The 57,671-nt window shown below is 71.1% G+C and carries 49 protein-coding genes and 1 pseudogene (2 of these 50 only partly in view); 27 read left to right on the forward strand and 23 right to left on the reverse strand.

The genetic code is table 11. The features are described 5' to 3' along the window. Positions 1-1,292, forward strand: the 3' portion of a protein-coding gene (locus tag ACFRCG_RS02290) for a glutamate-cysteine ligase family protein (RefSeq protein ID WP_380027817.1). 79 nt of this gene lie to the left of the window's left edge; 1,292 of the gene's 1,371 nt are visible here — the last part of the coding sequence; its start codon lies beyond the left edge, outside the window; it ends in the stop codon at positions 1,290-1,292. A gap of 25 nt (positions 1,293-1,317) precedes the next feature. Here ACFRCG_RS02290 and ACFRCG_RS02295 read toward each other — a convergent pair whose 3' ends face one another. Further along, a complete protein-coding gene (locus ACFRCG_RS02295) occupies positions 1,318-2,124 on the reverse strand; it encodes a sulfite exporter TauE/SafE family protein (RefSeq protein ID WP_380027820.1) in 807 nt (268 codons plus the stop codon). Between the two features lie 92 nt (positions 2,125-2,216). Between ACFRCG_RS02295 and ACFRCG_RS02300 the strand changes: the two genes are divergently transcribed. Then, positions 2,217-2,981, forward strand: coding sequence for an AraC family transcriptional regulator (locus tag ACFRCG_RS02300; RefSeq protein ID WP_380027822.1), 765 nt, complete (start codon positions 2,217-2,219; stop codon positions 2,979-2,981). A 63-nt stretch (positions 2,982-3,044) separates the two neighbouring features. On the opposite strand, the gene ACFRCG_RS02305 is transcribed toward ACFRCG_RS02300, so the two are convergent. After that, the gene (locus tag ACFRCG_RS02305) at positions 3,045-3,644 is read right to left on the reverse strand and encodes a TetR/AcrR family transcriptional regulator (RefSeq protein WP_380027825.1); all 600 of its coding nucleotides are present in this window, start codon (positions 3,642-3,644) and stop codon (positions 3,045-3,047) included. A 117-nt stretch (positions 3,645-3,761) separates the two neighbouring features. Between ACFRCG_RS02305 and ACFRCG_RS02310 the strand changes: the two genes are divergently transcribed. After that, entirely contained in the window at positions 3,762-4,811 is a 1,050-nt protein-coding gene (locus ACFRCG_RS02310) for an NADP-dependent oxidoreductase (protein WP_380027827.1), read from the forward strand. 131 nt (positions 4,812-4,942) lie between these two features. Here the strand turns inward: ACFRCG_RS02310 and ACFRCG_RS02315 are convergent, their stop codons facing one another. The 3 genes from ACFRCG_RS02315 to ACFRCG_RS02325 all read right to left on the reverse strand — a co-directional run bounded on the left by ACFRCG_RS02315 (position 4,943) and on the right by ACFRCG_RS02325 (position 7,407). After that, positions 4,943-5,416, reverse strand: a complete 474-nt coding sequence (locus tag ACFRCG_RS02315) for a carboxymuconolactone decarboxylase family protein (protein WP_380027828.1) — start codon at positions 5,414-5,416, stop codon at positions 4,943-4,945. A 114-nt stretch (positions 5,417-5,530) separates the two neighbouring features. After that, complete coding sequence (locus ACFRCG_RS02320) at positions 5,531-6,373, reverse strand: alpha/beta fold hydrolase (RefSeq protein ID WP_380027830.1); 843 nt, start codon at positions 6,371-6,373, stop codon at positions 5,531-5,533. A gap of 290 nt (positions 6,374-6,663) precedes the next feature. Then, positions 6,664-7,407, reverse strand: a complete 744-nt coding sequence (locus tag ACFRCG_RS02325; protein WP_380027832.1) for a S1 family peptidase — start codon at positions 7,405-7,407, stop codon at positions 6,664-6,666. Between the two features lie 345 nt (positions 7,408-7,752). On the opposite strand from ACFRCG_RS02325, the gene ACFRCG_RS02330 reads away from it, so the two are divergent. Further along, positions 7,753-8,478, forward strand: coding sequence for a DUF3152 domain-containing protein (locus ACFRCG_RS02330; protein WP_380027834.1), 726 nt, complete (start codon positions 7,753-7,755; stop codon positions 8,476-8,478). 277 nt (positions 8,479-8,755) lie between these two features. Beyond that, positions 8,756-9,730 (forward strand): hypothetical protein, encoded by a 975-nt coding sequence (locus tag ACFRCG_RS02335; RefSeq protein ID WP_380027836.1) that lies wholly within the window; start codon positions 8,756-8,758, stop codon positions 9,728-9,730. 45 nt (positions 9,731-9,775) lie between these two features. Here the strand turns inward: ACFRCG_RS02335 and ACFRCG_RS02340 are convergent, their stop codons facing one another. The 4 genes from ACFRCG_RS02340 to ACFRCG_RS02355 form a co-directional block, all read right to left on the reverse strand. After that, a complete protein-coding gene (locus tag ACFRCG_RS02340; RefSeq protein WP_380027839.1) occupies positions 9,776-10,378 on the reverse strand; it encodes a TIGR03086 family metal-binding protein in 603 nt (200 codons plus the stop codon). A gap of 51 nt (positions 10,379-10,429) precedes the next feature. Then, positions 10,430-12,409 (reverse strand): helix-turn-helix domain-containing protein, encoded by a 1,980-nt coding sequence (locus ACFRCG_RS02345; RefSeq protein ID WP_380027841.1) that lies wholly within the window; start codon positions 12,407-12,409, stop codon positions 10,430-10,432. Between the two features lie 181 nt (positions 12,410-12,590). Beyond that, a complete protein-coding gene (locus ACFRCG_RS02350; protein ID WP_380027843.1) occupies positions 12,591-13,385 on the reverse strand; it encodes a 3-hydroxybutyrate dehydrogenase in 795 nt (264 codons plus the stop codon). 149 nt (positions 13,386-13,534) lie between these two features. After that, positions 13,535-14,857, reverse strand: a complete 1,323-nt coding sequence (locus tag ACFRCG_RS02355; protein ID WP_380027846.1) for a tannase/feruloyl esterase family alpha/beta hydrolase — start codon at positions 14,855-14,857, stop codon at positions 13,535-13,537. 378 nt (positions 14,858-15,235) lie between these two features. On the opposite strand from ACFRCG_RS02355, the gene ACFRCG_RS02360 reads away from it, so the two are divergent. The 3 genes from ACFRCG_RS02360 (at position 15,236) to ACFRCG_RS02370 (ending at position 19,211) form a co-directional block, all read left to right on the forward strand. Then, on the forward strand, positions 15,236-16,498 hold the full coding sequence (locus ACFRCG_RS02360) for an esterase/lipase family protein (RefSeq protein WP_380027848.1): 1,263 nt from the start codon (positions 15,236-15,238) through the stop codon (positions 16,496-16,498). Between the two features lie 11 nt (positions 16,499-16,509). Next, entirely contained in the window at positions 16,510-17,571 is a 1,062-nt protein-coding gene (locus tag ACFRCG_RS02365) for an alpha/beta fold hydrolase (RefSeq protein ID WP_380027851.1), read from the forward strand. A gap of 269 nt (positions 17,572-17,840) precedes the next feature. Next, positions 17,841-19,211 (forward strand): hypothetical protein, encoded by a 1,371-nt coding sequence (locus ACFRCG_RS02370; RefSeq protein WP_380027853.1) that lies wholly within the window; start codon positions 17,841-17,843, stop codon positions 19,209-19,211. Here ACFRCG_RS02370 and ACFRCG_RS02375 read toward each other — a convergent pair. The 4 genes from ACFRCG_RS02375 to ACFRCG_RS02390 form a co-directional block, all read right to left on the reverse strand. Then, a complete protein-coding gene (locus ACFRCG_RS02375; protein WP_380027855.1) occupies positions 19,171-19,656 on the reverse strand; it encodes a hypothetical protein in 486 nt (161 codons plus the stop codon). The two genes, ACFRCG_RS02370 and ACFRCG_RS02375, sit on opposite strands and share 41 nt — an antisense overlap. 245 nt (positions 19,657-19,901) lie before the next feature. After that, positions 19,902-20,456, reverse strand: a complete 555-nt coding sequence (locus tag ACFRCG_RS02380) for a hypothetical protein (RefSeq protein WP_380027857.1) — start codon at positions 20,454-20,456, stop codon at positions 19,902-19,904. Continuing rightward, a complete protein-coding gene (locus tag ACFRCG_RS02385; protein WP_380027859.1) occupies positions 20,453-21,973 on the reverse strand; it encodes an ATP-binding protein in 1,521 nt (506 codons plus the stop codon). The genes ACFRCG_RS02380 and ACFRCG_RS02385 overlap by 4 nt, the downstream gene beginning before the upstream one ends. After that, positions 21,970-22,677 carry a response regulator gene (locus ACFRCG_RS02390; protein ID WP_380027862.1) on the reverse strand — a complete coding sequence of 236 codons (708 nt, stop codon included), beginning with the start codon at positions 22,675-22,677 and terminating at the stop codon, positions 21,970-21,972. Before ACFRCG_RS02390 ends, ACFRCG_RS02385 begins: the two co-directional genes overlap by 4 nt. A 272-nt stretch (positions 22,678-22,949) precedes the next feature. Between ACFRCG_RS02390 and ACFRCG_RS02395 the strand changes: the two genes are divergently transcribed. Beyond that, complete coding sequence (locus ACFRCG_RS02395) at positions 22,950-23,768, forward strand: polysaccharide deacetylase family protein (RefSeq protein WP_380027864.1); 819 nt, start codon at positions 22,950-22,952, stop codon at positions 23,766-23,768. Between the two features lie 69 nt (positions 23,769-23,837). Here ACFRCG_RS02395 and ACFRCG_RS02400 read toward each other — a convergent pair whose 3' ends face one another. Beyond that, positions 23,838-25,127, reverse strand: a complete 1,290-nt coding sequence (locus ACFRCG_RS02400; RefSeq protein WP_380027866.1) for an acyltransferase family protein — start codon at positions 25,125-25,127, stop codon at positions 23,838-23,840. A gap of 101 nt (positions 25,128-25,228) precedes the next feature. Beyond that, complete coding sequence (locus ACFRCG_RS02405; protein WP_380027868.1) at positions 25,229-26,077, reverse strand: SGNH/GDSL hydrolase family protein; 849 nt, start codon at positions 26,075-26,077, stop codon at positions 25,229-25,231. Between the two features lie 487 nt (positions 26,078-26,564). Between ACFRCG_RS02405 and ACFRCG_RS02410 the strand changes: the two are divergent. Further along, positions 26,565-28,100: pseudogene (locus tag ACFRCG_RS02410) on the forward strand (M4 family metallopeptidase); the annotation flags it as partial. A gap of 313 nt (positions 28,101-28,413) precedes the next feature. Beyond that, on the forward strand, positions 28,414-29,085 hold the full coding sequence (locus ACFRCG_RS02415) for a FadR/GntR family transcriptional regulator (protein WP_380027870.1): 672 nt from the start codon (positions 28,414-28,416) through the stop codon (positions 29,083-29,085). A gap of 79 nt (positions 29,086-29,164) precedes the next feature. Here ACFRCG_RS02415 and ACFRCG_RS02420 read toward each other — a convergent pair whose 3' ends face one another. Then, the gene (locus ACFRCG_RS02420; RefSeq protein WP_380027872.1) at positions 29,165-30,175 is read right to left on the reverse strand and encodes a hydroxyacid dehydrogenase; all 1,011 of its coding nucleotides are present in this window, start codon (positions 30,173-30,175) and stop codon (positions 29,165-29,167) included. 476 nt (positions 30,176-30,651) lie between these two features. Between ACFRCG_RS02420 and ACFRCG_RS02425 the strand changes: the two genes are divergently transcribed. The 8 genes from ACFRCG_RS02425 (at position 30,652) to ACFRCG_RS02460 (ending at position 39,947) form a co-directional block, all read left to right on the forward strand. Then, a complete protein-coding gene (locus tag ACFRCG_RS02425; protein WP_380027874.1) occupies positions 30,652-31,980 on the forward strand; it encodes an extracellular solute-binding protein in 1,329 nt (442 codons plus the stop codon). Further along, positions 31,977-32,948: a carbohydrate ABC transporter permease gene (locus tag ACFRCG_RS02430; RefSeq protein WP_380027876.1), complete on the forward strand. Its 972-nt coding sequence runs from the start codon at positions 31,977-31,979 to the stop codon at positions 32,946-32,948. The genes ACFRCG_RS02425 and ACFRCG_RS02430 overlap by 4 nt, the downstream gene beginning before the upstream one ends. Further along, positions 32,945-33,811 carry a carbohydrate ABC transporter permease gene (locus tag ACFRCG_RS02435; RefSeq protein ID WP_380027878.1) on the forward strand — a complete coding sequence of 289 codons (867 nt, stop codon included), beginning with the start codon at positions 32,945-32,947 and terminating at the stop codon, positions 33,809-33,811. The genes ACFRCG_RS02430 and ACFRCG_RS02435 overlap by 4 nt, the downstream gene beginning before the upstream one ends. Positions 33,812-33,914: 103 nt before the next feature. Continuing rightward, complete coding sequence (locus ACFRCG_RS02440; RefSeq protein ID WP_380027880.1) at positions 33,915-35,291, forward strand: alpha-L-fucosidase; 1,377 nt, start codon at positions 33,915-33,917, stop codon at positions 35,289-35,291. Positions 35,292-35,342: 51 nt separating this feature from the next. Continuing rightward, a complete protein-coding gene (locus tag ACFRCG_RS02445; RefSeq protein ID WP_380027882.1) occupies positions 35,343-36,776 on the forward strand; it encodes a chondroitinase-B domain-containing protein in 1,434 nt (477 codons plus the stop codon). Positions 36,777-36,811: 35 nt separating this feature from the next. Next, complete coding sequence (locus ACFRCG_RS02450; RefSeq protein ID WP_380027885.1) at positions 36,812-38,236, forward strand: chondroitinase-B domain-containing protein; 1,425 nt, start codon at positions 36,812-36,814, stop codon at positions 38,234-38,236. A 149-nt stretch (positions 38,237-38,385) separates the two neighbouring features. Continuing rightward, complete coding sequence (locus ACFRCG_RS02455; RefSeq protein ID WP_380027888.1) at positions 38,386-39,204, forward strand: sugar phosphate isomerase/epimerase family protein; 819 nt, start codon at positions 38,386-38,388, stop codon at positions 39,202-39,204. 95 nt (positions 39,205-39,299) lie between these two features. Then, positions 39,300-39,947 carry an SGNH/GDSL hydrolase family protein gene (locus tag ACFRCG_RS02460; protein ID WP_380027890.1) on the forward strand — a complete coding sequence of 216 codons (648 nt, stop codon included), beginning with the start codon at positions 39,300-39,302 and terminating at the stop codon, positions 39,945-39,947. A gap of 24 nt (positions 39,948-39,971) precedes the next feature. Here the strand turns inward: ACFRCG_RS02460 and ACFRCG_RS02465 are convergent, their stop codons facing one another. The 3 genes from ACFRCG_RS02465 to ACFRCG_RS02475 form a co-directional block, all read right to left on the reverse strand. After that, a complete protein-coding gene (locus ACFRCG_RS02465; RefSeq protein ID WP_380027892.1) occupies positions 39,972-41,027 on the reverse strand; it encodes a LacI family DNA-binding transcriptional regulator in 1,056 nt (351 codons plus the stop codon). A 153-nt stretch (positions 41,028-41,180) separates the two neighbouring features. Then, positions 41,181-42,416 (reverse strand): nickel pincer cofactor biosynthesis protein LarC, encoded by a 1,236-nt coding sequence (gene larC, locus ACFRCG_RS02470; protein ID WP_380027894.1) that lies wholly within the window; start codon positions 42,414-42,416, stop codon positions 41,181-41,183. Beyond that, positions 42,413-43,642, reverse strand: a complete 1,230-nt coding sequence (locus ACFRCG_RS02475) for a lactate racemase domain-containing protein (RefSeq protein WP_380027896.1) — start codon at positions 43,640-43,642, stop codon at positions 42,413-42,415. Before ACFRCG_RS02475 ends, larC begins: the two co-directional genes overlap by 4 nt. A 99-nt stretch (positions 43,643-43,741) precedes the next feature. On the opposite strand from ACFRCG_RS02475, the gene ACFRCG_RS02480 reads away from it, so the two are divergent. From ACFRCG_RS02480 to ACFRCG_RS02500, 5 genes are all read left to right on the forward strand, one after another. Then, positions 43,742-45,118 carry a mannitol dehydrogenase family protein gene (locus tag ACFRCG_RS02480; RefSeq protein ID WP_380027898.1) on the forward strand — a complete coding sequence of 459 codons (1,377 nt, stop codon included), beginning with the start codon at positions 43,742-43,744 and terminating at the stop codon, positions 45,116-45,118. 100 nt (positions 45,119-45,218) lie between these two features. Next, the gene (locus ACFRCG_RS02485; RefSeq protein WP_380027900.1) at positions 45,219-46,064 is read left to right on the forward strand and encodes an asparagine synthase-related protein; all 846 of its coding nucleotides are present in this window, start codon (positions 45,219-45,221) and stop codon (positions 46,062-46,064) included. Then, positions 46,057-46,746 carry a nickel pincer cofactor biosynthesis protein LarB gene (larB, locus tag ACFRCG_RS02490; protein WP_380027902.1) on the forward strand — a complete coding sequence of 230 codons (690 nt, stop codon included), beginning with the start codon at positions 46,057-46,059 and terminating at the stop codon, positions 46,744-46,746. Before ACFRCG_RS02485 ends, larB begins: the two co-directional genes overlap by 8 nt. Positions 46,747-46,834: 88 nt before the next feature. Further along, positions 46,835-48,238: a glucuronate isomerase gene (gene uxaC / locus ACFRCG_RS02495; RefSeq protein ID WP_380027904.1), complete on the forward strand. Its 1,404-nt coding sequence runs from the start codon at positions 46,835-46,837 to the stop codon at positions 48,236-48,238. A 238-nt stretch (positions 48,239-48,476) separates the two neighbouring features. Beyond that, on the forward strand, positions 48,477-50,138 hold the full coding sequence (locus ACFRCG_RS02500; RefSeq protein WP_380027906.1) for an FAD-binding dehydrogenase: 1,662 nt from the start codon (positions 48,477-48,479) through the stop codon (positions 50,136-50,138). A gap of 4 nt (positions 50,139-50,142) precedes the next feature. Here the strand turns inward: ACFRCG_RS02500 and ACFRCG_RS02505 are convergent, their stop codons facing one another. Further along, complete coding sequence (locus tag ACFRCG_RS02505) at positions 50,143-50,349, reverse strand: hypothetical protein (protein ID WP_380027908.1); 207 nt, start codon at positions 50,347-50,349, stop codon at positions 50,143-50,145. A 372-nt stretch (positions 50,350-50,721) separates the two neighbouring features. On the opposite strand from ACFRCG_RS02505, the gene ACFRCG_RS02510 reads away from it, so the two are divergent. Then, positions 50,722-51,573, forward strand: coding sequence for an SDR family NAD(P)-dependent oxidoreductase (locus ACFRCG_RS02510; protein ID WP_380027910.1), 852 nt, complete (start codon positions 50,722-50,724; stop codon positions 51,571-51,573). A gap of 33 nt (positions 51,574-51,606) precedes the next feature. Here ACFRCG_RS02510 and ACFRCG_RS02515 read toward each other — a convergent pair whose 3' ends face one another. Next, entirely contained in the window at positions 51,607-52,515 is a 909-nt protein-coding gene (locus ACFRCG_RS02515) for a TIGR03564 family F420-dependent LLM class oxidoreductase (RefSeq protein WP_380027912.1), read from the reverse strand. Between the two features lie 122 nt (positions 52,516-52,637). On the opposite strand from ACFRCG_RS02515, the gene ACFRCG_RS02520 reads away from it, so the two are divergent. Further along, entirely contained in the window at positions 52,638-53,159 is a 522-nt protein-coding gene (locus tag ACFRCG_RS02520) for a TetR/AcrR family transcriptional regulator (RefSeq protein WP_380027914.1), read from the forward strand. A gap of 116 nt (positions 53,160-53,275) precedes the next feature. On the opposite strand, the gene ACFRCG_RS02525 is transcribed toward ACFRCG_RS02520, so the two are convergent. Further along, positions 53,276-54,895: a metallophosphoesterase gene (locus tag ACFRCG_RS02525; protein ID WP_380027917.1), complete on the reverse strand. Its 1,620-nt coding sequence runs from the start codon at positions 54,893-54,895 to the stop codon at positions 53,276-53,278. Positions 54,896-55,137: 242 nt separating this feature from the next. Then, on the reverse strand, positions 55,138-56,229 hold the full coding sequence (locus ACFRCG_RS02530) for a polyprenyl synthetase family protein (protein ID WP_380027919.1): 1,092 nt from the start codon (positions 56,227-56,229) through the stop codon (positions 55,138-55,140). Positions 56,230-56,738: 509 nt separating this feature from the next. On the opposite strand from ACFRCG_RS02530, the gene ACFRCG_RS02535 reads away from it, so the two are divergent. Then, a protein-coding gene (locus ACFRCG_RS02535) for a PQQ-dependent sugar dehydrogenase (protein WP_380027959.1) crosses the window boundary here: on the forward strand, positions 56,739-57,671 show its 5' end (the start). Its footprint extends 1,071 nt past the window's final position; the window shows 933 of its 2,004 coding nt (coding positions 1-933); it begins with the start codon at positions 56,739-56,741; its stop codon lies off the right edge, out of view.

A 57,671-nucleotide genomic window follows, 5' to 3' on the forward strand; every position in this document is an offset into this window, starting at 1 on the left:
TGGTCGGCATCGAGATCGAGTCGGCCGCGTTGAACCCGCGTACGGCGGAGGCGATTCCGTACGAGGGCGAGACCGGAATCGGGGCCTACCTCGCCCATCTCGCGGCCGAGCCGGGCAACGAAGCCGTCCACGACTACGGCACGCTCGTCGGTGTCCGGCTGCCCGACGGCGGCCATGTCTCCCTGGAGCACGGCGGGGCCGTCGAGTATTCGTCGGCTCCCGCGGCGTGTGTCGCGGACCTGATGGGGGTCGTGCGCACGACCCTGGAACGGCTCGCCGCGGTCGCGGACCGATTCGGTTTCGCTCTCGTGCCGGGCGCGCAGTACCCGTGCACGGCCTTCGAGGACGTGCGGTGGATGCCGCACTCGCGTACGTCGCTGATGCGCGACCACTTCGCGAGCCTGGGGCGGGAAGGGGAGTGGGGTCCGCGGATCATGTCCATGATCGTGTCGACGCAGGTGTCGTTCGACTTCACCTCGCCCGACGATCTCGCGGACAAGCTCCGGGTCCAGGCCGCGGCCTCCACGCCGGCGGCCGCGCTGTTCGTCAACGCGCCGATGGACGCCGGAAAACCGAGTGGACTGTTGTCGCGCCGGATGCGCTTTTGGAGTCGTGCCGACCCGATCCGCACCCGCGTCGTCCCCGTGACGCTGCGGGAGGACTTCACCATCGACCTCTTCATCGACTGGGCCCTGGGCCTGCCGATGATGCACCGGGGCATGCCGGACGGAAGCCGCAAGCGCGTGCCCCCCGTGCCGTTCCGCACCCTGCTGGCCGAGGGCTTCGACGACGGCACCCGGCCGGGACCGCAGGACTGGCGCGACCATCTGTCGCAGATCTTTCCGGACGTGCGGCTTCGCGACACCCTGGAACTGCGCGCGGTGGACGGGCTCCCCTACGCGGACCTCGCCGCGGTACCCGCGTTCTGGAGCGGATTGACCTACCACGCGCCCACGCGCGCGGCCGTATGGGAACTGCTGCGCGACATCACCGCCGAGCAGCACCTCGTGGCTCTCGACGACATCGCCCGGCACGGCATGCGGGCGACCCTCGCCGGCCGCCCCGTGCGCGAAACGGCGGCCGAACTGCTCCGTCTGAGCAGGACGGGGCTGCGCGCCCGCGTCGACGCCGGCCTCGAACGCGCCGAAACGTTGTCGTACCTGGACCCACTCGAAGCGGTCGCCGCGACGGGCGAGACATTCGCCCACCGCACCCTCGCCCAGTGGCACCGAGACCCCATCGCCTTCCCGGCGAACTACGTCGCGACGCACCGCGTCCCGAGCGCGGGATGACGCCGGCGCGGGACGCGGGTTCGGTTCACCTTCCGGTCGTGACCATCGCGAGCAGAACGATGACGAGCAGCGCGATGTAGGCGATGGAGTGGACGCGGTCCGGGACGCGTCGGCCGATGCGCTTCACCAGGGCGATCGTGGGCAGCGAACCGCTGAGCAGGGCTGCGCAGGAGACCAGGTCGACGTAGCCGATTCGGCCCGTGTGTGTCGAGGAGGTGGCGGCGAGCGCGTACACGATGCTCGCGATCACGGCGACGGGAAGGCTCAGTGGGTTGGCCATCGCGGCCGCATCGGCCATGGGGAGGCCTCGGCGCCGCAGGAGCGGAACCGTCATGACGCTTCCGCCCACTCCCAGGCACGCGGCGACCGCGCCTATTCCGGTGCCGCCGAATGTGGTGGTGAGCCGTCCGAGGGGTGCCGGTCGTACCGTGTGTGCGGGTACGAGGAATCCCTTTCGCAACAGGCTGTCGATGATCGTCACGGCCAGATATGTGGCGAAGAGGAGGTGCAGCAGCGGACCTTCGACCCGGATGGCCGCGAGGGATCCGAGGCCGGCGCCGATCGCGACGAAGGCGGTCAGCGGCCAGATGTACTCCCGGCGGAGCCGCCCGTCGCGCAGTTGTACCAGGGTGGCGGTCAGTGCGTTCACGAGCATGACCGCCGTCGACGTCGCCACCGCGACATGCATCGCATCGGCGCCGGAATCCGCCGCGACGGTCCGGCAGCCGTAGACGACCGGGACGGTGATGAACCCGCCGCCGAAACCGAAGAGCACCGTCGTGACGCCGGTCAGGCAGCCGAACAGGAAGAGGACAAGGAAAAGGGTCGGCACTGCCAAAACGCTACGGGCGTCCGTTGCCGGCGGGCAATCGATCGTTCGCCATGTTCTTACGCGTAGCGGACAGGAGGGGGTAGCTTCGCCGTATGCGCAACATCCCCGTCGCGGAGGTGGACGACCTCGACCGTGCCGTGCTCGCCGTCGGCACCGACTATCCCCACGACCACCTGCTCCCGTTCCACGAGCATCGGCGGACCCAGTTCCTGTACGCCGTCACCGGCGTCATGCGGGTGGAGACGATCGACGGCACCTGGACCGTTCCGGCGGACCGCGCGGTGCTCGTCCCGCCCCTGACCGCTCACCGGGTCACCATGACGGGCGTCTCCACGCGCAGTCTCTACATCGAGCCGAGCGCCGTCCCGTGGTTTCCCACGCGCTGCCGCGTCGTCGACGTCTCCGCGTTGTTGCGGGAGCTCATCCTCGTCGCCGTCGACATGGAGCCCCGTTACCCCGACCACGGGCGCGATGCCGTCGTCATCGAACTGCTCCTCCACGAGATCAGAAACCTCACACCGCTTCCGCTCGATGTGCCGCTCCCCGCGGACCCGGGGCTGCGCCGGTTGTGCGACGCGTTTCTCCGCGAGCCCCATATCCACGACCCGCCGGCTCGCTGGGCGATCGCGCTCAATGTGAGTGAACGCACTCTCGGTCGTCGGTTTCGTGAGGGTACGGGCTTGAGTTTCACCCAGTGGCGACAGCGTGCCTGCGTCTTGCACTCCCTGCGGTACCTGGCGGAGGGAGTGCCGGTCTCCCGGGTCGCGAGCGCACTCGGCTACGAGAATCCCGCCGCTTTCACGACGGCGTTCAAGAACCTTCTCGGCCGCCCACCGACCGCGTACGGACCGGCGTGACGTCGGTCGGGTGCGGGCAGGGGGCGACGGGGCATGGGAACGCCCACGCCGCGCTCGGAGTCGTCAGCCGCCGACCGGATACCCGATAGAGCGCGTTTCGGCGTCGCCGCTGCCCGTGCCGGTCAGGATCGCGCCCGCGACGACGTCGAAGAGGTGATCGGCGCGTGGTGCGAGCGCGGGTTGGTCGCCGAGCCAGGCGAGCATGGCGACCAGCGCGAACAGGTCGTCGCCGTCGAGGTCGCCGCGCGCCGTGCCCGCCGCCTGGGCGCGGGTGAGGAGCCGCGCGCCGGCCGCGCGCAGGGTGACGCACGAGGCGTGGAGCGCGGATTCGGTGTCCGCGATGGCGGCTGCCATCAGTACGGTCACGCCCCGATACTCGGTGGTCCACGCGACGCAGTCGCGTACCCACGAGACGAGGGCCTCGTCGGGCGGGTTCGACGTCTCGGCGAGTGCGGCCGCCTGTGCGGTGAGTTCGTCGAAGTTCGTGCGGAGCAGGGCCTCCAGCAGCGCCTCGCGCGTCGGGAAGTGCCGCAGCAGCGTGGCGAGTCCGACGTCGGCCCGGCGCGCGATGTCGCGCATCGAGACGTCGATGCCCTCTTCGGTGATGGCGGTGCCCGCTACCGCGAGCAGGTGGTCGCGGTTCTTCCTGGCGTCGGCTCGCATGCGAGTTCGTCCCCCTTGACTATCCGGTTCAGTGGTCCATATATTCGGATCAGTGATCCACATATGCGGATCGCTGATCCGAATAAGCCTATCCCGCGACCCGGACAGGAGAAAACGATGCCGACACGCACGATGAGGGCGATCCGGCTCCACGCGCACGGCGGCCCCGAGGTGCTGCGGTACGAGGAGGTGCCGGTTCCCGAGCCGGGGCCGGGCGAGGTGCTCGTGCGTGTGCGGGCGGCCGGCATCAATCCGCCCGACTGGTACCTGCGCGACGGCATGTCCAACCTGCCCCCGGAGACGAGGCCGAAGTTCGACCTGCCCGTGATTCCGGGGACGGACCTGTCCGGCGTCGTCGAGGCCGTAGCCGCCGACGTGGACGGCTTCGCCGTCGGCGACGAGGTCTTCGGCCTCCTGCGCTTCCCCGGCTTCGACGGCCACACCTATGCCGAGTACGCGGTCGCGCCCGCGTCGGACCTCGCGCTCAAGCCGGCCGGCATCGACCACGTGCACGCCGCCGCGGTACCCATGGCCGGGCTCACCGCGTGGCAGTTCCTGATCGAGCTCGGACACGATCACCCGTCGCCGTTCCAGGCGGCGAGGCATCGCCCGGTACCGCTCGGCGCCGACGTGAAGGTGCTCGTCAACGGCGCCGCGGGCGGCGTGGGGCACTTCGCGCTACAGCTGGCGAAGTGGAAGGGCGCACGCGTCGTCGCGGTGGCATCGGGCGCGCACGAGTCGTTCCTGCGCGGGCTCGGCGCCGACGAGTTCATCGACTACACCAAGAGCCGACCCGAGGACCTCGTACACGACGTCGACCTCGTCCTCGACACCGTCGGCGGCCCCCACAGCAGCCGCCTCCTGCGTACGCTCAACCGCGGCGGCTCACAATTCCCGGTGTTCTTCGGCGAGTTCGACGAAGCGGAAATCGCCGAACTGGGCGTCACGGTCACGGCCACCCAGGTCCGCTCGAACGGCGCGCAACTCGCCGAACTGGGACGCCTGCTCGACGCGGGCACGGTCCGCGTCGCGATCGACAGCACGTTCACCCTCGCGGACGCCCGGGCGGCGCACGAACGCGCCGCCCGAGGGCACATCCGCGGCAAGATCGTACTCACGGTCCCCTGGGACGCGTATCCCGTCGAGACCGGCGGGAGCCCCGACTGAGGGCGTCGAGCCGGACCATCGACCACGCACACGAACTCATGGCGCCTTGGACACCTACGCCCCCGCCGCTCATCCGAAGGTCCGGCGTCGGCCCGGCCGCACCCGGCACCGAGGAAGCGGAAGGTCCCAGGTCACCCGTGCTGCCCGGGCCGGTAGTCGCCGGCGGGCGTTCCGACCATGACATTGCCGCGGTTGAAGGCGTTGATGACGGCGATCTGGGCGACCAGGTCGGCGAGTTGGTCCTCGTCGTAGTACTTGGCGGCGTTCGCCCAGACCTCGTCCGGGACGCCGCCCGCCGCGTCGGCGATGCGGGTGCCCTGTTCGGCCAGTTCCAGGGCGGCGCGTTCGGCATCGGTGAACACGGTGGCCTCCCGCCAGGCCACGACCAGGTTCAGCCGTACCGAGCTTTCCCCGGCGAGGGCGGCGTCCTTGGTGTGCATGTCGATGCATCCCGCGCAGCCGTTGATCTGACTGGCGCGGAGCATCACCAGTTCCCGCGTCGCGGCCGGCACCGTCGACTCCGCGAGCGCCTTGCCTGCCGCGATGAGGTGCTTCATGGCCTTGGCCGCGACGGGGCTGGTCATGAAGTTGAGCCGGGCGTTCATGGTGTGCTCCTTGTTGTCGTCCGCTGTTGCCCCTCTAAGACAGGGCCCAGCGGCGGCTTGTGACAGGAGCGGGTGTGACGTGCGTCTCTCGGTGCGGCCGGCGAGCACGACCGCCTATGCGAGTGTGAGCATCGCCTCGGTGACCTTGTCGACCGCCGCGTCGGGGATCGTGGTGGCGGCGTCGTCGAGGACGAGCAGTCGTGCTCCGGGGATCTCGCGCGCGATCGCCTCGCCGTTGCCGAGGGGGAAGAACGGGTCGCGGCGACCGTGGACGACGAGCGTGGGGACCTCGATCCCGGGCAGCCGCTCGCGCCAGCGGGGCCCGCAGTCGAGCCTGGAGAACACCATGCCCATCTGGTTGGCCATCTGGACCGGGGGTGCGGTGTCGGGCGTGCGGTCCCAGACGCGCGCGGCGATCGCGCGCGCGGCGACGGGGTCGTTGCCGAGGATCTCCGCGCCGCCGGCGGCGAATTCCGCGACCGCCTCGCGGTCGGCCCAATCGGGCATCGCCCGCGCGAACAGTCGACCCATCGTCGTCTGGTCGTGCTCGGGGAGGTCGTCGTCGGCCGGGCCGGGGGCGACCGCGCGCGTGCCGACCAGGGTGAGCGCCGAGAACGCGCTCGGATGGTCGAGTACGGCCACCTGGGCGACCATCCCGCCGACGCCGATCCCGGCGAGGTGCGCGGGCCCGCCGCCGAGCGCGTCGACGAGGGCCGCCGCGTCGGCGGCGAGGTCGCGCAGGGTGTAGGCGGGCGCCTCGGGGTCCTTCGTCGTCGACTCCCCGCTGTCGCGCAGGTCGTAGCGCACCACGCGGCGCCCGCCGGCGGCGAGGCGCTCGCACAGCGCGTCGGGCCAGGAGAGCATCGTGGTCCCGCCCGCGAGCAGGACGAGCGGCGCGTCGTCGTCGCCGAACGACTCGATGCCCAGGTCGATTTCGTTGGCGTTCACAGCGGTCATCGGTTCACCCGGAGATGTCGTGGGAGAGGAGCGTGGTCAGCGTGATGCGGGTTCTACCAGGGCAGACCCGATCCGCCGGCCAAACTCATCGCTCACGCGTGTATGGCCTGCTGCGGTGGTGCACGAAATGGGGCGGCGAGGCGTCGCGGGCGCGGCGACGGTGCGGTTCGAGGATCGCGGCGCTCGACGCCGATCCCGAACCCGTCGCCCATGGCGACCGAGGTCCCGTCGGAGCGTGCTTCGGGTCGGTCGGGGGAGACGGGTTCGGGAGTGGGGCGACGGCTACTCGGTCAGACGCCCGCGACGGACTGGATCCAGGAGCGGTACGCGGTCACGTTCGTGTACGCGGTGGTGCTCTGTCGGTCGCTGGTGGAGGCGACGCCGACCTGAACGCCGTTCGCGTTCATCGGACCACCCGAGTCGCCGCCCGCGGTGATGCCGTTGCCGTAACCGGCGCAGATCGCCGAGCCGTTGTACGCGTCACGGCAACCGCCCGTGACCGTCACGTTGGCGACTTTCAGGAACTGCGACTGGCAGTTGATCTCCTGGCCGCACCGCGACGTCGCGCCCCAGCCGTAGACCTGGACGCTCTGACCCACCGTCACCGATCCGGGCTGCCCGAGTCGGGAGTAGGTCGCCGAGACGGAGCGGTCCAGGCGTACCAGGGCCAGGTCCGCCGACGGATTGGTGTAGGTCTGGGCGCCGTTGGCCACGGTGCCGCCGGAACTCTGGTCGAGGCTGCCGATCCGGAACGTCAACTGCCCACCGCTGACGCAGTGTTTGGCGGTCAGGATCCAGGTGGGGGCGATGATGGTCGAGGTACAGGTCTGCCTGCCGGCGGAGAACAGGCGGGCCGCCCATGGGGCGTTCTGCGCGTATCCGCCACCGATGATCGGCCGGGGACCTTCGGCCGACGTGTTCTCGTTGGAAACCTCCACCGGAGCGGGGGAGGCGGTGGCGGTGGAGGTGCCGCCGAGAGTGAGCACCATGAGCAATGCGGCCAAGAGGGTGGGGACGATCTTGGTTATTCGCAACGTTCCTCGTTTCCGACGACACGCGATATCTCACACGTGGGGTACAGGGGATACCAGGATCCCCAACGTCGGATTCCACGGGTAATAGCAATCTCCCCTTTTGGTGATGTTATGGCCAGGGAGGAAATCGCACCGGTGTCGGCCGGAGTTCCGTCGATCCGGCGGTTGTGGCTTCGGTCATGGCGGCCGTCGGCGTGGATGCGGATGATCCTGTGGAGCGCGATGTCCGTGCTCGACGCTCGACGGCGTGCGGATGGACGATTCGTACGCCGACACCGGCTCGCCGTCCGACCACACGACGCGGTGGATGGAACGGAGCACGACAGACGGGAAGCCCGACCCATCGTGAACTCGGCCCTCAAGTCGATCCTCGCCGCCCTCCTGGCGTCCGGCCTGCTCCTGGCGACGGCCGCCTGCCGACTTTCGGACAAGAAAGACGACAAGGACGAGAAGTACGTCACCGGCGCCGCGGACACCCGCCCGTACGAGGAGTGGCTCGCGGCACGCGCGGAGATACCGGCCGATCTCGCGCTCGCGGGACGGTTCCGCACCGTCCCGGGCCACGACCAGGCCAGGGGCGGGACCCGTGTACTGCGCTATCGCATACAGATCGAGGAGGGCCTGTCGATCGACGCCACATACTTCGCGCGCGCCGTGCACGAGACGCTCAACGACACACGCAGTTGGGGAGGCGACGGGACCATCGCCCTGGAACGGGTGGGTTCGGGCGACTCCGACTTCGTCGTGACCCTCGCCAGTACCGGAACCGTCAACACCTGGTGCGCCAAGGACGGCCTGGACACCGGCGAACAACGTGTCTCGTGCAACGTCGCCTCCACACGGCGCGTGATGATCAACGCGTGGCGGTGGGCGACGGGATCCACGACGTACGGCGACGACCTGGCGAACTACCGACGCATGCTGATCAACCACGAGGTCGGCCATCGCCTCGGCCACATGCACGAGACGTGTGACCGGTCGGGCGCCCCCGCGCCGGTGATGATGCAGCAGACGTTGACCCTCGTCACCGGCAGCGCGACGTGCTCGCCCAACCCGTGGCCCCACCCATGACCGGCATCGGGTGATTCATCCATCCGGAACCGTCTGCTTCCCGATGCGCAGGCCCCGAGATTGTCGGCCCCAGCCTCGCAGTCTCGCCACCTGAACCACTAGGCAACGGCGCGACACGAGCGGAGGATTGTCGGCGGGGTTGGTCAGCCCCGCCGGGGAACCGCACCCGTGGTGAACCGGATTTCGGGGCCTGTCGTTTCGACAGCGTCGTCGAAGCGTGGACAGGCTCCGAGCACCCGGCCGGGCAATGGCCCGAGCCTCATACTCGGAGGAACAGGTGACCGTCACTCATCACGGTGACAGGCTCAACGGCGAGCCTGTCACGATCGCGACATCCACCACACGGATCGCGTCGTGGCTGGAGGACATCGCGACGGTGGACCGGATCCACCACTACCTGGACGCGCAACTCCGGAACCGCACGACGGATCCGGGCGTCAGATCGCTGCGTGCGATGCGCCTGCACAACGACGAGGCGCAGGCCTCGATCCTCGCGGCCGTACGCGCCGGTGTCGACAGTGACGCCGGTGCCACCGCCGGCGGTGCCACGGACCCGACGGGCGCCGCGCTCGCACGGGAGGTGGGCGAGCACGCGTCGCGCTGGACGCACGCGCTGGCTCGCCTGATCGAGCACCCGGGATGGTTCGACCATCTCTGCGACGCGCTGATCGCGACCCACCAGGTCGTACGGGTCGGCCCCGCCAAACCCTGCGGTCGCTGCGGGAACGACGGCGAGCGGGTGGTGTACACCAGCCTGTACCCCGGCGTCATGGACCGGGTCACCGTGTCCTGCGACCCGTGTGGCCGAACCGCCCATCATCCCTACGGCGAACCCGGTCCCGAGATCGACGTCCGCCTGGTCGCCCGTGCGGGCTCCGCCGTCCTGGAGATCGCGACGGTCGCGGACCCGCGAGCCGTGGCCCCGACCGCGATGCACCTCCGGTTCGCTCCCGGTGACGTGGAGGGCGGCTCGGTGAAGCCGTCGCCCGGGGAGCACTTCCGGTTGGAACCGGGCGGACGTTCGACCACGACGATGGAACTGCCCGACGCCGTGGGAGTGGGCGCCCGGCTCGAAGTCCTGTGCGTCAGCGGTTTTCAGGTCTCGACCCGCGGCTTCGCGCTCCCGGGTCCGGCCGCAATCCCCCGCCCCCGCGCCGCGGTGTCCCGTCGCCGAGACGCCCGCAAGGTCGCGCCGAAGCGCGGTGCGGCGAGCACCGACCCGGCGGTCGCCGCCGTCTCGTCGAAGGTCTGACACCCGCCCCGCACCCCTTGACTCCCGCCCCCGCGGCGGCGGGAGTCAGGGGGTGCGGCCGATGAAGGCGAGCAGGCGGGTTTGTGCGTCGGTGTCCTCCGGGACCTCGACCCGGGGGCCGTAGTGGCCGCTGCCGCGCAGGACTTCGTCGAGCGGCAACATCCCTTCCAGGAGCCGGGCGCACATGGCCTGGTCCAGCCGCTCGTCCTGGCCGGTCGCCCGGGCCAGGTCCCAGGTGTGCATGAAGACGTCGACCGTATAGAACCGGTCGATCGCCTCGCTCAGCGGCAGTTCGCCGATATTCGGGTTCGCCAACACCTTGCCGGTGGTGGCGGGGTCGTCGAGGAGGGCGTGCACCGCCTCGTTGTGCACGGTCCAGGCGGCCTCCGGGTCGTCGTCCACCGGCGGCCCCTTCGGCAGTTCGATCCCGGCGCCCGATCGGAGAAACGCCGGGAACCACTCGACCAGATGGCGCACCACGTCCCGGGCGGTCCATCCCTCGCAGGGTGCCGGGTCGTCCCACGCGGCGGCCGGCACGCCGTGTACCCGCTCGGTGAACACACCCGCGACGCGCCGGTGTTCGGCCGCGGCGGCGGTTTCGGGCGGCGGGGTCGTCCCGTCGTGGTGCGGGTCGTTCGTGGCAGTCATGCTGCCGCCTCCTCGGTGCGGGATACGGAAGGGCGTCGCGTACACCTCACATCATCGACCCGGGGGCGGGGGAGCGCAGCTCTCGGCGACGACCGCCGGCGGACGTTCGGCGAGTTGGTGCAGGCGCAGGGCGAGTTGCAGTTCGAGTGCCTGCTGCGGCCCGTTCCAGTCCGGGCCCAGGAGGGCTTCGACGCGGTCCAGGCGTTGTACGACCGTGTTCACGTGGATGTGCAGTTCGTCCTTGGCCCTGGTCAGGCTGCCGCCGCACGCGAAGTAGACCCGAAGCGTGCGCACCAGTTCGGTGCCGCGCCGCGCGTCGTACGCCAGCAGGGGGCCCAACGCGTCGCCGACGAACGTGTCGACGTCCTGCCGGCCGCCGAGTACGACGCCCAGGAACCCCAGTTCCGCGGCGCACGCGCCGTCGCCGGTGCGGCCCAGCACGATCAGGGCGCGCACGCAGCGGGCCGCCTCGGCGTGGGCCGCGGCGATGCCACGCGCACCGCCGGCGGGACCCGCCGCGGCGACGGTGACCGGCGCTCCGGTACGCACCCCCAGCCGGCTCGCGGCACGTCGGGCCGCCTCGCCGGGCGGCGTGCCGTCGTCGGGCAGGAGCAACACCGTGGACCCGGCGTGCTGCGCGGTGACGCCGCTGCCCGCGAAAAGGTATTGCCGGGCGCGCGCCGCGAGCCGCTCCCGGCCCGACGTCGCGGTGTCGGCGACGAGGACCAGGTGGGGGCGGTCGAGGTCGATCCCGGAACGCCGTGCCCGGGCCGACAGCGTCACGGGATCGCGGTCGGGATCGGTCAGCAGGTCGGCCAGCAACTCGCCGCGGACCCGGTTCTCCGTCTCCGCGACCGAGCGGCGCAGCAGCAGCAGGAGCGCGGCCACGACGCCGGCCCGCTCGAAGACGTGCCGGTCGGCGTCGTCGAGATCGGCGCGACGCAGCACCAGGCTGCCGAGCGCCTCGGGCCCGGCCAGGACGGCGCAGACCCACCCGCCGCGCCACGCCACCGCGCGTCCGAGCGCGTGCGACTCCTCGGCGGCGCGGACCAGTTCGGCGTCGCCGAGCGGGGTGGAGCCGTCGTCCGTCGTGGTGCCGGTCAGGTCCAGGCCGGCGGTGTCGTGAATGGCGACCGCCCCGCCGAGGAGTTCGGCGACCGCGGCGGCCACGTCCGGCAGGTCGCCGCCGCGCAGCACCAGGTCGGTGAGTTTGTCGTGCGCCTCCTCGGCGCGCTGCACCGCGTTGGCGTGGGCCCGGATCACGGTGTTCGCCCCGGCCAGTTCCGCGAGCGCCGCACGCGTGTCGGCCATGGCGCGCGCGGTGTCGATGGCGATGGCGGCGTGGGTGGCCAGCGAACTCATCAGCGCCACTTCGTCGCCGCCGAACGTGCGCGGCGCCCGGTCGGCCGCCATCAGGACACCGACGACCTTGCCCCCGTCGCCACGCGTTGAACCCAGCAGGAGGGGCACGCCGAGGATGGCGACCAGTCCCTCGTCGAGTACTCCCTCGTCGACCCGGTCGACGTGCCGGAACCGGGTGTCCGTGCGGTAGTCGGGGGTCGCGTACGGCCGTGCGGTCTGTGCGACGAGGCCGCCGAGGCCGTCGCCGAGCCCCAGGCGCAGGGCCTGGAAGATCGGGGAGACCGATCCGTCGGTCACCCGCATGTAGGTGTCGCCGGCCTCTTCGTCGGGCAGGGTGAGGTACGCGGTGTCGGTGCCCAGCAACATGCGCGCCCGTCGGACGATCGAGCGCAGCACCGAGTCCAGGTCGCGCAGTGCCGCCAGGTCGCTCGCGGTGTCGAACAGCGCGGTCAACTCCCGCTCCCGGCGCCGGTGTTCACGCAGCGTGCCGCGGATGCGCAGGGCCTTCGCCGTGGCGTCGTCGAGGTCCGCGAGGTCACCGGGCGCGGCACCGGCCGCGCGGGCCCGCGCGGCCGGTGCCCGGAAGTCCTCGGCGGGCGCGTCCGCGGAGAGGAGGTCGAGGAGATCCCGGGCGAACCGCGCGGGCCCCCCGGGGTGTTGCTCTGCCATGGTGGTCCGTCCATCCGCCGAGGTGGTGGCAGGGAAGGGATGTGTGCGCCACCGTAGGCGTCCCCGCCGAGGCAGGACATGGTGCCACGGGACACGACTCGGCAACGATGAGTATGGGCCGGCACCATGACGAGCACGGCGGTGTGCCGGGCGCGGCGCCGACGCGACCGCGACGCGCGAGTCAGTGCGCGGTCCAGCCGCCGTCCAGGACGAAGGACGTTCCGGTGACGTGGCGGGCGTGTGGTCCGCACAGGTACAGGGCCGCCGCGGCGACCTCCTCGGGCTCGATCAGCCGTTTGATCGCCGTGCGTTCCAGCAGGATGTCGCGGACGACGTCGTCGGCGGGGATCCCGTGCGCGGCGGCCTGGGCGGCGATCTGGCCCTCGATCAGCGGCGTGCGGACATAGCCGGGGCAGACGCAGTTGCTGGTCACCCCGTGCGGGGCGCCCTCCAGGGCGGCGACCTTGCTGAGTCCCTCCAGGGCGTGCTTGGCGCTCACATACGCCGACTTGAACGCGCTCGCCCGCAGACCGTGTACCGAGGAGATGTTGACGACGCGCCCCCAGTTCCGCGCGTACATGTGCGGCAGGACGCGGCGCATGATGCGAAAGGGCGCCTCCACCATCACCTTGTGGATGAGGGTGAACCGTTCGAGGGGGAACTCCTGGATCGGCGCCACGTGTTGCAGACCGGCGTTGTTGACCACGATGTCGACCCGGGTCGGCAGGGCGTCCACGGCGTCCGGATCGGCCAGATCGGTCCCGTGCGCGGTGCCGCCGATCTCCTCGGCGACCGCCTCGGCCGCGTCGGCCGTGATGTCCACGACGTGCACGTGTGCGCCGGCGGCGGCGAACGCGAGGGCGCAGGCGCGTCCGATCCCGCTCGCCGCCCCGGTCACCAAAGCGACGCGTCCGGCGAGGAAGGGGCCGTCGGGGGGAGTGGGCGAGAGGTTGCCGGTGATCGCACTGGTTGCCATGGCCATATCGTAGGAAAGGCGAGCCTGCGGGCACATGGAGTCCGTCGCCATAGTCGCGGGGTCCGTCGTGGGCCGAGGCGCCATGTCGGGCCTGCGGATGCGGCGGTGACGCCGGGCGCGTGTCGGGCGGTCGAGGCCACGGCCGCGGGTCACCACGTGCCGATGTCGCCGTCGTCGACGTCGTCGTTCCAGGCCACGGTGCGGTTCGACGGCGGGTTCGTGCCGTGTTCGACCCAGTCTTCGAGGGCCTTGAACACGGTGCGGTACGCGGGCAGGAGCGGACGCAGCCGAGTGGGGAAGAGGTCGCAGAACCCGTCGACGTGGTTGCCGCCCTCGATGCGGTACTGACGGTGCAGCCGGCCACGACCGGCGGCGGCGACGAGGTCGGCGTAGCGGTCGGAGTGCAGCGTGATGGGCAGGAACGCGTCGAGGGTCCCGTGCAGGGAGAGCAGCGGCTTGCCGATCGCCCCGGTGAGCGCGACCCGGGCGACGGCCTCGTGTACGGCGCGGGGGCGGTTCGGGTAGTCGTAGTCGGCGTCGCTTCCCGTCTCGCCGGGGCCGGCGAAGGGGACGCCGGCGGGCGGTAGACCCGGGCCTGGGTGGTGCGGGTCGAAGACGGCCCGGTAGGTGCGTTGGGTGATATCCCAGTAGGTCCGGTGGTGGATGTCCCACAGGAACTGCGAGCCGGCCGGCAGCCCCGCGTCGATCAGCCGGGCCGCCGCGTCCGGATCACCGCCGTCCCGGTAGCGCGGGTAGTGGGCCAGGACCGTCGGCAGGTAGGTGAACAGGTTGGGTCCGTCGGCCGACCACAGCGGGCCCTCCCAGTCCACGCCGCCGTCGTACAGGTCCGGGTGCCGCTCCAGCTGAGCGCGTGTCAGGTAGCCGCCGTTGGAGATCCCGGTGACGTAGGTGCGGTGCGCCTCCGTGCCGTAGTGGCGGCGCACCACCAGGCGTGCGGCGACGGCGAGTTCGTACAGGCGCCGGGACCAGTCGACGAGCGCGTCGCCGGGGCGGTGCCCCGCGGTGTGGAAGTCGGGGCCGGAGTTGCCCTTGTCGGTGGCCGCGTAGGCATAGCCCGCGGCGAGCGCGCCGTCGGCGATGATGCGGTCGGTGGCGTATTGGCGGCGGATGCCCGGGGCGGCGGTGACGACCAGTTTGCCGTTCCAGTCGTCGGGGAGGCGCAGCACGAACTGCGCGTCGTGGTGCCAGCCGTGATGCGGATTCAGCCGGGTCTCGGCGGGGAAGCAGCCGTCGATCTGCACCCCCGGGACCGGATGTTCGGGCCGTGGGGTCCCGGACGCGTGCAGGTTTTCCCAGTCCGCGAGGACGGTGTGCGCCGTGACGGCGGTGCCGACGGTGGTCAAATCCGCGAGGCGCACGGCCTGTTGGCGTTCGGCTCCCGGCACGTGGACCGTGCGGCCGGTGTCGACGCGTACGGCGCGCGCGGCGCCGTCTTTTGTGGTGTCCGCCATCGCCGGCTCCTTCGGAGAGTGGTGGGATACGCCCGTACCGCGCGGGAGCGCCATGCCGGGGCGCCGGGCGCCGCGCCGGAGCGCCGTGCATCCGCACGACGGTACGGCCCCACCCGGACCTCGTCCATGGCGGCGAGCCCCACACGCCGGCGCCCGGGCATGGTCACGGAGCACACCGGCGCCGGATCGGCCGCCGGCGCACGGCGATCGCACCGGCGCACGGGCCGGTACGTCGTCGCCCGGTCGACCCCGGACCAGGGGTGTGACCCACACCTTCGGCCGCTTCTCATGTGGGTCGTCCTCATGGGCCCGGCCCGCGCGTCCCGCCTACCGTGTCGGGGCGGGCCGCTCCGGGCCCGCCGGGCGGAGGAGTTGACGATGGTGCGGAAGTCGGGCGGCTGGATTCTCGCGGTGTTGCTCGCGCTGCTGACCGGGCTCGTCGGAGCGCCGGCCGCCTCGGCCGCGGCGCCGGCGTACCTCACGATGGAGGCGAGCTACGGTTCGCCGGCCAACGGCTGGGAGCGCGTCGAGCGTTATCTCGACACCACCGCCGGTTTCCACCAGGAGCAGTATCCGCCGGACGGTCGCGGTGACCAGGACGGTCAGCGTCTGACCTTCTTCGGTGGGGTGAAGCAGCCGTATTCCGGGCGCTTCCTGCTCTACTCCGCGCCCGGCTGGAACAGCGGCGCACACCAGGTGCCGGTGCTGCTGGTGCACGGCGCCAACGACAACCCGGACCGGGCCTGGGCCAACCCGGGCGAGTCGGGCGGCTACGGGTGCGGGACGGCGTCCTGCCCGAACACCGGCCTGATGCAGTACCTCTCCACTCGGGGATACCGGGTCTTCGCCATCGGCTTCGCGCACAAGCAGGGCGACAACCTGATGCAGGCTCAGGAGGTGGGCGACGCGGTCGCGTTGATCCGCGCCCGGCTGGGCGTTCCCCAGGTGGACCTGGTCGGCTGGAGCAAGGGCGAGATGTCCACCCGGGCGTACGTCTCGTCGGTCAAGCCCTCCTGGGGGCGGCCGTACGCCGGCGATGTCCGGCGGCTGGTCACCCTGGGCGGCCCCAACGGCGGCTACGACTACCCCTTCGCACACGGCTGGGCGCACGATTTCAGCATCTGGCCGGAGTGCGGCGGCAAGGTCAACGCGCCCTCGCCGCACCTGCGCATGACGTGCTACGGGACGTATCAGGCACACCCGGAGTACGCGTTCGCCCCGACCGGCGGCTACGACGACTACCCGGGACAGCGGCAGATGTTGGCCCGCTGGGACGGTACGTACGGGGTCGACCAGAGCCAACAGGACTGGTACACCACGTATTACGGCGGCCAGGGGTTCTACACCGACGGCACCGGCATCCAACCCGCCATCGCCGCGGGCTCGTTGATCACCCCGCTGCACCAGGCCGGCATCCCCGCCCAGGTCCGCACCTTCCTGCTGGCCGGCGGTACACCGAGTGTCCTCGGCATCTTCAACGAGAACCGCGGACCCAGCGACGGCGTGGTCTTCGTCTCCAGTGCCCTGGACACCACCGGAGTCGGTACGGTCGGCGGGACCGCGCTGGTCGCCGGCGCCAACCACCTCGAACTCGGCTGGAACACCACGGTCGCGGCCAAGGTCGCCGGCTGGCTCGACTGAAGGAATCAAGGATGCTGCTGCCCACCATCGCCGCCGGTCGGATCGCGACCTCCCGGCTCACCGTCAACTGCCTGCAGATAGAGGGACGTTCCGGCGAGCCGGTGGTCTTCGTGCACGGCAACGTGTCGTCCTCGCTCTTTTGGCGACAGGCGATGCTCGAACTGCCCGCGCACTACCGGCCCATCGCGCTCGACCTGCGCGGCTTCGGCGACACCGACCCGCTTCCGGTGGACGCGACCCGCGGCCTGCGCGACTACAGCGACGATCTGAGCGCGCTGATCGAGGCGCTCGACCTGGGCCGGGTACACCTGGTCGGCTGGAGCCTGGGCGGAGGCGTGGTCCTGCAACAACTGCGGGACCACGCCCGGAGGTTGCGCTCGGTGACCCTGGTCAACCCGGTCTCGCCGTACGGGTTCGGCGGCACGCACGGGATCGACGGCCGGCTGAACAGCCCTGACGGTGCGGGCTCCGGCGGCGGCGCCGCGAACCCGGAGTTCGTACGGTTGCTGGCGGCCGGCGAAACCGGCGGGGAGTCACCGCTGTCGCCGCGCGCGGTGTTCGACGCGTGCTACGTCGATACGCCCGTGGAGCCGGCCGACCCCTTTGTCGCCTCGATGCTCACCACCCGGGTCGGCGACGACCACTACCCAGGCGACTCCCGCACCAGCGAGGCATGGCCGGGCCTGGCTCCGGGCGACCGGGGCGTGCTCAACTGCCTGGCGCCGACGCACTTTCGGATCGACGACCTGGAACTCGCCGAGGCCCGGCCCCCGGTGTTGTGGCTGCGGGGCTCCGCCGACGTGATCGTCTCGGACACCTCGCTCTTCGACCTTGCCCACCTGGGCGCACTGGGCGCCGTCCCCGGTTGGCCCGGCGCGGACCACTGCCCGGCCCAGCCGATGATCGCCCAGACCCGCGCCGTCCTGGCCCGCTACGCGGCGGCCGGCGGCCCGGTCCGAGAGGCGGTGATCGAGGGCGCGGGCCACAGCGTTCACATCGAGCGCCCGAAGGAGTTCCTGACGGAACTGCTACGGGTGCTCCACGAGGCCGCCCCCGAAACCCAGACCGGGTAACGCCGCGCGGGCGGGCGCGCGTTGCGCTTTCTCGTGGGCACGGGTCCCGCCGTGCCGGGCGTGGTCGCCCGGGGGCCGGATGTCACCTGTGTCCCCGGATTGTGCCGTTCCGGTAACAGCGGCCGGCGAGCGTGATTCGCGGCTTTAGGGTCGTGATCACAAGCACGGCGCCGCCGTCGGGTACCCGGCACCAGGGGGGTTACGGGTACCCGCGTCACGTACACGGCGGCGTCGTGGTCCGCGACAGACACCGAACTGGGGGGTTCACGGTGCGTATCACCATGCCGCGTCGCGCGGCGACCAAAGTTGTTGTACCGCTGACCGCGCTCGCGCTCTTCGGCCTTACGGCCTGCCAGAAGTCGGGCGGCGACGCCAAGGACGAGTCGTCCGCGTCCGCTTCGACATCCGCCGACAGCGGCAAGGGGGACGAGAACGCGACCCCGGCGACGGACCGGCAGTTGTCCGCCGTCCTCCTCGACGGCAAGGACATCCCCGCCGGATACGGCGGCGGCAAGGTGTCGAACGAACGGTCACCGGACAAGCCCGGCCAGGTGGTCGGCCCCGCCGAATGTGTGGCGCTCGGCAGCGGCGGCACGTCGCACCCGGTCGGCCACGCCGAGCGGTCGTACGCCATCGTTCCCGCGGACCCGGAGTCGGACGACTCGGTGCGGGTGAGCCTGTCCAGCGCGCCGCGCGATGTGCTGCGGAAGCAACTCGACGACGGCGTCAAGGCGCTGGGTTCCTGTGCGCACTACACACTCACCGAAGGCGGCGACGTCACGACCTTCGCCGTGACCGACGTCAAGGTCGGCGTGCGGGGCAAGGACAGCGTCTCGTACAAGGTCGCGGTTTCCCGCAACGGCCGACTGCTCGGCACCACCGTCAACACCCTGGTTCTCCGGGGCACCACCGGCCTCGCCGTCACGTCGTTCGCGACGCCGGGCAAGGGCGACCCCGCCGACACCGGCCCGTTCGTGAGCGCCCAGCTCTCCAGGCTCGACAAGATGCCTTCCGACACGGGGAGTTCGCCGTCCGAGCCGGCGCGGCCCACCGCCGAGAGCAGGACGATCCCGGCCGCCGACACACTGACGGCGGCGCTGCTCAACGCACAGGAGATCCCGGCGGAGTACACGGCCGAGGGCCCGGAACCCGCCACGCCCGAGGCCGCGCCCCGACTGTCCGACCCGCGGTGTGCACCGTTGCTGGACACCTCGCTGGACCAGCGCACCGCCGCGATTCAACAGAAGTATCGCAAGACGACCCTCGACGCGACCGTACAACCCACCGAGGGTGTGATCACCGAACTGTCGAGCGGCCGACACGCGGTACTGAAGCGGGAGTTCGACGCGTATGTCGCGGCGCTCAAGGTCTGCTCGTCGTTCTCCGAGACCAACGACGACGGCACGGTCGATCGGTACACGATCACCGAGGTCTCCGTCGGGCGCAACGGCCCGGACACCGTCGCGTTCCGGATGCGCGACGACCACCCTACGGACGGACGCCTGTACGCCTACCTCGTGGTCGCCGTGAAGGGCGACGTCGCCATGCAGATGGCGTCGTTCGCACAGGCCGGACCGGCCGAGGTGCCGTCCGCGATGATCACCGGCCAGTTGTCCAAGGTGGCCGAGATCGCGGGCTGACGACCCGTTGGGTGAGCCGAAATGCCCGGGCGGCGGGCCGTGAGGCGTTCGACCTCGTGGCCCGCCGCTCAGTCCGCGTAGCGAGCGGGGGTGGAGTCGCGGTGGGGTCGGAGAGGTTCGCGGCCGGCCACTTTCGGTAGGAGGCCATCCATGGGCTGTTCGGGCCGCCCGCACGGTAGTTCTCCAGGATCGCGTCGGTCCGACCCTCCTGTAGGCGCACCAGGCAGTCGAGATGGTTGTCGGAGAGGTCGACGATCGCACCGAGGTCGGCCTGTGCCGGCACGTCCACGGCCGTGGTGCCGGCGCCTACGCACACCCGCCGTCCGCGCAGCGACGCGTCGAATGCCCGCACGGGCGATCCCTTGGGTACCACGAGTTGCCGGCCGCTGCGGAAGTAGACGGTGGAGAAGGCCACTTCGGTCTTGCGTCGACACGTGATGGTCATCGTCCGCACCATCATCCGGCCGCCACTCTCACGGGTTGTAAGCCCATCGCCCGCCACGTCCTCTCCGTACGGCGCCTGTCGGAGGCGCCGCGCGCACGATCCGCACACGACCCCCGTTTCGATCGACACCATCGTCGCGTTCCGAGGGAAGGCAGGTGTGGGTATCTCCCCATGTGGCTTGCCGGTTCACGGCCGCTGTCCGTTCCATGGCGACATGGCGACTCGGCCGGGCCCCGGTCCGAGGTTCAGCCGGATCGGCTCGCCGGGGGAGTGGGACGCTCGGGCTGCGCGTTGTAGCCGGCGATGTCGCAGTGCAGCGGGCCCCACACGCCCGGCTTGCCGAGTTCGCGGAAGTTGACGTCGACGTCGGTGGCGGGTCGGCCGCCCGGAACGCGGGCGTTGGCCGCGGTGCAGGTGAGTTGGTGGATCGCGTCCACCGGCACGCGGCCTGCGTCGAGGGGCAGCGTGAGCGTGACGCCGCCGTCCCCGGTGTCGACGTCGACCCGGCCGGCCACCTCCGCCAGGGCGGTCGAGAACCCCCGCCGCTGTTCGGCCTCGGTCGGTCCCTCCAGAAGCAGCGCGATCGCCTGGCCGGGGTCGAGGGACGTGTCGGTGGGTCGGGACACGGCTTGGACACCGTCGGAGGTCGCGAAGAACAGGCGCGTGCGGTCGGGGACGGCGCCGACCTGGGGAACACCCCTGGCCGGGGGACCGACTCCGTGTGGCGTCGTGGTCGAGATGCCGCATCCGGCGACGAGGGCGGCCATGACGGCGGCGGTCACGGTGATGGCGAGCTTCACTGATCCTCCGGACGATGGGTGTCCGGCACGACGACCGGTGGTACGAGTGGGAGTTCGATGGTGAACACGGTGCCCTCGCCCGCGCTGGAGGCCGCGCGCAGGGTGCCGCCGTGCAGGTGGATGTTCTCGCGCGCGATGGCAAGTCCCAGACCGCTGCCGTCGGATCGGGTCCGAGCCGTATCGGCCTTGTAGAAGCGGTCGAAGATGTGCGCGAGTACGGCCGGATCCAGGCCCGGGCCGTGGTCGACGACATCGACGGCGATCCGGTCGTCGGCGCGGCGCAGCACGACCCGGACGGGGTCGCCGCCGTGCCGCAGCGCGTTGCCGACCAGGTTGGCGAGGGCGACGTCGAAGCGCCGAGGGTCCAGGACGACCCGGATTCCGTCGGGGAGTTCGGTGTCGACCCGATCGCTCCAGCCGCGGGCGCGCAGGGTTCGGCGTACCGAGCCGGCGACGTCGACCTCGTCGGTGTGCAGGATCGCGGCGCCCGCGTCGAAGCGGGAGATCTCCATGAGGTCGTCGACCATGCGCGCGAGTTTGCGGGTCTCCTCGGCCACCAGGCGCAGCGCCTCGGAGGTGTCGGGGTCCAGATGGGCGGTGTCCTCGTCGAGGACCTCGGTGACGGCGACCATCGCCGCGAGGGGGGTGCGCAGTTCGTGCGAGACGTCGGCGGCGAACCGGCGGGCGCCTGCTTCGAGGCGGCGCAGTTCGGTGGCGTCGCGTTCGATGGTGTCGGCCATGGTGTTGAACGTCGTGGTCAGGTCCGCGAGTTCGTCGTTGCCGCGGACGGGGATGCGGGTGTCGAGGTCGCCCTCGGTGATCCGGTGGGCTCCCGCGCGCAGCCGCCGTACCGGGCGCAGCACGTGTGCGGCGGCGACGAGCGCCGGGACCAGGGCGAGCGCGACGGCGGGGATCGCGCCGTAGCGGGCCGCGGTGACCAGGGCGTGGATGTCGGCCTGTTCGCTGCGCAGGGGCATTTCGGCGTACACCACGATCCGGGTGGGGGTGCTCTCGGGCCCCGCGTGGAGGATCGGCATGCCGACGACCAGCCACGGGCCGCCGGGCCGCGCGACGCGCTGGGCCACCGCGCCGTTCTTCCGCAACACCGCGGATCGCAGGGCGGCGGTGATCGCGCCCGGATCGCCCGGCGCCTCGGCGGGGACGAGCGGGCCGTCCTGGTACGACACGTGCGTGCGCCAGTTGCGCGGGGTGCCCGCGCGGTTGAGCAGTACGGTCAGCTCCAGCAGGTTCTCGGCACTGGGCGGATACGCCAGATCGGGCGCGCGCGAGTCGAGTTGGGCACGCAGTTCGTCGGTCGCGGCGTCCTCGGTGCGGTCGAGGATCGCATCGCGGGCCTTGTCGAACGTCAGCGCGGAGGTGATCAGCGCGCTGAACGCGGCGACCAGGAGAAACGCGACGATCAGCCGCGGGCGCAGGCCCCGCAGCGACAACCGGCGTCCGCGAGCGCGCGGCGACTCGGGCGTGGGACGCGCGGTGGCGGCGGAGGACGCGGTCACAGCGGACCGAAGCGGTAACCGAATCCGCGAACCGTCTGCACGTAGCGGGGGCGGCGCGGGTCGTCCTCGACCTTCCCGCGCAGGCGCAACACGCACGCGTCGACCAGTCGGGCGTCGCCGGCGTAGCTGTGCTCCCAGACCCGTTCGAGGAGGACGTCGCGGCTGTACACGCGCCCGGAGGAGGCGGACAGGTACAGCAGCAGCTTGAGTTCGGAGGGCGCGAGCGTGAGTTCGGTTCCGTTCTTGGACACGATGAGCGCGGCCCGGTCGATCGTCAGGTCGCCGTACCGGTCGACCCGGGGCACGATCGCATCCGCGGCGATGCCGTCGTCGGGGTCGGCGGGAACGGCGCGGCGCAGGGCCGCCTTGACGCGGGCGCCCAGGACCTCGCCGCCGGCCGGTTTGACGACGTAGTCGTCCGCGCCCGCCTCCAGGCCGATCACGACGTCCATGTCGTCGCCGCGCGCGGTGAGGATGATGATCGGGAGTTGGTGTCGCTCCCGGATCCGGCGGCACACCTCCAGGCCGTTCATGCCCGGCAGCATCAGGTCCAGCAGGACGAGGTCGGGGCGAAAGTCCTCCAGCGTGGCGAGTCCGGCCTCCCCGGTGGGCGCGACGGCGACCTCGTGGCCGCGTCGCCGCAGTGCGATGGCGACGCCTCTTTGGACCGCGGGGTCGTCTTCGATAAGCAATACGCGTGGCATGGTGGTGACAATTCCCTGCTGAGTCGTCCCGACGGATCATATGGATTATCTGGCAGTCGGCGGTGCCCTTCGACTTTACGACGGATTCCGGCGTATCGAACCCGGCGCCTGTTCGTACAGCTCAGAGCCTCGTTGACCACCATATGGTCCCGGGATGACGGCTCCGTGCGGGATATGTGACGAGACGATGACAGCCTCCGGTTTCGATACCCGAACGTGTTTGGCTCGGCGAGCAGTCGAACCAACCAGGGATATCGAGACAGGGAATACCCATGACGATTGGTGGAATACGTCGCGGCGACATGGCGAAGGGCGTGGGTACGGCAATGGCCCTCGTGGTGACCGCGGCGGCGCTCGCGAGTTGCGCCGGCGGCTCCGACACACCGGCGAGGCAACGCGTCGGCGACACCCACCAGGCGGCCCGCCCGGTGCCGGGCGCCGCCGATGCCGAAACGCCGGCCGACCCGCGCTCGACGCAGAGCGGCAAGGTCGATCCATCGATCTCGCGGCACTCGGAGGACGGCGGCAAGTCGGTCGTCCTCACCCTCGACGACGGCCCGGACGCCGTGTGGACGCCCCGCTTCCTGGATCTGCTGAAGAAGCACAACGCCAAGGCCGTGTTCTGTGTCCTGGGACCCGCCGCCAAGGCCAACCCCGAACTGCTCGGAAAGATCGTCGACGCCGGCCACCGCCTGTGCAACCACTCGGTGCATCACGACACCGGCATGGACAAGAAGCCCGTCGAATACCAGACGCAGGAAATCCTCGACGCCAAGAACATGATCGACCAGGCGTCGGGAGGCCGACGCATCTGGTACTACCGCGCCCCCGGTGGCGCGTTCACCCCGGAAAGCCGCCGGGTCGCCGCCGATCACGGCATGCGGCCCCTCGGTTGGAACGTCGACCCGAGCGACTACCAGCGCCCCGGAGTCGAAACCATCGTCACGCGCGTCCAACAACAGCTGGCCAAGGGTCCCACCGTTTTGATGCACGACGGGGGCGGCAATCGCGAACAGTCCTTCCAGGCACTCGAGAAGCTCCTGGCGTGGTTCGACGAGCAGGGATACCGGTACAGCTTCCCGCAATCGTGAACCCGCTTCGATCGCCGGGCGACCGGCCGGCCGCCTGCGCGGTCGGCCGGTCTTCTCTACCCGGAACCGTCAAGATCCGTCGGTCAGTTGAGTGACGTCCACCGAGTCCGCCCCGCTGTGGGGCTCCGGCACGACCGCCCACAGGACCGCCATCGCGGCGAACGTGGCCACCAGGGCGACGGCCCCGGTGCGGCCACGCGCCCACCGGGCCCGGAAACGGATCGGATCCTCCACCAGGAGCTTGGAAAGCACGGCGGCGGCGACGGAAACGACCACGATGACGGCCGTGCGACCCCAGCCCGCGAAGCCGAGGCGATCCTCGTCCAGCAGCAGGTAGATCGGCCAGTGCCACAGGTAGAGGCTGTACGAGATCAGACCGGTCCAGCGCGCCGCGGCGCAGCCCAGGACCCGGCCGACGGGACTGCCGGGCGCCCGGGTGAGGCACGAGACGAGGACGGCGGCGGCCAGCGCGTGCAGGAACATTCCCCCCTGGAACAGGGACGGGGAATCCTCTCCGTCGGCCAGGACCCAGTACGTGCCGATGCCGCACACCAGGGCGAGCGAGATCCATCCTGCCGGGCGCTCGCCCAGTCGGGCCACCGCGCGAGTGGCCGGACCGGTGACCATCAGCGCGCCCAGGAGCAGGGAGAAGGCGCGCGTGTCGGTGCCTTCGTACACCCGGGTGCTGTCGATCGGATCGGCGAGGCGGAGCATCAGGGCGAGCGAGGCGAGGGCCCCCGTCGCCGCGACGACGGCGACGTTGCGGCCCGCATGCCCGCCTCGGGCCGCCAGGACCAGGAGCAGCGGCCAGAACAGATAGAACTGCTCCTCGACGGCGATGCTCCACAGATGACTGAAGACGCGGGTGTCGCCGGAGTTCCAATAGCCCATTCGGTCCGCGATGAAGTGCCAGTTGGCGAGATTCGCCACCACCCAGGGGCCGTCGTCGAGCGCGTTGCGGAGCAGCGCGGGTGAGCCGAACGCCCATACCGACAGCAGGGTGCCGGACACCATGGCGGCGAGCGCGGGCAGGAGGCGGCGGGCCCGGCGGCCCCAGAACGCGACGAGGTCGATGCGGCCGTTGCGGGCCGCCGCCTCCTTGAGCAGCAGTCCGGTGATCAGGTACCCGGACAACACGAAGAACAGGTCGACGCCCAGGAAGCCGCCGCCGAAGTTTCCGGCGTGAAAGAGCAGTACCGCCGCGACGGCCACACCGCGCAGACCGTCCAGTGGTCCGATGTGTGCTCCGGCGGAAGTGGGCGGACTCGTGGCTGTCGCGGGCGGCGTGGGTGTCACGGGCGTTGCGGACGGCGTGGAAACCCGCCGATGGGTACGCCGAGGGGAAGTCTGCGCAGGCATGGGGTGGTTCTCCGAAGAACGCGGGGGCGGAACGAGCCCGGGCCCGTTCCGCCCCTCGATCGACTGTGGCCGGGGGAGGCGAGTGCGTGGCCCCGGGTCGACTACTTGCAGCCGAGCCGTGCGTACACCTTGTCGCCGGTCCACGCGCCGGTGGCCCAACGATCCGCCGCCGCCGGTGTGAAGGCGTACCGCCTGCCGAGTTCCTTGCCCAACCAGTGGGCGAACGCGGCAGCACCCTGCTGACACGAGTGGATGCCGTCTTCGCTCCGCTGCGCCTTGGCGGCGGCGCCGTCGGTGCCCCACAGGGCCGCGGCGTCGAGGAAGTGCACCTTGCCCGGATGCTTGTCCGCCACGTCCTTGGCCGACTTCGGGGCGGACTTGATCTCGGCCTCGTGCGGCTTGTAGAAGTCGTCGATCCGGAACGGCGGCGCGGACACGATGACGAGTTCGGCGCCCGCGTCGGTCACCGTCTTGACCAGTCGTTCGTAACTCGCGTGTTGTTCCTCGGACTTGCCCCAGTCGTAGGTCGTGATCTGGTAGACGACGACATTCGGCTTGAAGGAGCCGAGTTCCCTCGGCAGTTGTTCCCAGGTCGGTTCGGCGACCTCGCCGATGACACCACCACCGCCGGCGGCCGCGATCGACTTGAACTCGGTGCCGTTGGCCTTCATCGCCGCCCCGAGCGCGGGGGCCTCGACCTCGCCGATGGAGTCACCCATCCACAACACCTTGGCGAGCTTCGCGTTCTTGTTCCCGACACCGGACGATTCCCGGCCGGCGCCGGCCGAGGACGCGGTCGAATCGGATCGGCCCACGGTGGCCTTGTTCGTGTCGCCCGAGTCATCGCAGGCACTGAGCCCGAGAACGCCGATCGCGGCGACGAGCGCGATTCCCATGGAGAACCGAACGGTGCGCCGACGACGGACAGAGGGATTGGTCTGGCTGTTCATGCAGCTCAGTAGAACCGCGGAAATCCCCGCCCGGAGGCCTCGTCATCGTTTCATCACACCCTGTGAAAGAAACAGTCATCCACCACGACCGACGTCGTCGGGATGGGGTGGTGATCCGAAACTCTTCGGTTTTCGCGCTGTATTCGCGGCCGTCGGGCAGAAGTCGCCCATGGGCACAGCGATGCGGGTTCCCGAGACCCACGAAACCCGACCCCGGCGCCTGACGCCATGCCGCGTTCGGGTCGGCTCTTGGGTCGACTCGGCTGTGTGGGCGGGTGGTTGGTGGGGGCGGTTGGGACGGGTGTGGGGTTTTTGACAGATTGTGCCGTGCCGGTTGCGTTTTCTTGACGGTCGACTTGTGCCTGTGTGAGCGTTTCGTTCGCTCGGGCACGAACCCGGCGCACACGATGGTCGGTTCCGTTCACCTCGCGGGGCCGGCGCGAGTCGGACTCGTGGTCGAGGCCTGTCCTCCATCCAAGGAGCCTCGATGAAACGCAGCACGGTGACGGTCGGGTCGGTCCTGGCCCTACTCGCCGGCCTCGTGGTCGGTACCTCCCAGTCGAACGCGGCGACGCCCGCGCCCGCGCCCGGATTGGCGGCGGCCGTGTCCGCCGCCGACCGGGCCGCGGCGAGCGGCCTGGACGTCCTGGCCAAGGGCCCCGACGAGAGTTACGTGCGGCAGCAGGTGACCCCGTGGGTCGACAACCTGTACTCCGTGGCCTACGAGCGCACCTACCGCGGGCTGCCCGTGGTCGGCGGCAGCGCGGCGGTACTGGCCGACGGCAACGGCACCGTCCGGGCCGCCCAGTCGGCCACCGATCAGCGGATCGACGTCCCCGTCAAGCCGACGGTCGGCAAGGACGCGGCCGAGAACGTCTCGCGTGCGCAACTCAAGGTCGTCGAGAAGGTCGACTCGCGACGCCTGGTCGTCCGGGTCCGGGAGGGTGGCGCGAACCTGGCCTGGGAGACCGTGCTGATCGGCAACACCGAGACCGCGCCCAGTCGGCTCCACGTCTTCGTCGACGCCCGCTCGGGGCAACTGCTCGACTCCTACGACGACGTCAAGGGCGGCACCGGCACCAGCCAGTGGAACGGCCCCAACCCGCTGACGATCACCACCAGCGGCAGCGCGGGCAACTACAAGATGACCGACCTGACCCGGCCCGGCCTGTCCTGCTCCGACTACAGCGGCGGCGTCTTCACCAAGGCCACCGACACCTGGGGCAACGGCAACGCCGCGAGCAAGGAGACCGGCTGCGTGGACGCCCTGTGGGCCGCGCAGAAGGAATGGAACATGCTCCGCGACTGGCTCGGCCGCAACGGTCACAACGGCAGCGGCGGAAGCTGGCCGGTACGCGTCGGGCTGCCCGCGGTCAACGCCTACTGGACCGGCTCGCAGATCCAGATCGGCCACAACCAGAGCAACCAGTGGATCGCGTCCATGGACGTCGTGGGCCACGAATTCGGGCACGGCATAGACCAGTTCACCCCCGGCGGCGCCGGCTCCGAGGCCGGTCTGGGTGAAGGCACCGGCGATATCTTCGGCGCGCTCACCGAGGCGTACACCAACGAGCCCTCGCCCTACGACCGCCCGGACTACCTGGTCGGCGAGACGGTCAACCTGGTCGGCAACGGCCCGATCCGCAACATGTACAACCCCTCGCAGATCAGCAACAACCCGAACTGCTACAGCGCCTCGATCCCGGGCACCGAGACCCACGCGGCGGCCGGGCCGCTGAACCACTGGTTCTACCTGCTCGCCGAGGGCACGAACCCCGGTGGCGGCAAGCCCAGCAGCCCGACCTGCAACAACACGCAACTCACGGGAACCGGAATCCAGACCGCGGGCAAGATCTTCTACGGCGGCATGCTGCTCAAGACCAGCGGCATGACCTACAAGAAGTACCGCACCGCGACCCTGAAGTCCGCCAAGGCGCTCGACTCCACCTGCGGCCTGTTCAACAAGACCAAGGCCGCCTGGGACGCGGTCAGCGTCCCGGCCCAGCCCGGTGACCCGACCTGCCCGTGATGCCGAAGACACCTCGATAGGCATCCGACGACAGGCACCGGACGACAAGTACCCGACGTGCGTCCTCCCGGACGAGGCCGCGGCCCCCGCCGCGGCCTCGTTCGCCATGCCGGGCTCCGCGCGCCGGGGCATCCGACGCCGTCGACGCGAGCCGTTCCCGGAACGTCCCGGGAGATCGGATGGCTGAGGGCCGAGGCTGCGGGGACGACGCGGCGGGCGGCCGATGGGTGGTGGTCCGACCAGCCTGTCTTCTGGTGCACCCGGCCGTCATACTGGAAGTCATCGGACCTCTGGAAGGATCATCGGCATGGCTGTGACGGACGAGGCCATCGACAGGATCAAGGAGATGATCGTCTCCGGGGAGCTTCGGCCCGGCGACAAGCTTCCCAAAGAGGCGGACCTGGCCACCACGCTGGGGTTGTCGCGCAACTCGCTGCGCGAGGCGGTCAAGGCGTTGTCGCTGATCCAGATCCTGGACGTGCGCCAGGGCGACGGCACATATGTGACCAGTTTGGAACCCGGCCTGTTGATGGGCGCGATCGCGTTCGTCGTGGACTTCCACCACGACAAGAGCGTGCTCGACTTCCTCCAGGTCAGACGGATCCTGGAACCCGCCGCGACCGCGCTCGCCGCCGCCCGGATCGACGCCGCCGGGATCGCCGAACTGCGCGGCCTCGCGCAGGTCGACGAGCCACAGCCGACCACCGAGCGACTGATCGAGCAGGATCTGCGCTTCCACCAGGCGATCGCGGGCTTCAGCGGCAATCCCGTGCTGTGCTCGCTGCTGGACTCCCTGTCCAGTCCCACGATGCGCGCCCGGCATTGGCGCGGCCTGACCCAGAGCGGTTCGTGGGAGCGTACGGTGCGCGAGCACCAGGCGATCGTGGACGCGCTGGAGAGCGGCGACGCGGAGGCCGCGCGGGCGTGGTCGACGGCGCACATCGCGGGCGTCGAGCAGTGGTTGCGCAAGGTGGCCTGACGCGCGGTCGGGCCCGGCCCGACCGCGCTCGGCAGTGCCAGGCCGGGCCCGCCGCGCCCCCGGGCCGCACCCGACGGCGTCAGGCCAGCGACGCGGCGTGGGCGGGGTCGATCGCGTGCCGAAGCGGCCGGTCCTCGGTGAAGCGGCGCACTTCTTCGAGCACGAGCTGCCCGAGGCGGTGGCGTTCGGCGCCCATGGCGCCGGCCAGGTGCGGTGTCAGGACGACGTTGGGAAGGGTGAACAGTGGCGAGTCGGCGGCCGGGGGCTCGGGGTGCGTGACATCGAGTACGGCGGTGAGGTCGGGCCTGGCCCGCAGGACCTCCGTGGCGGCGGCCTCGTCGATCAGCGCGCCCCGCGCGGTGTTGATCAGTGTCGCGCCCGGCCGCATGGAGGCCAGCAGCCGTGCCCCGATCGAGCCGCGGGTCTCGGGCAGCAGCGGTGCGTGGAGGCTGACGACATGGCAGCCGGCGAAGAGTTCGTCGATGGAGACCAGCCGGACTCCCGCGCGCTCCGCGGTGTCCGAGGAGGCGACGGGATCCGTGGCGAGCACCTCGACGTCGAAGCGCGCCAGGTGGGCGGCGACCAGCCGGCCTATGTGCCCGAGCCCCAACAGGCCCACCCGTGACCGGTAGGCGCCCGGGACGTCGGGATTGGTGGGGAAGCGGCGGTTGTGCGCCACCTCCCGCGCGATGTGGTGGGCCTGCTTCAGCCCGAGGAGGACATGGGCGAGGGTGAACTCCGCCACCGGAACGGCATTGGCCGCGGCGGCCGAGACGATCGGGATGCCGCGGTCCCAGAAGGCGGGTGTGGTCAGGTGCCGGACGGATCCCGCCGCGACGAGAACCGCCCGCAGCCGTGGGGCATGTGACAGGAGGGCGCCATCCAGGACGGGCGCCCCCCAGCCCGTGAGCAGAAGGTCGACGTCCCGCAGCACATCCGGGTCCGCGGCCAACTCCTGTCGGGTGAGGGGCGGACCCTGCCAGTGCACGAGCCGGCCCAGCCCGGCCAGCACTTCGGGCGGGTAGACGTCGGCCCGGCGTGCTTCCTCCATGACCAACAGTGCTGTCGGTACGGTGGCCGGTTCGTTCATGGCGGGTCGGTCTCCTCGGCCTGTCCGATGGTGGACCGACAGCCGGACGATCGGCGGTCCCTGCTCGGATGCGGTGGCAAACGTCTGACGGAATGTCGCGATTGGTACGGCCTGGCCCGGGTTCGGCGCGGCCCGGCCCGGGTGTTGTCCGGCCTGAAACTCACGGAAACCATACATCGGATCATTGAAATGTCATCGCTGTGACCTTGACTGCTCCAACTTCTCGACTCGGACGACTACTCGCCGTTCCCGTCGATGCCCAAAATGCACGCGTAAGCGCCCATCCACCGGCGCCAGGCCGTCCCAACCGCCCGTCGGATCGGGTCGGGGCGTTACGGAAGCACGCCGGACGAGTGTTCTCGTCGGCCGCTGAAACCTCTTGTATTCATCGGACTATTGACCGGCGAATCGGACCCCGTTACCGTCCCAGCAAGCGCTTTCCAGGCCACTGCGATCCGGCGAAAACAGGAGTAGTCATGCATAGATCGCGATGGATCGGTGTCGGGGCCCTCGCCTCTGCCCTGATCCTCACCAGCTGTACATCCGGGCCTGCGGGAGTGGATGCCAAGCAGAACTCCAAGGCACCTCTCGAGCTTTGGACCCGGACGACGCCGGGCGGACCGGGCGAGAAGGGCGCGCAGGAGTTGGCCGCCGCCTTCGAGAAGGCCACGGGCTTCAAGGTCGAGGTCACGGCCATCTTCGACGACTTCGAGACCAAACTGCAGCAGCGCGCCGCCCAGAAGAAGCTTCCCGACATCGTCATGAACGACGCGACGCAGATCGGGACCATGCACAGCCAGGGTCTGCTCCGCGAGATCGACATGGGCAAGATCAAGGACAGCGCCCAGATCATCGGTCAGGGACTGCAGTCCGGGAAGAGCCTGGACGGCAAGCAGTTCGGCCTGCCCATCTCCGCGCAGGCGTCCGCGCTGCTCATCCGCAAGGACTGGCGCGAGAAGCTCAAGCTCGAACCCCCGCGGACCTGGGACGAGTTCGCCGCGATGGCCGCGGCCTTCACCACCCAGGACCCCGACGGCGACGGCAAGAACAACACCGCCGGGCTCGCCGCGCCGCTGTCCACCAAGCGCGGCTACGCCTCCTGGTACTTCTCCAACTTCCTGTGGGCCGCGGGCGGCGACTTCATCACCGAGACCGGCAAGGGCAAGTACAAGCCGGCCATGACCACCCCTGCATCGGTGCAGGCCATGCAGTGGTTCCGTGACCTCGGCTGCAAGACCAAGGCGATCCAGCCCGGCGCCGTGACCATGGACACCCCGCCGACGAACGAGACGTTCGAGGCGGGCAAGGCCGGGATGTACGTCGTCGGCCCGTACCTGCTGCCGCGCTTCGACAAGTCGCTCGGCGCGGACAAGTACGAGGTCGTGCCGATGCCCAAGGGGCCGAAGGACGCCACCGTCCTCGCCGAGGGCAGCTCCGTCTACCTGATGGCCGGCTCCGACAACCGCGCCGGCCAGGACGCCTTCGCCGCCTTCGCGGTCTCCGTCGAGGGCCAGAAGAAGGGCATGGAGGGCACCACCGGCTACACCGTGCAGATTCCCGTCAACACCAACGTGGACATCGCCCAGATCCGCACCGACCCGCGCTGGAAGACCTACGCCCAGGCGTACCAGGACTCCGGCCGCTACGCGCCGTCCATCCCGAACTGGACGCCGGTGCGACAGGTGACGGCGGACGCGGTGAACGCGCTGATGGCGGACTGCGGCCTGGACATCAACGCCAAGTTGCGTGAGCTCGACAAGCAGCTCGCCGACATCCTCAAGGAGCAGGGGATCGCCGCGTCATGAGCCTCGACCAGGCGGATCCGGCCGCCCTGCCGGCGACCGGCCCCGCCCCGCGAAAAGTGGGTCGCCGGGGCGGCGGGGCCGCCGACCGCCGGGTCCGCGGCCGCAGGGGAGGCCGGTGGTGGACGCCCTGGCTGTTCCTGGCCCCGGCGCTGATCCTCTCCCTGTACTTCAAGTTCATCCCCATGGTCAACGCGGTGACCATGTCCTTCCAGGACGTTCAGCCCTACCTGGGAAACCGGTGGGTCGGCACCGACAACTACAGCACGGTGTTGCAGTCCCACGGGTTCCGCGAGGCCGTGTGGCACACGATCGTCCTCGCCGTCGGCCAGACCTTCGGCGCGATGGCGCTCGGCTTCGCACTGGCCCTGCTGATGGAGGGGCAGAGCCGCCGACTGGGATTCGTGCGCTCCGCCGCGTTCCTTCCGGTGGTGGTGCCGATGGCGGTCGTCGCCGAACTGTGGCGGATCATGTACCACCCGACCGGCGACGGCATGCTCAACTCCATCCTCGCCCTGGCGGGAATGGGCCCGTCGGGGTTCATCAACGACCCCGACACCTCGATGGCGTCCATCATGGTCACCGGCATCTGGCGCGGCGCCCCCTACGACATGATGATCTTCCTCGCCGGTCTGACGAGTGTGGACCGCGGTCTGTACGAGGCGGCCAGGGTCGACGGCGCCTCCCGGTGGCAGCGGGTGCGGCACGTGACGGTGCCCGGACTGCGTTCGGTGTTCTCGATCCTGTTCATCCTCGCCGCGATTCGCGGACTGCGCGTGTTCACCGAGGTGTTCCTGCTGACCAACGGCGGGCCCAACGGCTCCACCGAGGTCGTCATGACCCTCATCTACAAGCTCGGACTCGAGCAGAACCGGCTCGGAGTCGGCGCGGCGGGAGCGGTCCTGCTGTTCGCGGCGACGCTGATCCTGACCATCATCGTCCAACTGCTGCGGCGGAGGGAGAGCAAGTGAGCGAGTCGACCGAAACCGCGCTGGGCCTGACCGAGAGCCGCAGCATCGGCGGACGGATCCTGAAGGCCGTCGTCTACCTCCTGGTCCTGACCATGTTCGCGGGTCCGCTGCTGGCCCTGCTCGTCGGCGCCTTCGGCGACATCAAGGACCCGACGCAGCTGAGCATCGTGCCCTCGGGCTTCACGCTGGACAACTTCAGCATCGCCTTCGACCAAGGAGTGCTCAAGTATCTGCTGAACTCCTTCTTCGTCGTCGGCTTCGGGCTGCTGCTCCAGGTGTCCGTGTCCGTCCTGGCCGGATACGCGCTGGCCAGGAAGGTCTTCCCCGGCATGACGCTGGCGCTCGTCGCCATCCTGGCGACGCTGATGCTGCCCGAGGAGATCCTGGCCATCCCGTTGTCCGTCGTGCTCGCCGACCTGCCGGTCGTGCACTTCAACCTCATCGGCACCCTCGCCGGAATGATCGTTCCGCTGGGCGCCTGGGGGTTCTCCATCCTGGTGATGACCGAGTTCATGAAGGACGTGCCGCGCGAACTCGAGGAGGCGGCGCGCATCGACGGCGCCGGGGACTTCCGGATCTTCGCCCAGATCATCCTGCCGATGTGCAAGCCCGCGCTCGGCGTCATCGGGGTCTTCGGCTTCACCATGATCTGGGACCAGTACCTGCTGCCCCTGCTCGTGGCCACCGACTCCTCCTCGTACACGCTGCCACTGGCGCTGCGGACCCTGCGGATCGACCCGGCCGTGACCCCCGGCGTGGTGATGGCGGCCTCGCTGCTGGCGCTGCTGCCCTCGGTGATCGTCTTCCTGTTCTTCCAGCGGTCCTTCGTCAGCGGCCTGTCCTCCGGGGCACTCAAGGGCTGACCCGCACACCCGTCGGCCCCGTCCCCACCCCTCCCGTACGACCAGCCCGACGCGCACGAACAGCCGGCGCGCGCCGACGGCCGACGAGAAAGAGCGATTCCCCATGACCGCGAGCGCTGACACCCCGCAGGCGCATCCGTCCGCGACCCCGGACCCCGAGGCAGGCCCGGAGACGAACTGGTTCACCACCGCCCGGTTCGGCATGTTCGTGCACTGGGGTCTGTACTCCCTCGCCGCACGGCACGAGTGGGTCAAGAACCGCGAGGAACTGACCGACGAGCAATACCAGGTGTACTTCGACCACTTCGACCCCGACCGCTACGACCCCGTCGAGTGGGCCAGGACGGCCAAGGCCGCGGGCATGCGCTACGTCGTGCTCACCACCAAGCACCACGACGGCTTCTGCCTGTGGGACAGCGCCCTCACCGAGTACAAGGTCACCAACACCCCGTACGGCCGCGACCTCGTGGGGCCGTTCGTCGAGGCGTGCCGCGCCGAGGGGCTCAAGGTGGGCCTCTACTACTCGCTGATCGACTGGCACCATCCGTCCTTCCCCGTGGACGGCACCCACCCGCAGCGCGACGACGAGGCGTTCAAGGCCGCCAACGCCGACCGGGACATCCGCGAGTACCAGCGCTATCTGCACGGCCAGGTCCGTGAACTGCTGACCTCGTTCGGACGGATCGACTACCTGTTCTTCGACTTCTCGTACGTCGGGCGCGCCTGGTGGGGCGGCAAGGGACCCGACGACTGGGACTCCCCGCAACTGCTGCGCACGATTCGCGAACTGCAGCCGCACGTCCTGGTCAACGACCGGACCGGCCTGCCCGGGGACTTCGTCACCCCCGAGCAGTACCAGCCGTCCGGGCCGATGACCGAGAACGGGCGACCCGTGGTGTGGGAGGCCTGCCAGACGCTCAACGGCAGCTGGGGCTACGACCGGGACAACCTGGACCACAAGAGCCCCGACCTGCTGATCCGCATGCTCGTCGACGGCGTGTCCAAGGGCGGCAACCTGCTGCTCAACGTGGGGCCCGACGGCCGTGGCGCGCTCGACCCGCGCGACACCGCCATCCTCGACGAGATCGGCAGGTGGACGCGGCTGCACGAGCGGTCGATCCGCGGCTGCGGCCCCTCCTCGTACACCGCCCCCGCCGAATGCCGGTACACCCAGCGCGGCGACCGGCTCTACGTGCACCTGTTCGCCTGGCCTCCGCGTCACCTGCACCTGCCCGGCCTGGCCGGGCGGGTGCGCTACGCCCAACTGCTCAACGACGCGTCCGAGATCATCCCGGTCCACATCGACCCGGACCGGCCCGCGGTCAACACCGAGATGGGCGGCCAGCCCGCCGGAACGCTCACCCTTCAAATCCCGGTGGGGCGCCCCGACACCCCCGTACCCGTCATCGAACTGTTCCTGGACGCCCAGGCGGCCCAGGACACCGAGGACACCACCGGGGACACCCCGATCGCCGGCTGATCACCAGCCGGAACACCGTCCGTACCTCCACCACATCCTCACGGAGGCACCATGCAACGCCGCACGTTCCTGATGGGTACCGCGGCAGGGGTGGCGCTGGCCGCCGCCCCCGTCGGCGGAGCGCTGACCGCGAGCGCGAGCGCGGCCCCCGGCGCCGTCCGCACACTGGACGAGCTGCAGGCCGCGATCGACCGGGCGCGACCCGGCGACCGCATCGTGGTGGCCGACGGGACCTACACCGTCCCCTCGGACCGCCCGCTCACCATTCGGAACAAGCAGGGCACCGGGCGCGCGCCGATCACCATCGAGGCCCGGACGCGGGGCGGCGTCGTCCTGGAAGGCGAGCACAGCTTCGTCTTCGAAGCGTCCACTCACATCACCCTCGGCGGCTTCTCCTTCCGGCAGCGGAACACGCTGGACATACCCCCGGACTGCTCGCACATCAGGCTCACCCGCAACGACATCCACCTCGCCGACATCGAGGGCGTGCACTGGGTGATGGTGCGCGCGGACGACAGCACCGTCGACCACAACCACTTCCACGGCAAGAGCACCCTCGGCATCTACCTCGGCATCGAGGGCGCGAACACCGAGGAGATGGCCCAGCGCGTCCACGTGTACCGCAACTACTTCTCCGACCACACCTTCACCGGCTCCAACGGCGGCGAACCGATCCGGCTCGGCGTCAGCCCCCGGGCCCTGTCCAGTGCCCACGCGATCGTCGAGTACAACCTGTTCGAGCGGGCCAACGGGGACCCCGAGGCGATCTCGGTGAAGAGCTCGGACAACACCATCCGGCACAACACCATCCGCAACAGCTTCGGCGGAATCGTCCTGCGGCACGGCAACCGCAACCGGGTGGAGGCCAACCACTTCATCGACGGCACCGAAGGTGTGCGGATCTACGGCAACGACCATGTGATCGTCAACAACCACCTCTCCGGCCTGGCCGGGCGCGCCCTGGTGATCGGCAGCGGATCGGAGCGCGATCACCTGCCCGGCGAGACGCCCGAGGCGCGCCGCGGCAACGACGCCCCCGATCGCATCCTGATCGCCCACAACACCCTGGTGAACAACGGCGGCACGATCTCCGGCGAGAGCCAGCGTCCGCACGAGCCGCGCGATGTCACCGTCGCCGACAACCTGTTCGTCGCCGACACGGGCCAACTGGTCGCCATGGCCAACACCGTGCGCTTCACCTGGTCCGGCAATCTCCTGTGGGGCGCCGCCGCGGACGGCAACATCCCCGCCGGCGGCGGAACCCGGGTCGACCCGAAGCTGGTGAAGGACGCGTACGGCATCGCCCGCCCGGCCGCCGGCAGCCCGGCGATCGACGCCGGCACGCCGCGCCGGCCGCGCATCACGCACGACATCGACGGACAGCCGCGCACCAGGACGCCGGACGTGGGCGCGCACGAATACTTCCGCCGGGCGCCGAAGTGTGGACCGCTGACCCCGGCCGACGTCGGCCCGCTGGCCGACTGAGCGACCCGCCCGCCCACTTCGACGCAGGAGGCATCATGCAACGACGCACGTTCCTCAAAGGCTCCGCCGTGGCCGCACTCGCCGCAGTACCCCTGACCACCTCGCTGTCGGGCAGCGCGTCAGCGGCCGACATCCCGGTTGCCTCCCTCACGGCGCTCCAGAGCGCGATCAACAGCGCCGCACCCGGCGACCGGATCGTCGTCGCCGACGGGACCTACACGGTCCCCTCGGGCGGCTCGATCACCATCTCCGGCAAGAACGGAACGAGCGCCGCACCCATCACCATCGTGTCGAAGACGCGCGGCGGTGTGGTGCTGCGGGGCGAACGCGGCTTCGTGCTCACCAATTCGAGCAACATCGTGATCAGCGGCTTCGCCTTCCGGCAGAGCACCACGCTGGAGATCCCGACGAACTGCTCGGCGATTCGGCTGACCCGCAACGACTTCCAGTTCGCGGACAGCGGCGACCCGTACTGGGTCGTCGTGCGGGCGAACGACACGAAGATCGACCGGAACCACTTCCACAACAAGACCACCGCGGGCATCTTCGTCGTCGTCGACGGTCCCAACAAGACCGACATGGCGCAGAACGTACAGATCTTCCGCAACCACTTCTCCGACCACAGCTTCACCGGGGACAACGGCGGCGAGCCGATCCGCTTCGGCGTCAGCGGCCGGGCCCTGGCCAACGCCGGCGGAAAGGTCGAGTACAACCTGTTCGAGCGCTGCAACGGCGACCCCGAGGCCATCTCGGTGAAGTCCTCGGGCAACACCATCCGATACAACACCATCCGTGACAGCAAGGGCGGCATCGTGCTGCGCCACGGCAACGGCTCGACGGTGGAGGGCAACTACCTGATCGGCGGCTTCGATGGGGTGCGGATCTACGGCAACGACCACGTGATCGTCAACAACTACCTCGGCAATCTGTCCGGCCGGGCCCTGGTGGTCGGCAGCGGCAGCACCCGCGACCACAACCCGAGCGAGACGGAAACCCAGCGGCGGGGCAACGACGCCTGCGACCGCGCGGTGATCGCGCATAACACGCTGCTCAACAACGCGGGCATGTTGGAGGGCGAGACGCGGGCGTTCGAACCGCAGAACGTCACCATCGCCGACAACCTGCTGGTCGGCGACTCCGGCGACCTCGTGGCCATGGGAGCCACCACCGGGTTCACCTGGAAGAGCAACCTGCTGTGGGGGGCGGCCGGCAACGGCAACATCCCCGCCGGCGGCTTCACCCGGGCCGACCCGCTGCTCGCCCAGGGCGCGGACGGTGTGTCGCGACTGACGGCGGGCAGCCCGGCGATCGGCGCGGCCACGCTGAACATCACCCTGGCCGACGACATCGACGGGGACCAGCGCGGCAGCGTACGGGACATCGGGGCCGACGAGTATTCGACAGGGCCCGCACTCCGCCACCCCCTCACCGCCGCGGACGTGGGCCCGAACGCCCCCTGAGCGACCACCGGTGACGGGGCACCGGGCACCTGAGCGGTTCGTGCAGGCGACCGCGCCCGAACCTCCGAAGCGGTCCGCCCGGCCCCGTCCGGGCGGGCCGCCTCGGACCCCGCAGACCACTCACAGCCCGACCGCAGGAAGGCGGGGCCATGACCGAGGAGAGCCGGCGGAGTGCGGCGGACCACCGCCCGCTCCGCCCGTCGGCCGCGCCGGACGCCGGGCGGATTCGTCCGGGCCTGTGCTCGGTCACCTTCCGCCGACTGCCCGCCGCCGAGGTCGTGCGCCTCGCGGTCGACGCGGGCCTGGAGGTGATCGAGTGGGGCGCGGACGTGCACGCGCCGGCGGAGCGGCCCGGCGCGGTCCGCGCGGTCCGTGAGGTCTCCGCCCGCCACGGGCTGGTCTGTTGCTCGTATGGCTCCTACTTTCGCGCCACTCCCGCCGAACTGGCCGGATTCCCCGCCGTCGCCCGGGCCGCCGTGCTGCTCGGGGCACCCCGGATACGGGTCTGGGCGGGCGCGACCGGATCGCGGGAGACCCTGCCCGACGAGCGGCACATCACCGTGCGCGGCCTGCGGGAGGCGGCCCGGATCGCCGCCGACCACGGCCTGGAACTCGCGACGGAATTCCACGGCAACACGCTCACCGACACCGTCGCCTCGACCATTCGGCTGCTCGACGAGGTGGACGCGGACAACGTCCGCACGTATTGGCAGCCGCCACAGAACACCCCCGACGAGCAAGCGCTGGCCGGGCTCGCCGCACTCGGCGACCGGGTCACCGCCGTACACGTCTTCTCGTGGTGGCCGGGCAACAACCGGCTGCCGCTCGCGGATCGCCGGGACCTGTGGGTCGCGGCCCTCGGCCGACTGGCGGGTCGGGGCATCGAGGCACTCCTGGAGTTCGTCCCCGGCGACGACCCCGCGGTGCTGGCGCGCGAGGCCGAGACGCTGCGGCGCGCGGCAGGATGAACCCCTCGACCCGACATCGTCGAGACCGTGATCCGGCGGGCCACGCGTGGGATGTCCCGCCGGGCCGGCCACCCATCGACGCCAGGACGGCAGGCATGCACTTCAAGGACGACGACACGCTCCTGTTCATCGGCGACTCCATCACCGACGCGGGCCGCGACCGCGCGGATCCCACGTCGCTCGGCGGGGGATACGTGCACGAGATCGCGCGGACCCTGCGCGAGCGGGCGCTGGACGGACCCGGCCCCCGCGTCGTCAACAGGGGCGTCAACGGCCACCGCGTGTACGACCTCGAATCCCGCTGGAGCACCGACGTCCTGGACCACCGGCCCACGGTCGTCACGGTCAAGATCGGCATCAACGACACCTGGCGACGCTACGACCGCGACCTCCTCAGCCCCATCGACGAGTTCGAGGCGTGCCTGGACCGGCTGCTCGCGGCCACCACGGGGAAGTCGTCCGCGCGGCTGGTCGTGATCACCCCGTTCCTGCTCCCGGTCGGGCCGGACCAGGAACGCTGGTTCGAGGACCTGTCCCCGCGCACCGACGCCGTGCTGCGGGCGGCCGTGCGCAACGCGGCCCAGGTGGTTCGTGCCGACCTCCTGCTGCCCCGCGCGGCGCGGGAGCGGGAATCGGCGGAGCTGGCCCCGGACGGGGTGCATCCGAGCCCGCTGGGACACCGGCTGATCGCCGACGCGTGGCTCGCCGAGGTCGCTCCCGCCGCCCACGACGCACCGCGGTAGCCGACTCCGCGACCGCGTACCGCGCTACCCGCTCGGACGCGGGCCGCGCCGGGCCCGGGCCGTCGAGTCGCGGACGACCAGCTTGACCGGCAGGGTCATCGGCTTGCCGGTGCGCGGTGCCGGTTTGCCTCGCGAGGACAGCAGCGCGTCGACGGCGGCCCGTCCCTGGGCGCGCAGCGGGGCGGCGACGGTGGTCAGTCCGGGACGGACGATGCGCGTCGGGAAGATGTCGTCGAAGCCGACCACGCTGACGTCCCGGGGCACCCGCACGCCGCGCGCCTGGAGGGCGAGCACGACCCCGATCGCCAGCTGGTCGTTGTACGCCACGACCGCGGTCGGCAGGTCCGCGGGGAGCGCGTCGACGGCCTCGCGACCGCCCACGACCGTCGGCGCGAACGGGCCCACACGCTGCACCCGCAGGCCCATCCCGGTCGCCGCCTCGCGCAGGCTCCGCAACCGCATCCCGTCCGCCCACGAGGCCTCCGGGCCGGCCACGTAGGTCACCGTGCGATGACCCAACCGAGCCAGGTGTTCCGCGGTCACGAGCATGCCGTGCGGGTTGTCGAGGGTGATGCTGGGGACGTCGGCGACGTCGCGGTTGAGCACGACCACCGGCCGCTGCTTGGCGGTCATCCGGATGGCCGAGTCCGACAGTCGGGTACCCGCCAGGACCAGTCCCTCGACGGCGGGCAACGCCCTTTCCAGACTGGCGCGTTCCACCCGATCGCTCTCCTGGGCGTCGATCAGCAGCAGTACGAACCCGGCCTCGGCGGCGGCCGACTCGGCACCCCGGATGATCTCGGCGTAGAACGGGTTGGTCACGTCGGAGACCACGAGCGCGAGCATCGAGGTACGGCCGGTGGGCAACCCCGACGCCAACGGATTGACCCGGTAGCCCAGCTCCGCGGCCACCCGCCGGATGCGCTCCGCGGTCGCCGCGTTGACCCGGCCGGGCCGGGCGAACGCCCGGGACACGGTGGACGCGGCCACCCCCGCGGCCCGGGCGACGTCGTAGATCGTCGGTGCCTTCCCGCCGGTCGATGCGCTCGGTGCGCTCGGGGCGCCGTCACGCTCGCTCACCCGATCTCACTTCCGTTCTCGCGGGAAAGCCCCGGGCTCCGGGGCGGCGACACCGGTGGTCGGACGATGTCGTGGCAGCCCACGGGATGGTGGGAGGCAGCGCACTGTACCCCGTTTCGACGCCGCCACCCACCGCGCGGCGGCGCCCCGGGTTCAGGCCGGTTCGGGGGCGAGCGTGCGCGGGGTCGGGGCGCCGGTGGTCAGAGCCGCCCGGTGGGCGGCGGTGGTGGTGGCGGCGAGGACGACGTGCACGGGAAGGCCGAGCCGGGCGGCGAGGGCGGCGGCGGGGGCGTACTCGGGGGTCGCCTGGAGGATTCTCCCGGCGCGGTGGCCCACCTTGACCGGGAGGCGATCGCCGAGCACGTCCACATACATCCAGCCTCGTCGCAGCTCGGTCTTGCGGACCGACCGCTCCCGGACGCCCAGGGTGGTGGTGAGGCGGAAGACGGCGTCGCGCAGGGGTTCGGCGCCCTGTGGTGGGCACAGCACGGAAAGCGTGTGCGCGGGGCGGCCCTTCTTCATCAGGATGGGGGTCAGCCAGGCGTCCGAGGCGCCGGCCTCCATGAGGGAGGCCAGGACGCTGGGCCACGCGCGCGGGTCCAGGTCGTCGATATTGGTTTCCAGGACGACGGCTTCGGCGGCGTCCGCGGCGACGTCGACGGTCTCGGCGGGGACCGGGGTGCCGAGGAAGACGCGGGTGACGTTCGGGCGTCCGGGAGTGTCCCGGCTGCCGGCCCCGACGCCGGTGCGCTCCAGCCGCAGGTGCGGCATGGGCGAGCACTCGCGGGCCAGCGTGGTGAGCAGCGCCAGGCCCGTGGGGGTGGCGAGTTCGCCCTCGCCGCCCGCGAACACCTGCCACTCGGCGGCGAGTTCGGCCACCGCAGGGGCCGGTACGGGAAGTTCGCCGTGGGCGGTGGTGACGCGGCCGAAGCCCAACGCCACCGGGCCCGCCGTCAGTTCGGTCACGGTGAGGTCGTGCAGCGCGGCACACACCCCGACGACGTCGGCGATGGAGTCCCAGGCACCCACCTCGTGGAAGTGCACCTCCTCCGTGGTGGTGCCGTGTACGTGCGCCTCGGCGACGGCGAGGCGGGCGAAGGCGGCCAGCGCCGACGTGCGGACCGGATCGGCCAGGGCGGCCTGCTCGATGAGGCGGCGGACATCCCGCCACGTGCGGTGTGGGTGATCGTGCGCACTCGGCGTCACGTCGATCCGCGTCGCCCGCATCCCGGCGCGGGTGACCTGCGTCTGCTCCAGGCGTACCTCGCCCGGGACCACGGCCTCCACCGCGGCGCGTACGGTGCTCGGCGCGGCTCCGGCGTCGACGAGGGCGGCGAGCAGCATGTCCCCGGCGACGCCGGCGGACGCGTCGATCCACGCGGCCCTCACGGGCGCAACCGATGCAGGATCTCGCCCGCCTGCGGCACGACGAGGGTGTGCGGATCGGCCGCGAACGCCGCGAAGTCCACCGCGGCGGGGTCCAGATGGCCCAGGTTCGCGCCGCGGACGACGTCCTCGGGAATGCCGGTCGCCAGGGTGACGGTCAACCGGCAGCGCTCGCCGTGCTCTTCGTCGTACGTACCCGCGCCGCGCAGGTGGGTGGAGTGCGCCAGGACGCCCCAGTGCAGGTGCTTGAAGCGGTCCCACTGCTTGGTGAAGTAGTCGCGGCAGTGGTAGCCGATCTCCTCGATCTCCGGGTGCATCGCGGCGATCGTGCGCACGTGCGGCGCGTACAGGATGACCTCGCCGCCGTCCGCGACGACCGGTTCGAGCTTGTAGAAGCCCTTCGCCGCGGTCCAGATGTCCTCGTACTTCTCCGGGATCACGGACACCACCCGCCGTACGGGCGCGTCCAGGTAGCGGACGTGGACCTGTGCGGACACGTCGGCCGCCGCCGACCACGCCGCCTCCGGGGTCCCGTACGCCATCGCGTGCAGCGCCCCGGTGCCGGATTCGACCACCACGCACAACGCGCGCCGGCGGCTCGGGATCAGCGCGGCCGCCTCGTGGATCAGCGCGCGCACCGGGGTGATGCCGCGCGTGCCGATGATCTCCGCACTGGTGATCAGGGCCCCGAGCCAGTGCGACAGGTCGATGATGTCGGCGCCCGCGACGCCGGGGAAGAAGTACTTGTCACCGCCGGAGAAACCGACCACCTCGTGCGGGAAGACCGGGCCGACGACCAGGGCCACGTCGTGCTCCACGACGGCCCGGTTCAGGCGTACGTCGACCTCTTGGCGCAGCAGCCCGCCGGACAACTCGGCCACCCGGTCGGCCCCGATCGTGCCGACCGAGGCGAACGTCGACGGCTCCCACCACTCGTGGTTGAGCACGGTCATGCCGGGCAACGGCGGGATGTGGGCGGCCAGTTCGGCCTCGCCCATCGGCGCGTGCGTACCCAGCGCGACCAACACCGTCAACCGGGAGACCCGGCCGTACAGTGCCTCGTGCACCGCGGAGAGCAGCAGCGGAAGCGGGCAGCTGCGGGTCCCGTCGGGTACCACCAGGCAAACGCTCCGGCCGTCGAGGTCCTCGCCGGCCAGTTGTTCGGCGACGAAGGCTCGCACCCGGTCCTCGGGCAGGACGGTGCCCGGCCCACCGATCTGTGCTGTCATGGCGGCCAGAGGACCATGGTGTCCGACGTGGTGCAAGTGCCCGGGGCAACACATGGCAACCGGTTGCCGCGCCGAGCCGGCGGCGGCGAACATGCCGTCATGCCAAGCCCCCGACCCACGACCCGACCGCTGTCCCGCGCGGTCGACGCACGCCCCGCCGCGCCGGTGCGCGTGCTCCATCTCGGCCTGGGCGGCTTCTTCCGAGCCCATCAGGCCTGGTACACCGAGCACGCCGGGGACGCCGACCGGTGGGGGATCGCGGCGTTCACCGGCCGCAGCACCACGATCGCCGAGCGGCTGACCGCCCAGGACGGGCTCTACACGCTGGTCACCCGCGGTCCCGACCGCGACCGCCTCGAGGTGATCGGTTCGCTCACCTCGGCGCACCCCGGCGGCGACCACGCCGCGTGGCTGGACCACTGGCGCCGGCCGGAACTCGCGGTGGTCACCCTGACGGTCACCGAGGCGGCGTATACCCGCGCCCCCGGGGGCGGCCTGGACACCCGACGTGCCGATGTGAGCGCCGACATCGCCGCGCTGCGCGCCGACCCGACGGCTCCGGTGTCGACGGTCGCCGCGCGGCTGCTGGCCGGGCTGGCCGCCAGGCGGCGCGCGGGCGGCGGCCCCGTGGCCGTCGTGCCGTGCGACAACCTGCCGGGCAACGGCGAGGTCACCGCGCGGATGGTCGGCGAACTGGCGGACACGATCGGGCGCCCCGAATGGCGCGAGGCGGCCGCGCACGCCTCGTACGTCGCCACCATGGTCGACCGGATCACCCCGTGGACCACCCCGGAGGACGTGGCGGCCGTGCGCGACGCGACCGGGCGCCTCGACGAAGCCCCCGTCGTCACCGAGCCGTTCACCGAGTGGGTGCTCAGCGGCGAGTTCCCGGCCGGGCGGCCGCGCTGGGAGGACGCCGGGGCCCGCTTCGTCGCCGACGTCACACCGTACGAGGAACGCAAACTGTCGCTGCTCAACGGCGCCCACTCGTTGTTGGCGTACGCGGCGCCGCTGCGCGGGCACGCCACCGTCGCCGAGGCCGTGGCCGATCCGGTCTGCCGGGTCTGGGTGCGCGAATGGTGGGACGAGGCGTCGGCCCACCTGGACTTCCCGGAAACCGTGCTGACCACCTACCGGGACGCGCTGACGGACCGCTTCGCGAACCCGCGCATCCGGCACACCCTCGCCAAGATCGCCGAGGACGGGGCCCAGAAGATCCCGGTGCGCGTACTTCCGACGCTCTACGCCGAGCGGGCGTCCGGGGCGATGCCGGCCGGCGCGATCCGCGTGATCGCCGCGTGGATGCTGCACCTGCTGGGAAGCAACGGGATCCCGGTACGCGACGGCGCCGCGCCGGTGCTCACCGGATCACCGGCCGAGGCCGTGCCCGCGGTGCTGGCCTTCCTCGATCCCGCCCTGGCCGGGGACGCCGAACTGGTCGAGGCGCTCACCGCGCGGGCCTGGGAACTCGGCTGACCGAAGTCGGCGTCATCGGCGCGGATCTGCGCCGCGGACCCGCGCCGCGGATCCGACGGCGGCACATCGGCGAACCAACCTCGAACAGGAGAAGCACGTCATGCTCCCGGGACTGTCCGACACCGACGGCGCGGCCGTCGACCGCGTCGGCGCACTGCTCCACACGCCCGGCCGACTCGGGGTGGCCTTCTCCGGGGGCGTGGACTCCTCCGTGCTGCTGGCCCTGGCCGTACGCGCGCTGGGCGCCGACCGCGTGATCGCCGTGCTCGGCGTCTCGCCCAGCCTCGCCGCGGACGAGTACACGGCGGCCCTGCACGTCGCCGCGACGATCGGGGCGCGCGTGGTCGAGGTCGAAACCCATGAGGGCGACCTGCCGGCGTACCGGGCCAACGGCCCCGACCGGTGCTTCCACTGCAAGAACGAGTTGTTCGCCCGCATTTCCGCCGAGGTGGTCCGGGCGCACGGCCTGACGGCCGTCGCCTACGGCGAGAACGCCGACGACGTGGTGCGCGTGGATCGTCCCGGTGCCGAGGCCGCCGTGCGCCACCGGGTGTTGCGACCGCTCGCCGACGCGGGCCTGGACAAGGCGGCGGTCCGCCGGATCGCCGCCGCGCTGGGCCTGCCGTGCGCGGACAAGCCGGCCGCGCCCTGTCTGGCGTCGCGGATCCCGCACTTCAGCGAGGTCACACCGGACAAGCTGGGCCAGGTCGAGGCGGCCGAACGGGGCCTGCGGGGGCTGGGGTTCAGCGACTGTCGGGTTCGCCACCACGGCGATGTCGCCCGGATCGAGGTGCCCGTGGCCGAGATCGCGGCGCTCGCGGGCGACCTGCGCGAGGCGGCTCTGGCGGTGGTCCGGGCCGCCGGGTTCCGGATGGTCGCCGTCGACCTCGCGGGCCAACAATCGGGTGCCTTCACGCTGTCCCTGATCGGAGTTCGCCATGGCTGAAACGACCGAATCGTTCGCACGTCTGGACCACGAGCGGATCGACCGCAGGGGATATCCGGAGGCGATCTTCTGCGAAGGCAAGACCCCGGAGCAGGTGGGCGCGATCGCCGCCGAGCTGCGCGAGCACGGTCGGGGCCCGGCTCTGTTCACCCGCGCCGGTTCCGAGCACGCGCGGGCCGTGCTCGCCGAACTGCCCGACGCCCGGCACGAGTCGCAGGCCCGACTGCTGGTGTGGCCGCCCGTACCGCCCGCTCCGGAGGGAGGTCTCGTGGTGGTGTTGGCGGCGGGCACCTCCGACCTCCCGGTGGCGCTGGAAGCCGAGTTGACCGCCCGCTATCTGGGCCGGCGCTGCGAGCTGGCCGTGGACGTGGGCGTGGCCGGCCTGCACCGCGTGATCGGCATGCTCGACCTGCTGCGCTCCGCCCGGGTCGTGGTGGTCGCCGCCGGCATGGACGGCGCGCTTCCCAGCGTGGTGGCGGGGCTGGTCGCCGCGCCCGTCGTCGCGGTGCCGACCTCCGTCGGCTACGGAGCGGCCTTCGGCGGCCTGGCGCCGCTGCTGTCCATGCTCAACGCGTGCAGCCCCGGGGTCGCGGTCGTCAACATCGACAACGGCTTCGGGGCCGGGCATCTGGCCGCGCAGATCGCGGCACCCGTCACGTCGGCGGCCGACGCGGCGTCGTAGGGGTCGGCCGGCCCGGAACGAGCCCCGCCCCGCGGCAACACATGACAACCGATTGCCGTGCTCTCCGGCCGCGGACGACGATTCGGGCATGCCCTCCTCACTCCATCCCGACCGGCTCCTGCCCGTCGACGCGTCGGCACGCGCCGTCGCCCGTCGGCTCTACGAAGCCGTCCGCGACCTGCCGGTCCTGTCGCCGCACGGTCACGTGGACCCTCGCCTGCTGGTCGACGACCAGCCGTTCAACGATCCGGCGAGCCTGCTGATCTCCACCGATCACTACGTTACGCGCCTGCTGCACGCCTGCGGTGTCCCGCTGGACGAACTCGGGGTGGGACAGGGGCCGTTGCCCGAACCGCAGGCCCGCCGGGCGTGGCGCGCGATGTGTGCGCACTGGACCGCCTTCCGGGGCACCCCCGTCCGCTACTGGATGGAGGCCGAACTCGTCGAGATCTTCGGCGTGACCGAGCGCCCCGCCGCGGCCACGGCCGACCGGATCTACGACACGATCGCCGCGCGGCTGGCCGACCCGGCCTACCGCCCGCGGGCGTTGTTCCGCCGCTTCGGCATCGAGGTGCTGGCCACCACCGACGACCCGGCCGACGATCTCGCGGCCCACCGGGCATTGGCCGCCGACCCCGAGTGGACGGCGCGGGTCCTGCCCACCTTCCGCCCCGACCGATACCTGGAACCCGGTGCGGGCTGGGCGGCGGCCGTGGCGCGCCTGGGCGAGGCCGCGGACACCGACACCTCGGACTACGACGGCTACATCCGGGCGTTGGAGGACCGACGACGCCACTTCATCGCGCACGGCGCCACCTCCGCCGACCACAGCCACCCGGACGTGGGCACCGAACCGCTGACCCACGCCGAGGCCGCCCGCGTCTACCGGGCCGCCCTACAGGGCACGGCGAGCGAGGCCGAGGGCGTCGCCTTCCGTCGGCACATGCTCCTGGAGATGGCCCGCATGTCCTGCGACGACGGCCTCGTGATGACCCTGCACCCGTCCGTGCGCCGCAACCACCACGCGCCCACCCACCACCGGTACGGCCCCGACACCGGCCACGACATCCCGCTGCGCGCCGAGTTCACCGACGCCCTGCGTCCGCTCCTGCACAGGTACGGAACCGCCGAAGGGTTCCACCTGATCCTGTTCACCCTCGACGAGACCGTCTTCACCCGGGAGATCGCCCCGCTGGCCGGCTTCTACCCCTCGGTCTACGCGGGCGCCCCGTGGTGGTTCCTCGACGCCCCCGACGCCATCCGCCGATTCCGCCGCGCGGTCACCGAGACGGCGGGATTCGCCCGGACGTCCGGCTTCGTCGACGACACCCGGGCCTTCTGCTCCATCCCCGCCCGCCACGACATGTCGCGGCGTCTGGACTGCGGCTACCTCGCCGAACTGGTCGCCGAGCACCGACTCGACGAGGACGAGGCGATGGAAACGGCCGTGGACCTGGTCACGGTCAACCCACGAAGGGCGTTCAAACTCTGACCCCTTGCCCGACCCGACACCCCGGGCCACCCATCCCGTCACCCGCGGACCACCCACGGCAGGACCAGCCCGCCATGGCGGGCGTGGGCACCGTGCCGCACCGCGACGCGCGACCTCGCCGAGCACGCGGTCGATCCACCGGCCCCACTACTAGAGTCTTGTGTGCCGGTCCGCACGGTCGCCGACTTCACCGTGCACGCGCGCCGGTTCACCCGAGATTCAGCCAGGAGGTTCCGCTGTGATCGACCACGCGGACGTCATCGTCGTCGGTGCCGGCCTGGCCGGCTTGGTGGCCACGTACGAACTCACCCGTGCGGGGCGGCGGGTGATCGTGTTGGACCAGGAGAACGAGGCCAACCTGGGTGGCCAGGCGTTCTGGTCGCTGGGCGGGTTGTTCCTGGTGGACAGTCCCGAGCAGCGCCGTATGGGTATCAAGGACTCGCGGGAACTCGCCCTCGCCGACTGGCTCGGCTCGGCGGGCTTCGATCGAGAGCGTGAGGATCGGTGGCCGCGGCGATGGGCCGAGGCGTACGTCGACTTCGCCGCCGGGGCCAAACGGGCCTACCTGCACGGGCTCGGCCTGCGGTTGACCCCCGCCGTCGGGTGGGCGGAGCGTGGCGGCGGCACCGCGACCGGGCACGGCAACTCCGTACCGCGTTTCCACCTCACCTGGGGCACCGGCCCCGAGGTGGTGCGGGTGTTTCGCGAACCGGTGCTCGCGGCGGCCGAACGCGGCCTGGTGGACTTCCGGTTCCGGCACCGGGTCGACGACCTGGTGGTCGAGGACGGCGCGGTCACCGGTGTGCGCGGGACCGTGCTCGCGCCCGACGACGCGCCGCGCGGCGCGCGCTCCTCGCGCGAGGCGGCCGGAGAGTTCGAACTGCGCGCCCAGGCCGTCGTGGTCACCTCGGGCGGGATCGGCGGCGACCACGAACGGGTCCGCGCACACTGGCCCGTCGACCGGCTCGGCCCCGCCCCGGCCCGGATGATCACCGGGGTGCCCGCGTACGTCGACGGCCGGATGCTCGACGCCGCCGAACGCGCCGGGGCGTCCCTGGTCAACCAGGACCGCATGTGGCACTACACCGAAGGCATCAAGAACTGGGACCCCATCTGGCCCGACCACGCGATCCGGATCATCCCCGGCCCGTCCTCGCTGTGGTTCGACGCCACCGGCAAGCGCCTGCCCGCGCCGCTGTTCCCCGGCCACGACACCCTCGCCACACTGCGCCACATCGGCACCACCGGACACCACCACACCTGGTTCGTGCTCACCCGCACCATCGTGGAGAAGGAGTTCGCGCTCTCCGGGTCCGAACAGAACCCCGACATCACCGGCAAGGACCTCAAACTGACCCTCTCCCGGGTCAAGAAGGGCGCTCCCGGGCCGGTACAGGCGTTCCTCGACCACGGCGAGGACTTCGTGGTCCGCCACGACCTGCGGGCCCTCGTCGACGGGATGAACGCGCTCACCCCCGGCACTCCGCTCGACTACGCCGACATCGAGCGCGAGGTGCTGGCCCACGACCGCGAGGCCGCCAACCCGTACGGCAAGGACCTGCAACTGATGTCCGTCCGCAACGCCCGCGCCTACCTGCCCGACAAGATCACCCGCGTGGTCAAGCCGCACCGCTTCCTCGACCCCGCACACGGCCCGCTGATCGCCGTACGCCTGCACATCCTCACCCGCAAGAGCCTCGGCGGCCTCGAAACCGACCTCGACGCACGGGCGCTGCGCCCGGACGGCGAGGTGATCCCGGGCCTGTACGCGGCCGGCGAGGCAGCCGGCTTCGGCGGCGGCGGCGTCCACGGCTACAACGCCCTGGAGGGCACCTTCCTCGGCGGCTGCATCTTCTCCGGCCGCGCCGCCGGCCGCGCACTGGCGCAACGCCTCGCGTGACGCGTCACGCGCCCCGGGCGCGGCGAAAGCCGATGTGTCCGCTCGCGCTGCGCGCCACCGGCCAGGACACCGCGAGGAGTTCCGCGTGGGTCGCGGCGCGAGGCAGGGACTCCTCGTCGCGCACGACGTCGCCCCGAGCACCGTCGGCGGCCCGCCACGCGTCGAGTACGCCTTCATCGTCGACCTGCCGCGAGCCGAACCCGTACGCCACGCACCCGGATCCCGAAGACGACATCCGCGGCAACCGCGACGATGCCACGCCCTCGCGCTCGGGTTGACCACACCGGGTGACGGGGCGGACGCCGCACCCGCCGACGAGCGCGAAGGGCATCCACCTCGCCCTCCACGACACCGACGTCTTCGCCCGCGCGGTCCTCGCCCACATCCGCAAGGGCGACGCGGGCCCGCTGGAGAGCTATTTGACGAGGCCGAAAGACTGGGGGAGAGGGCGATTCGCCGGCCGGTTCCGGTCGGATACCGGCCCCGACGGTTGCGGGCCCGCATGTGGAGGTCTCGGGCTCCGGGGTGGTGGACGCGCGGGCGAGGCCGCCGGCGCGGGTCGTCCGGATGGGAGGAGGGCAACATGCGCGAACTCGCGGGACGGGTCGGTGTGGTCACCGGGGCGGCCGGTGGCATCGGATACGGCATCGCGCGGGCGTTGGCGGACGACGGGATGCGCGTGGTCCTGGCCGACACCGACACGGCTCGGCTCGAGGAAGCCGCCGCGATGTTGAGGGCGGACGGCGCGGAGGTGGCGGCGGTGCCCACCGACGTGCGGGACGCGGCTGCCGTCCAGGCCCTCGCGGATGCCGCACTGGCCGGTTTCGGACGGGTCGACGTCGTCTGCAACAACGCCGGGGTGTGGACGCTGAACAGGCAGTGGGAGACCGAACTCGTCGACTGGCAGTGGGTCGTGGACGTCAACCTGTGGGGCGTCGTGCACGGCGTGCGCACCTTCGTTCCGCTGCTGCTCGGGCAACCGGAAGGCGGGCACATCGTGAACACCGCGTCGATGGGCGGCTTGATCGGCGGTGCGATGACCGGACCGTACGGCACCACGAAACACGCGATCGTCGGCCTGACCAAGGGACTTCGCGCCGAACTGGCCGAGACCGCGGTCGGGGTGTCACTGCTGTGTCCGGGCAAGGTGCGGTCCGAGATGCTCGACCGGGTCAACGCCCGCCCGGTCGCGGACGCCGACGACCGGACGCCCGGCGACGGCGGACCGACGCCGTCCGCCCGGGACATGATCGAGGCGATGCGCGAGTCGCGGGCGGGAGCGATGAGCGCCGGGGAGGCCGGCGAACAGGTCGCCGCGGCGATCCGCGAGGACAGGTTCTGGGTGCTGCCGGGCGCCGATGCCCACGCGCCGCTGGTGCGGGCGGAGTTCGACGAACTGATCGGCGCGTTCGGATCGACGTCGGCCGACGGGTGAGTCCCGGACCGGGCGCGCCGACGTCCGGCGTGGTCAGCCCTCGCGGCGGAGCGCGGACAACAGGGCGAGCGTCGCGGCGCGTTCCTCGGCGGTGCCGGTCAGGCTCGCGGTCAGCTCCGTCGCGCCGGCCTCGGCGTAGCGGCGAATCCCGCGCGCCACCGTCTCCTCGTCCCCGGCGATCACCGTCTCGACCACGCCCTTCTTCCCCTGGCGGTCCAACTGGGCGCGGTACGCGGGCAGTTCGCCGGCGAAGCCGAGGCGCTGCCCGACCTCGCGCAGCACCCGTGCCGGGTCGGCGGTGACGCTGACGATGGCGGTGACCACGATGCGGGGAGCGGGTCGCCCGGCCGCCGCGGCGGCCTCGGTGACGGTGGGGCGGATGTGTTCGGCGATCGCGTCCGGGCCGGTCCACACCACGACCACGCCGTCGGCGAGTTCGCCGGCGACCCGCAACATCCTCGGTCCCAGCGCGGCCAGGAGCAGATCGGGCGTGCCGGCGCCGGGTGTATCCAGGGCGCCGACCGCGGTGACGGTGCGGCCGCGGTGCTCGACGCCCTCACCGCGCAGCAACGGGCCCAGAGCGGTGAGGTATTCGCGGATGTGGTCGGCCGGACGATCGTAGGAGTGGCCGAACACCCCCTCGATCACCGGCTTGTGCCCGGGACCGACCCCCAACGTGAACCGCCCGCCGGTGGCGGCGTGCGCGGTCAGGGCCTGGCCGGCCAGCGCGATCGCGTGTCGGGGGTAGGTGGGCACGATCGACGTGCCGACGTCGATGCCCGGGACGCGGGCGCCGGCGAGGGCGGCCACGGTGATCGCGTCCCAGGAGGCGAGTTGGGGAAGGAAGGCGCTGTCCAGCCCGGCCCGAGCCGCGTCTCGGACACCGTCCAGGAGGTCGTCGAGGCGGGGTCGTTCCGGGTTGACCAGGGTTCCGATGCGCATCGCGACTCCAAAGTGAATCGTGGATTCATGTTGCCCGATGCAGCGTAACCTAAGCTGAACCCGTCCTTCAGGTTGGTCGTGGTGCACCTTCCGCGAGCAAAAGGAAAGAAAGGGTTCCCCGAGTGCGAGCCGACGCCGAACGCAACCGCGCGCTGATCGGCGCGGCGGCGCTTCGCCTGTTCTCCCGGCACGGCGCCGACGTGTCGATGGAGCGCATCGCCCGCGAGGCCGGCGTCGCCGTCGGCACCCTGTACCGGCATTTTCCGGACCGCAACGCCCTGGTCCACGCGATCGCCGCCGACACGCTGCGCGACCTGCTGGTCCATGCCAGAGAGGCGGCCGGGCGAGACGAGCCGCGGCGACGCTCGCTGATCGAGATCGTGGAGTACTGCACCCACCTCCCACTGGCCCTGGTCGCCACGCTGACCGCGACGCCGGTGGCCGACCCTGAGGTGATGGGACTGCAACGCGAGGTCGACGCCCTCCTGGAGCAGGTGATCGGCCACGCACAGGAGGAGGGCGACCTGCGCCGAGACCTCACCGCCACCGAAATCCTGACCCTGGTCAAGGTGATGGTCTGCCGCGCCGACGCCCGACCCGACGACCCGCTCACAGTGGTGATCCTGGCCGGTTTGGCGCCATGAACACGAACCGCCCGCCGCCGAGGGCCGGGTCGCGGTCGACGACGACGCGCGACCCGGCCGGGCGGCGGGACGGAGGCGGGGACGGCGCGGGGAGGCTTCCCGCGGTCCCGCTCGGGCTACTTGCCGAACGTGAGCGATACCGCCGGTGAGGCGTTGCCGTACGCGTCCACGGCCACGACCCGGGCCACGTACCGCCCGCGCGCGACCGTGCCCGGTACGGGGATGTCGAGGGTGTTCGGGCGGGGCATGAAGTAGTAGTCCGACAAGACCTTGGACGAGACGAGCGACTTGCCCGTCGCCGCGTCGGTGATGTCGACGTTGTAGTGGTGCACCATCTGGTCGTCGGTGGCCTGGGCGATCCGTACGGCCGTGCCGCCCTTGGCGTCGCGCACCGCGGACAGCGGCTCACGCGTGGTGAACCGCGGCGCCACGGTGTTGCGCGCGGCCTTGGTGTACGTGAAGTTGTCCTTGATCTGCTGGTTCGTCGAGCCCTTGAGGCGCACGGTCCAGGTGGGACCGCTCAGGGTGCCCGCGCTGGCGTACGGCGGCTGCCAGCTCGCCGACCACTTGCCGTCGGTGTAGATGTCGTGCTTGTCCGCGGCCATGTTCACCCGCGCGATCTCCGTGCGGTCCTGGTAGACCTCGACGAACAGCGCCTGCGCGGTCGGTGACTCGAACCGGTCGGCGAGGCCCTTGTCGGTGACCATCTGGTAGCCGTGGTCCATCTCGACATACGACATCGATCCGTCGTTGACCGAGGTGAAGTCGCGCTGCTGGATGGAACGTTCGTCGTTGATGTTCAGGTGCGAGTGGCCGGAGAAGTAGACGGCCTGCGGGAACGCGCTCAGGTCCTCCGTGAGGCGCGGGTTGCTCGCCTGCTGGCCGTCCATGACCGTGTCCGTGGCGGGTCGGTGGCCCTGGACCAGGACGGGCTTGCCGGCGTACGCCCGGTCGGCGGTGATCGCGGCGAGCCGCTGCTTGAGCCAGGCGCGCTGGGCCGTGTCGGAGTTGTACGTCTCGGAGTTGATCGTCAGCACGTGCAGACCGTTGACCACCGAGTCGTAGTAGCCGCCGCCCGAGTCGGGGAACCACGCCTTGGGGTAACCGGCCCGTATCGCGGCCAGGCTGTCGTCGTGGTTGCCGGTGGAGATCAGCACCTGTGTGTCGGTCATGCTCTTGCGGGCCAGGTTGGCCTGGAAGATCTCGGAGACGATTTTGTGGTCGGGGCCCTTGCCGTCGCCGTTGTCGTTGATCATGTCGCCGTTCACCAGGATCGCGTCCGGCTTGGGGAAGACGGATCCGATGGTGTCGAAGAAGCTCTCGTACTTCTTGTCGTTGGCGGCGTGACCACCGACGTGGACGTCGGACATCACGACCATGCGGGCGAGGGGCTTCTCGGCGGTCTTGATCAGATAGCCGTACGACACCGGGACACTGGCCCGGTTGCCGTGGAAGGCGACCGCCGTGACGTTGGTGTCCTTGTCGATCCGCAGCGGCCGGCCGGGGGAGTAGACGCGGCTGTCGCGGGTGGGGGTCGTGCCGTCCAGCGTGTAGCGCACCGTCGTGCCGCGCTGGACCTGGAACTTCACGTCCACGGCGTGCTCGTAGCGCCCGCCGGGGACGGTGACGTGCGGTGCGGACGGGGTCGCGGGATCGGCCTGCGCGACGGCCGGGGCGACGGCGGGGGAGACGAGCGCGACGGAGGCCGCGGCGATCACGAGAGGGGCGAGTCTCACGGGTTTCCTATTCTCTGGTTCCGGTGACGGACGCGGCTTCTCCCTACGGTTTATAACGTATGGATAACCGGTCTGGTCCAGAGAGGCTATGCGGGCCGTGTCGATCGGAGGCGCGTTCGAATCGACCTTCCGGTGAAGTGATCATGAACGTCTGGCCGGTTGGGGTGGGGCCCGCGGTTCGGGCGTGTCCCGGCCGCGGGGTGGATGCGCCGGTGGCGGGCGGCGTCGGTTTACACCGGTTACTACCGATCGCGCGTGACGGACCAGGCCGGCAGGTGTTCGAAGAACGCCACGGCCTCCGGCCGCCATCGCTCACCCCACGTGCCGGCCCGCGCCGCCGCCTCTCGCGCGTGGTGCTCGGCGTCGGCTCGCAGGCCGCTGTCGATGCCGTGGGCGCGCGCGATCCGGCGGATCCGGTCGAGGGCGTCGTCGTCACAGGCCGGATCTCCCAGGACGGCGTCCACCACCTTGCGTTCGGCGTCGTCGGCCGCCGCCAGGAGGGCGCGGACGACGTAGCTGCGTCGCCCGGTACGGATGTCGGATCCGAGGGGTTTGCCGAGGGCCGCCGAGTCGCCGAACAGGTCGAGCCAGTCGTCGTGGATCTGGTTGGCGATGCCCACCGCGGTGGCGTAGGCGCGCAGTTCGCCCTCGTACGGAGCGATGTCGGCGCCGGTGGCGAGCAGGCCCAGGCGCAGCGGGGCGAGCACCGAGTAGCGGGTCGACTTGTATTCGGTGACGGTGTGCAGGAGCCCGATGTCGGCGGCGGGATGGAAGTCGCGTTCCAGGTCCAGGATCTGCCCGTTGATCATGGCGGCCCCCGCATCGGCGGGAACGGCGGCCATGGCCGGGATGCGGGCGGGTGGCAGGTCGCCGGCGAGGAGGACGCGCATGGACAGGAACGCGGCCAGGTCGCCGGCGAGGACGGCCAGGGCGAGGGCGACGTCGGGTCGGTCGGGGAATCGGCCGCGGTAGGCGTAGTAGGTGGACGGGCCGCCTCGGCGTACGGCCGCGTCGTCGATGATGTCGTCGTGGATCAGGCCGTGGGTGTGCAGCAGTTCGATGCTCACGGCGGCATCGTCGAGCCCGGGCACCGGCTCGTGCGTGACCAGGGCGGCGGCCTCGTGCAGCAGGGCGACCCGAAGGCGTTTGCCGCCGCGCAGCGACAACTCGCGTACCAGGTCGAGGGCCTGGCGGGGAAAAGCGCCGTGCGGCGGCAGGTCCAGGGCGCCACTCGCCGGATCGGTCAGGGCGTCGAAATAGGCCGCGAAGCGGACTTCGAACCGCTGCTGGTGGCCGGCCGCACGTTGTAGGGCGGCTGTCAAGGCGTCGTTCACCGAATCAGGGTTGCACGCCACCGCGAGGACCCCGTCACTGCCGGGCCGGTCCCGCCGACCACGCGGCGCGGGCTCGGGGTCCGCGCGCATCGGCCTCGATGGACGGATTCGCGGGCGCGCGTCCGGTGGCGCGTGACCCGTTGACAGGTGCCTTATCGGGCTCTAGCGTGCTCCATCACCAGTTAGGAAACTTTCCTAACTATCCAGGTCCAGCGCCAACTTCCCCCGCGTGAAAGACCGTTGCCGGAAATCGCCCACCGCGAAGACGTTCGCAGCGGCCCGCTCGGGGAGCACCACGAGCCGCCGAGCCGCCCCCCGCGCTCGGTCCCTCTTCGCTGGAGGACACCGTGAGACCCAACAAACCCCGGCCGGCCAGGGCGTTCGGCGCCCTGGTGGCCGCGGCCACCACCGCCTCGCTCTGCGTGGCGCTGCCCGCCGCCCACTCACTTCCCCTCCCTCGCGCCGCCGCCACGTACGAGGCGGAGGCCGCCCAAGTCGTCAAGGGCAAGGTGGAGTCCAACCACGCCGGCCACACCGGCACCGGCTTCGTGAACTTCGACGCGGTCTCCGACGCGTACGTCGAGTTCACCGTCCAGGCGGAGCAGTCGGGCGCCACGAAGCTGGACTTCCGCTACGCCAACGGCACTTCCGTCGACCGGCCGCTGGACATCACGGTCAACGGCACCCAGGCCGCCAACGATCTCCCCTTCCCCGGCACCGGCGCCTGGACGACCTGGAAGACGGCCTCGGTCACGACGACACTGGCCGCCGGTACCAACAGGATCCGCGCCACCACCTCGGGCGTGGACGGTCCCAACCTCGACAGCCTGGTCGTCACCCCGCAGGGCCCGGCCGACACCGAGAAGCCGACGGCCCCGAAGAACCTGCGCAAGGACAAGGAGTCGACCACCACTTCCGTGTCGCTGGCCTGGGACGCGGCCACCGACAACGTGAAGGTCACCGGGTACGACGTCTACCAGCACGGCCAACTCATGAAGCAGGTCGACGGCTCCACGACGGCCACCACGGTCACCGGCCTGACGCCGGAAACCGACTACGACTGGACCGTCTTCGCACGCGACGCCGTCCCGAACGTCTCCGACGCCAGCAACGCGGTCACCATCGCCACGCTGCCCGCGCCGCCCGACGTCGAGGCGCCGAGTGTGCCGCAGGGGCTGCGCGCCACCGGCAAGACCGCGACGAGCGTCGACCTGGCCTGGGCCCCGTCCACGGACAATGTGCAGGTCACGGGGTATGACATCTACCGAGACGGCGCCGCCGCCGGCACCTCGGAGACCGCGTCCACGACCGTCGCCGGCCTGAAGGCGGCCACGGCGTACCGGTTCAAGGTGCGGGCCTTCGACGCCAAGGGCAACCGGTCGGCGTTCGGCCCGGAGATCAGCGTCACCACCGCCGGTTCCCAGGCGGGCGGCGTTCCCGAT

Source organism: Embleya sp. NPDC056575, assembly GCF_042793325.1.
In the GTDB taxonomy this organism is placed as follows: domain Bacteria; phylum Actinomycetota; class Actinomycetes; order Streptomycetales; family Streptomycetaceae; genus Embleya.

What these genes read in the sequence shown, in the direction of transcription:
- ACFRCG_RS02300 (WP_380027822.1), top strand. Translation starts at nt 2,217, where the DNA reads ATGCGCAACATCCCCGTCGCGGAGGTGGACGACCTCGACCGTGCCGTG.
- ACFRCG_RS02305 (WP_380027825.1), bottom strand. Translation starts at nt 3,644, where the DNA reads ATGCGAGCCGACGCCAGGAAGAACCGCGACCACCTGCTCGCGGTAGCG.
- ACFRCG_RS02310 (WP_380027827.1), top strand. Translation starts at nt 3,762, where the DNA reads ATGCCGACACGCACGATGAGGGCGATCCGGCTCCACGCGCACGGCGGC.
- ACFRCG_RS02315 (WP_380027828.1), bottom strand. Translation starts at nt 5,416, where the DNA reads ATGAACGCCCGGCTCAACTTCATGACCAGCCCCGTCGCGGCCAAGGCC.
- ACFRCG_RS02320 (WP_380027830.1), bottom strand. Translation starts at nt 6,373, where the DNA reads ATGACCGCTGTGAACGCCAACGAAATCGACCTGGGCATCGAGTCGTTC.
- ACFRCG_RS02340 (WP_380027839.1), bottom strand. Translation starts at nt 10,378, where the DNA reads ATGACTGCCACGAACGACCCGCACCACGACGGGACGACCCCGCCGCCC.
- ACFRCG_RS02345 (WP_380027841.1), bottom strand. Translation starts at nt 12,409, where the DNA reads ATGGCAGAGCAACACCCCGGGGGGCCCGCGCGGTTCGCCCGGGATCTC.
- ACFRCG_RS02350 (WP_380027843.1), bottom strand. Translation starts at nt 13,385, where the DNA reads ATGGCAACCAGTGCGATCACCGGCAACCTCTCGCCCACTCCCCCCGAC.
- ACFRCG_RS02355 (WP_380027846.1), bottom strand. Translation starts at nt 14,857, where the DNA reads ATGGCGGACACCACAAAAGACGGCGCCGCGCGCGCCGTACGCGTCGAC.
- ACFRCG_RS02360 (WP_380027848.1), top strand. Translation starts at nt 15,236, where the DNA reads ATGGTGCGGAAGTCGGGCGGCTGGATTCTCGCGGTGTTGCTCGCGCTG.
- ACFRCG_RS02365 (WP_380027851.1), top strand. Translation starts at nt 16,510, where the DNA reads ATGCTGCTGCCCACCATCGCCGCCGGTCGGATCGCGACCTCCCGGCTC.
- ACFRCG_RS02375 (WP_380027855.1), bottom strand. Translation starts at nt 19,656, where the DNA reads ATGACCATCACGTGTCGACGCAAGACCGAAGTGGCCTTCTCCACCGTC.
- ACFRCG_RS02390 (WP_380027862.1), bottom strand. Translation starts at nt 22,677, where the DNA reads ATGCCACGCGTATTGCTTATCGAAGACGACCCCGCGGTCCAAAGAGGC.
- ACFRCG_RS02395 (WP_380027864.1), top strand. Translation starts at nt 22,950, where the DNA reads ATGACGATTGGTGGAATACGTCGCGGCGACATGGCGAAGGGCGTGGGT.
- ACFRCG_RS02400 (WP_380027866.1), bottom strand. Translation starts at nt 25,127, where the DNA reads ATGCCTGCGCAGACTTCCCCTCGGCGTACCCATCGGCGGGTTTCCACG.
- ACFRCG_RS02405 (WP_380027868.1), bottom strand. Translation starts at nt 26,077, where the DNA reads ATGAACAGCCAGACCAATCCCTCTGTCCGTCGTCGGCGCACCGTTCGG.
- ACFRCG_RS02415 (WP_380027870.1), top strand. Translation starts at nt 28,414, where the DNA reads ATGGCTGTGACGGACGAGGCCATCGACAGGATCAAGGAGATGATCGTC.
- ACFRCG_RS02420 (WP_380027872.1), bottom strand. Translation starts at nt 30,175, where the DNA reads ATGAACGAACCGGCCACCGTACCGACAGCACTGTTGGTCATGGAGGAA.
- ACFRCG_RS02425 (WP_380027874.1), top strand. Translation starts at nt 30,652, where the DNA reads ATGCATAGATCGCGATGGATCGGTGTCGGGGCCCTCGCCTCTGCCCTG.
- ACFRCG_RS02430 (WP_380027876.1), top strand. Translation starts at nt 31,977, where the DNA reads ATGAGCCTCGACCAGGCGGATCCGGCCGCCCTGCCGGCGACCGGCCCC.
- ACFRCG_RS02440 (WP_380027880.1), top strand. Translation starts at nt 33,915, where the DNA reads ATGACCGCGAGCGCTGACACCCCGCAGGCGCATCCGTCCGCGACCCCG.
- ACFRCG_RS02445 (WP_380027882.1), top strand. Translation starts at nt 35,343, where the DNA reads ATGCAACGCCGCACGTTCCTGATGGGTACCGCGGCAGGGGTGGCGCTG.
- ACFRCG_RS02450 (WP_380027885.1), top strand. Translation starts at nt 36,812, where the DNA reads ATGCAACGACGCACGTTCCTCAAAGGCTCCGCCGTGGCCGCACTCGCC.
- ACFRCG_RS02455 (WP_380027888.1), top strand. Translation starts at nt 38,386, where the DNA reads ATGACCGAGGAGAGCCGGCGGAGTGCGGCGGACCACCGCCCGCTCCGC.
- ACFRCG_RS02460 (WP_380027890.1), top strand. Translation starts at nt 39,300, where the DNA reads ATGCACTTCAAGGACGACGACACGCTCCTGTTCATCGGCGACTCCATC.
- ACFRCG_RS02475 (WP_380027896.1), bottom strand. Translation starts at nt 43,642, where the DNA reads ATGACAGCACAGATCGGTGGGCCGGGCACCGTCCTGCCCGAGGACCGG.
- ACFRCG_RS02480 (WP_380027898.1), top strand. Translation starts at nt 43,742, where the DNA reads ATGCCAAGCCCCCGACCCACGACCCGACCGCTGTCCCGCGCGGTCGAC.
- ACFRCG_RS02485 (WP_380027900.1), top strand. Translation starts at nt 45,219, where the DNA reads ATGCTCCCGGGACTGTCCGACACCGACGGCGCGGCCGTCGACCGCGTC.
- larB (WP_380027902.1), top strand. Translation starts at nt 46,057, where the DNA reads ATGGCTGAAACGACCGAATCGTTCGCACGTCTGGACCACGAGCGGATC.
- uxaC (WP_380027904.1), top strand. Translation starts at nt 46,835, where the DNA reads ATGCCCTCCTCACTCCATCCCGACCGGCTCCTGCCCGTCGACGCGTCG.
- ACFRCG_RS02510 (WP_380027910.1), top strand. Translation starts at nt 50,722, where the DNA reads ATGCGCGAACTCGCGGGACGGGTCGGTGTGGTCACCGGGGCGGCCGGT.
- ACFRCG_RS02515 (WP_380027912.1), bottom strand. Translation starts at nt 52,515, where the DNA reads ATGCGCATCGGAACCCTGGTCAACCCGGAACGACCCCGCCTCGACGAC.